This window comes from Streptomyces sp. NPDC056169, from assembly GCF_042268445.1.
Lineage (GTDB): Bacteria > Actinomycetota > Actinomycetes > Streptomycetales > Streptomycetaceae > Streptomyces.
In genome coordinates this window covers 1-55,447 of sequence record NZ_JBHJUO010000024.1, presented here as the reverse complement: position 1 = coordinate 55,447, position 55,447 = coordinate 1, and the positions used below count along the sequence as shown (strand labels likewise).

The 55,447-nt window shown below is 69.2% G+C and carries 47 protein-coding genes and 10 pseudogenes; 27 read left to right on the top strand and 30 right to left on the bottom strand.

Annotated elements, in window-relative coordinates; genetic code table 11:
• Positions 1-777 precede the first annotated feature (777 nt).
• Positions 778-1,616: pseudogene (locus tag ACFC0G_RS33320) on the top strand (IS5 family transposase).
• Between the two features lie 25 nt (positions 1,617-1,641).
• Here ACFC0G_RS33320 and ACFC0G_RS33315 read toward each other — a convergent pair.
• Complete coding sequence (locus tag ACFC0G_RS33315; protein ID WP_376410703.1) at positions 1,642-1,947, bottom strand: hypothetical protein; 306 nt, start codon at positions 1,945-1,947, stop codon at positions 1,642-1,644.
• 147 nt (positions 1,948-2,094) lie between these two features.
• Here ACFC0G_RS33315 and ACFC0G_RS33310 point away from each other — a divergent pair, with 147 nt between their 5' ends.
• The gene (locus tag ACFC0G_RS33310) at positions 2,095-3,459 is read left to right on the top strand and encodes a PQQ-binding-like beta-propeller repeat protein (RefSeq protein ID WP_376410700.1); all 1,365 of its coding nucleotides are present in this window, start codon (positions 2,095-2,097) and stop codon (positions 3,457-3,459) included.
• A 394-nt stretch (positions 3,460-3,853) separates the two neighbouring features.
• Here ACFC0G_RS33310 and ACFC0G_RS33305 read toward each other — a convergent pair whose 3' ends face one another.
• A complete protein-coding gene (locus tag ACFC0G_RS33305; RefSeq protein WP_376410697.1) occupies positions 3,854-4,150 on the bottom strand; it encodes a hypothetical protein in 297 nt (98 codons plus the stop codon).
• Between the two features lie 465 nt (positions 4,151-4,615).
• On the opposite strand from ACFC0G_RS33305, the gene ACFC0G_RS33300 reads away from it, so the two are divergent.
• From ACFC0G_RS33300 to ACFC0G_RS33290, 3 genes are all read left to right on the top strand, one after another.
• Positions 4,616-5,602 (top strand): Ku protein, encoded by a 987-nt coding sequence (locus ACFC0G_RS33300; protein ID WP_376410694.1) that lies wholly within the window; start codon positions 4,616-4,618, stop codon positions 5,600-5,602.
• A gap of 18 nt (positions 5,603-5,620) precedes the next feature.
• Positions 5,621-5,911, top strand: a complete 291-nt coding sequence (locus ACFC0G_RS33295; RefSeq protein WP_376410691.1) for a DUF2188 domain-containing protein — start codon at positions 5,621-5,623, stop codon at positions 5,909-5,911.
• Between the two features lie 583 nt (positions 5,912-6,494).
• Positions 6,495-6,911 carry a PPOX class F420-dependent oxidoreductase gene (locus ACFC0G_RS33290; RefSeq protein ID WP_376410688.1) on the top strand — a complete coding sequence of 139 codons (417 nt, stop codon included), beginning with the start codon at positions 6,495-6,497 and terminating at the stop codon, positions 6,909-6,911.
• A gap of 15 nt (positions 6,912-6,926) precedes the next feature.
• On the opposite strand, the pseudogene ACFC0G_RS33285 reads toward ACFC0G_RS33290, so the two are convergent.
• A pseudogene (locus ACFC0G_RS33285) lies at positions 6,927-7,754 on the bottom strand (IS5 family transposase).
• A gap of 663 nt (positions 7,755-8,417) precedes the next feature.
• On the opposite strand from ACFC0G_RS33285, the gene ACFC0G_RS33280 reads away from it, so the two are divergent.
• Entirely contained in the window at positions 8,418-8,891 is a 474-nt protein-coding gene (locus ACFC0G_RS33280; protein WP_376410685.1) for a nuclear transport factor 2 family protein, read from the top strand.
• Positions 8,892-9,048: 157 nt separating this feature from the next.
• Here ACFC0G_RS33280 and ACFC0G_RS33275 read toward each other — a convergent pair whose 3' ends face one another.
• A complete protein-coding gene (locus ACFC0G_RS33275) occupies positions 9,049-9,570 on the bottom strand; it encodes a hypothetical protein (RefSeq protein WP_376410683.1) in 522 nt (173 codons plus the stop codon).
• A gap of 810 nt (positions 9,571-10,380) precedes the next feature.
• On the opposite strand from ACFC0G_RS33275, the gene ACFC0G_RS33270 reads away from it, so the two are divergent.
• Complete coding sequence (locus ACFC0G_RS33270; RefSeq protein WP_376410680.1) at positions 10,381-11,076, top strand: hypothetical protein; 696 nt, start codon at positions 10,381-10,383, stop codon at positions 11,074-11,076.
• A 424-nt stretch (positions 11,077-11,500) separates the two neighbouring features.
• Here ACFC0G_RS33270 and ACFC0G_RS33265 read toward each other — a convergent pair whose 3' ends face one another.
• From ACFC0G_RS33265 to ACFC0G_RS33255, 3 genes are all read right to left on the bottom strand, one after another.
• A complete protein-coding gene (locus ACFC0G_RS33265; protein WP_376410677.1) occupies positions 11,501-12,055 on the bottom strand; it encodes a hypothetical protein in 555 nt (184 codons plus the stop codon).
• A 418-nt stretch (positions 12,056-12,473) separates the two neighbouring features.
• The gene (locus ACFC0G_RS33260) at positions 12,474-13,721 is read right to left on the bottom strand and encodes an MFS transporter (protein ID WP_376410674.1); all 1,248 of its coding nucleotides are present in this window, start codon (positions 13,719-13,721) and stop codon (positions 12,474-12,476) included.
• Entirely contained in the window at positions 13,718-15,085 is a 1,368-nt protein-coding gene (locus ACFC0G_RS33255; RefSeq protein ID WP_376410671.1) for a GH1 family beta-glucosidase, read from the bottom strand. Before ACFC0G_RS33255 ends, ACFC0G_RS33260 begins: the two co-directional genes overlap by 4 nt.
• An 822-nt stretch (positions 15,086-15,907) precedes the next feature.
• Here ACFC0G_RS33255 and ACFC0G_RS33250 point away from each other — a divergent pair.
• Together ACFC0G_RS33250 and ACFC0G_RS33245 are read left to right on the top strand one after the other, a co-directional pair.
• Positions 15,908-16,996, top strand: a complete 1,089-nt coding sequence (locus tag ACFC0G_RS33250; protein ID WP_376410668.1) for an alpha/beta hydrolase family protein — start codon at positions 15,908-15,910, stop codon at positions 16,994-16,996.
• A gap of 342 nt (positions 16,997-17,338) precedes the next feature.
• A pseudogene (locus tag ACFC0G_RS33245) lies at positions 17,339-17,872 on the top strand (DUF2252 family protein); the annotation flags it as partial.
• A gap of 46 nt (positions 17,873-17,918) precedes the next feature.
• Here the strand turns inward: ACFC0G_RS33245 and ACFC0G_RS33240 are convergent.
• Positions 17,919-18,248, bottom strand: a complete 330-nt coding sequence (locus ACFC0G_RS33240) for a hypothetical protein (RefSeq protein WP_376410665.1) — start codon at positions 18,246-18,248, stop codon at positions 17,919-17,921.
• An 887-nt stretch (positions 18,249-19,135) separates the two neighbouring features.
• Positions 19,136-19,528, bottom strand: coding sequence for a hypothetical protein (locus tag ACFC0G_RS33235; protein WP_376410662.1), 393 nt, complete (start codon positions 19,526-19,528; stop codon positions 19,136-19,138).
• Between the two features lie 114 nt (positions 19,529-19,642).
• On the opposite strand from ACFC0G_RS33235, the gene ACFC0G_RS33230 reads away from it, so the two are divergent.
• A complete protein-coding gene (locus ACFC0G_RS33230; RefSeq protein WP_376410658.1) occupies positions 19,643-20,146 on the top strand; it encodes a MarR family winged helix-turn-helix transcriptional regulator in 504 nt (167 codons plus the stop codon).
• A 17-nt stretch (positions 20,147-20,163) separates the two neighbouring features.
• Here ACFC0G_RS33230 and ACFC0G_RS33225 read toward each other — a convergent pair.
• The 4 genes and pseudogenes from ACFC0G_RS33225 to ACFC0G_RS33210 all read right to left on the bottom strand — a co-directional run.
• Positions 20,164-20,561: pseudogene (locus ACFC0G_RS33225) on the bottom strand (IS5/IS1182 family transposase); the annotation flags it as partial.
• Positions 20,562-20,612: 51 nt separating this feature from the next.
• Positions 20,613-21,215, bottom strand: a complete 603-nt coding sequence (locus ACFC0G_RS33220; protein ID WP_376410656.1) for a GNAT family N-acetyltransferase — start codon at positions 21,213-21,215, stop codon at positions 20,613-20,615.
• A 111-nt stretch (positions 21,216-21,326) separates the two neighbouring features.
• The gene (locus ACFC0G_RS33215; RefSeq protein ID WP_376410653.1) at positions 21,327-21,980 is read right to left on the bottom strand and encodes a response regulator; all 654 of its coding nucleotides are present in this window, start codon (positions 21,978-21,980) and stop codon (positions 21,327-21,329) included.
• Complete coding sequence (locus tag ACFC0G_RS33210) at positions 21,977-23,170, bottom strand: sensor histidine kinase (RefSeq protein WP_376410649.1); 1,194 nt, start codon at positions 23,168-23,170, stop codon at positions 21,977-21,979. Before ACFC0G_RS33210 ends, ACFC0G_RS33215 begins: the two co-directional genes overlap by 4 nt.
• Positions 23,171-23,302: 132 nt before the next feature.
• Here ACFC0G_RS33210 and ACFC0G_RS33205 point away from each other — a divergent pair, with 132 nt between their 5' ends.
• Both ACFC0G_RS33205 and ACFC0G_RS33200 read left to right on the top strand, forming a co-directional pair.
• Positions 23,303-24,265, top strand: a complete 963-nt coding sequence (locus tag ACFC0G_RS33205) for an SDR family NAD(P)-dependent oxidoreductase (protein ID WP_376410646.1) — start codon at positions 23,303-23,305, stop codon at positions 24,263-24,265.
• A 227-nt stretch (positions 24,266-24,492) separates the two neighbouring features.
• Positions 24,493-24,729 carry a hypothetical protein gene (locus ACFC0G_RS33200; RefSeq protein WP_376410643.1) on the top strand — a complete coding sequence of 79 codons (237 nt, stop codon included), beginning with the start codon at positions 24,493-24,495 and terminating at the stop codon, positions 24,727-24,729.
• Positions 24,730-24,735: 6 nt separating this feature from the next.
• On the opposite strand, the gene ACFC0G_RS33195 is transcribed toward ACFC0G_RS33200, so the two are convergent.
• Positions 24,736-25,902 (bottom strand): twin-arginine translocation signal domain-containing protein, encoded by a 1,167-nt coding sequence (locus tag ACFC0G_RS33195; protein ID WP_376410640.1) that lies wholly within the window; start codon positions 25,900-25,902, stop codon positions 24,736-24,738.
• Between the two features lie 523 nt (positions 25,903-26,425).
• Entirely contained in the window at positions 26,426-27,880 is a 1,455-nt protein-coding gene (locus ACFC0G_RS33190; RefSeq protein ID WP_376410638.1) for a hypothetical protein, read from the bottom strand.
• 345 nt (positions 27,881-28,225) lie between these two features.
• On the opposite strand from ACFC0G_RS33190, the gene ACFC0G_RS33185 reads away from it, so the two are divergent.
• Both ACFC0G_RS33185 and ACFC0G_RS33180 read left to right on the top strand, forming a co-directional pair.
• Positions 28,226-30,490, top strand: coding sequence for an FG-GAP-like repeat-containing protein (locus tag ACFC0G_RS33185; RefSeq protein ID WP_376410635.1), 2,265 nt, complete (start codon positions 28,226-28,228; stop codon positions 30,488-30,490).
• A 103-nt stretch (positions 30,491-30,593) separates the two neighbouring features.
• Positions 30,594-30,818 (top strand): annotated as a pseudogene (locus ACFC0G_RS33180) (transposase); the annotation flags it as partial.
• Here ACFC0G_RS33180 and ACFC0G_RS33175 read toward each other — a convergent pair.
• Positions 30,813-31,055: a hypothetical protein gene (locus tag ACFC0G_RS33175; RefSeq protein WP_376410632.1), complete on the bottom strand. Its 243-nt coding sequence runs from the start codon at positions 31,053-31,055 to the stop codon at positions 30,813-30,815. The pseudogene ACFC0G_RS33180 and the gene ACFC0G_RS33175 sit on opposite strands and share 6 nt — an antisense overlap.
• Positions 31,056-31,355: 300 nt before the next feature.
• Between ACFC0G_RS33175 and ACFC0G_RS33170 the strand changes: the two genes are divergently transcribed.
• Both ACFC0G_RS33170 and ACFC0G_RS33165 read left to right on the top strand, forming a co-directional pair.
• The gene (locus ACFC0G_RS33170) at positions 31,356-32,321 is read left to right on the top strand and encodes a serine hydrolase (protein WP_376410629.1); all 966 of its coding nucleotides are present in this window, start codon (positions 31,356-31,358) and stop codon (positions 32,319-32,321) included.
• A 25-nt stretch (positions 32,322-32,346) separates the two neighbouring features.
• Entirely contained in the window at positions 32,347-32,586 is a 240-nt protein-coding gene (locus ACFC0G_RS33165; protein ID WP_376410626.1) for a hypothetical protein, read from the top strand.
• Positions 32,587-32,829: 243 nt separating this feature from the next.
• Here ACFC0G_RS33165 and ACFC0G_RS33160 read toward each other — a convergent pair whose 3' ends face one another.
• On the bottom strand, positions 32,830-33,882 hold the full coding sequence (locus tag ACFC0G_RS33160; protein ID WP_376410623.1) for a YncE family protein: 1,053 nt from the start codon (positions 33,880-33,882) through the stop codon (positions 32,830-32,832).
• A gap of 146 nt (positions 33,883-34,028) precedes the next feature.
• Here ACFC0G_RS33160 and ACFC0G_RS33155 point away from each other — a divergent pair, with 146 nt between their 5' ends.
• Positions 34,029-34,940, top strand: a complete 912-nt coding sequence (locus tag ACFC0G_RS33155) for a LysR family transcriptional regulator (protein WP_376410620.1) — start codon at positions 34,029-34,031, stop codon at positions 34,938-34,940.
• 314 nt (positions 34,941-35,254) lie between these two features.
• Here ACFC0G_RS33155 and ACFC0G_RS33150 read toward each other — a convergent pair whose 3' ends face one another.
• Together ACFC0G_RS33150 and ACFC0G_RS33145 are read right to left on the bottom strand one after the other, a co-directional pair.
• Positions 35,255-35,899, bottom strand: a complete 645-nt coding sequence (locus tag ACFC0G_RS33150; RefSeq protein ID WP_376410617.1) for a dihydrofolate reductase family protein — start codon at positions 35,897-35,899, stop codon at positions 35,255-35,257.
• 360 nt (positions 35,900-36,259) lie between these two features.
• A complete protein-coding gene (locus ACFC0G_RS33145) occupies positions 36,260-36,580 on the bottom strand; it encodes a hypothetical protein (RefSeq protein WP_376410614.1) in 321 nt (106 codons plus the stop codon).
• Between the two features lie 403 nt (positions 36,581-36,983).
• On the opposite strand from ACFC0G_RS33145, the gene ACFC0G_RS33140 reads away from it, so the two are divergent.
• Complete coding sequence (locus tag ACFC0G_RS33140; protein WP_376410612.1) at positions 36,984-37,475, top strand: excalibur calcium-binding protein; 492 nt, start codon at positions 36,984-36,986, stop codon at positions 37,473-37,475.
• Positions 37,476-37,683: 208 nt separating this feature from the next.
• Here the strand turns inward: ACFC0G_RS33140 and ACFC0G_RS33135 are convergent, their stop codons facing one another.
• From ACFC0G_RS33135 to ACFC0G_RS33120, 4 genes and pseudogenes are all read right to left on the bottom strand, one after another.
• Positions 37,684-38,184: a hypothetical protein gene (locus ACFC0G_RS33135; RefSeq protein ID WP_376410907.1), complete on the bottom strand. Its 501-nt coding sequence runs from the start codon at positions 38,182-38,184 to the stop codon at positions 37,684-37,686.
• Between the two features lie 152 nt (positions 38,185-38,336).
• Positions 38,337-39,512, bottom strand: a complete 1,176-nt coding sequence (locus ACFC0G_RS33130; RefSeq protein WP_376410609.1) for a cytochrome P450 — start codon at positions 39,510-39,512, stop codon at positions 38,337-38,339.
• 400 nt (positions 39,513-39,912) lie between these two features.
• Positions 39,913-40,041, bottom strand: a pseudogene (locus tag ACFC0G_RS33125) (cold shock domain-containing protein); the annotation flags it as partial.
• A 106-nt stretch (positions 40,042-40,147) separates the two neighbouring features.
• Positions 40,148-40,402, bottom strand: a complete 255-nt coding sequence (locus tag ACFC0G_RS33120) for a hypothetical protein (protein WP_376410606.1) — start codon at positions 40,400-40,402, stop codon at positions 40,148-40,150.
• Between the two features lie 864 nt (positions 40,403-41,266).
• Here ACFC0G_RS33120 and ACFC0G_RS33115 point away from each other — a divergent pair.
• Positions 41,267-42,184, top strand: a complete 918-nt coding sequence (locus ACFC0G_RS33115; RefSeq protein ID WP_376410604.1) for a squalene/phytoene synthase family protein — start codon at positions 41,267-41,269, stop codon at positions 42,182-42,184.
• 521 nt (positions 42,185-42,705) lie between these two features.
• Here the strand turns inward: ACFC0G_RS33115 and ACFC0G_RS33110 are convergent.
• Positions 42,706-43,159 (bottom strand): annotated as a pseudogene (locus ACFC0G_RS33110) (helix-turn-helix domain-containing protein); the annotation flags it as partial.
• 193 nt (positions 43,160-43,352) lie between these two features.
• Between ACFC0G_RS33110 and ACFC0G_RS33105 the strand changes: the two are divergent.
• Positions 43,353-44,093 (top strand): class I SAM-dependent methyltransferase, encoded by a 741-nt coding sequence (locus ACFC0G_RS33105; RefSeq protein ID WP_376410601.1) that lies wholly within the window; start codon positions 43,353-43,355, stop codon positions 44,091-44,093.
• A 57-nt stretch (positions 44,094-44,150) separates the two neighbouring features.
• Here the strand turns inward: ACFC0G_RS33105 and ACFC0G_RS33100 are convergent.
• The 3 genes and pseudogenes from ACFC0G_RS33100 to ACFC0G_RS33090 form a co-directional block, all read right to left on the bottom strand.
• Positions 44,151-44,370 (bottom strand): annotated as a pseudogene (locus tag ACFC0G_RS33100) (transposase); the annotation flags it as partial.
• Positions 44,371-45,332: 962 nt separating this feature from the next.
• Positions 45,333-45,778: pseudogene (locus ACFC0G_RS33095) on the bottom strand (IS5/IS1182 family transposase); the annotation flags it as partial.
• Positions 45,779-46,356: 578 nt separating this feature from the next.
• A complete protein-coding gene (locus ACFC0G_RS33090; protein ID WP_376410598.1) occupies positions 46,357-46,791 on the bottom strand; it encodes a MarR family winged helix-turn-helix transcriptional regulator in 435 nt (144 codons plus the stop codon).
• A 117-nt stretch (positions 46,792-46,908) separates the two neighbouring features.
• On the opposite strand from ACFC0G_RS33090, the gene ACFC0G_RS33085 reads away from it, so the two are divergent.
• Together ACFC0G_RS33085 and ACFC0G_RS33080 are read left to right on the top strand one after the other, a co-directional pair.
• Positions 46,909-48,036, top strand: coding sequence for an NADH:flavin oxidoreductase (locus tag ACFC0G_RS33085; RefSeq protein ID WP_376410595.1), 1,128 nt, complete (start codon positions 46,909-46,911; stop codon positions 48,034-48,036).
• 65 nt (positions 48,037-48,101) lie between these two features.
• The gene (locus tag ACFC0G_RS33080) at positions 48,102-48,752 is read left to right on the top strand and encodes a class I SAM-dependent methyltransferase (RefSeq protein ID WP_376410592.1); all 651 of its coding nucleotides are present in this window, start codon (positions 48,102-48,104) and stop codon (positions 48,750-48,752) included.
• A gap of 1,031 nt (positions 48,753-49,783) precedes the next feature.
• On the opposite strand, the gene ACFC0G_RS33075 is transcribed toward ACFC0G_RS33080, so the two are convergent.
• A complete protein-coding gene (locus tag ACFC0G_RS33075) occupies positions 49,784-50,128 on the bottom strand; it encodes a subtilase-type protease inhibitor (RefSeq protein ID WP_376410904.1) in 345 nt (114 codons plus the stop codon).
• A gap of 519 nt (positions 50,129-50,647) precedes the next feature.
• On the opposite strand from ACFC0G_RS33075, the gene ACFC0G_RS33070 reads away from it, so the two are divergent.
• Entirely contained in the window at positions 50,648-51,010 is a 363-nt protein-coding gene (locus ACFC0G_RS33070) for a helix-turn-helix domain-containing protein (protein ID WP_376410590.1), read from the top strand.
• A gap of 125 nt (positions 51,011-51,135) precedes the next feature.
• On the opposite strand, the gene ACFC0G_RS33065 is transcribed toward ACFC0G_RS33070, so the two are convergent.
• Entirely contained in the window at positions 51,136-51,723 is a 588-nt protein-coding gene (locus tag ACFC0G_RS33065) for a TetR/AcrR family transcriptional regulator C-terminal domain-containing protein (RefSeq protein WP_376410587.1), read from the bottom strand.
• Positions 51,724-51,786: 63 nt separating this feature from the next.
• Here ACFC0G_RS33065 and ACFC0G_RS33060 point away from each other — a divergent pair, with 63 nt between their 5' ends.
• From ACFC0G_RS33060 to ACFC0G_RS33045, 4 genes and pseudogenes are all read left to right on the top strand, one after another.
• Positions 51,787-52,182 carry a hypothetical protein gene (locus tag ACFC0G_RS33060; RefSeq protein ID WP_376410584.1) on the top strand — a complete coding sequence of 132 codons (396 nt, stop codon included), beginning with the start codon at positions 51,787-51,789 and terminating at the stop codon, positions 52,180-52,182.
• Between the two features lie 167 nt (positions 52,183-52,349).
• A pseudogene (locus ACFC0G_RS33055) lies at positions 52,350-52,553 on the top strand (helix-turn-helix domain-containing protein); the annotation flags it as partial.
• Between the two features lie 139 nt (positions 52,554-52,692).
• Positions 52,693-53,466, top strand: coding sequence for a transposase (locus ACFC0G_RS33050; protein ID WP_376410582.1), 774 nt, complete (start codon positions 52,693-52,695; stop codon positions 53,464-53,466).
• A 43-nt stretch (positions 53,467-53,509) separates the two neighbouring features.
• Positions 53,510-54,127 carry a dihydrofolate reductase family protein gene (locus tag ACFC0G_RS33045; protein WP_376410580.1) on the top strand — a complete coding sequence of 206 codons (618 nt, stop codon included), beginning with the start codon at positions 53,510-53,512 and terminating at the stop codon, positions 54,125-54,127.
• Between the two features lie 211 nt (positions 54,128-54,338).
• Here the strand turns inward: ACFC0G_RS33045 and ACFC0G_RS33040 are convergent, their stop codons facing one another.
• The gene (locus tag ACFC0G_RS33040; protein ID WP_376410577.1) at positions 54,339-55,172 is read right to left on the bottom strand and encodes an NAD(P)H-binding protein; all 834 of its coding nucleotides are present in this window, start codon (positions 55,170-55,172) and stop codon (positions 54,339-54,341) included.
• Positions 55,173-55,447 lie beyond the last annotated feature (275 nt).

Sequence of the window (55,447 nt, the reverse complement as noted above, 5' to 3'; positions counted from 1 at the left end):
GACGCATCTGGTGCACCGTGCACCACACTCCTATGACGCATGAGAAGTCGAAAGGTTGTACAGACCTGCACGGCCAATCGGCTTGCACTGTCGTTCACCTGGCCAGCGGGTCGACCGGTGGCCATGGAGAGCCCAGTTGCTCGGCATCATGCGAACTTCCCCGCCTCCCAAGGGCCGGCTTCATGTGCCCGCCCGGCAGGAGGTGGTGCGGCGTTCAGGCCGCCCTCGTCGATCTCTTGCCTGGGCGCGAGCCACCCGACCGGCCACCGGCTCGACCTTGACTCGGCTCGCGTTCTCTCTGCAGGGCAGTGGCCAGCACTGCACGCCGCCCGGCCTTGTCGAGGAGCTCCTGCACAAGCCGATCGGGGCGGAGCCAGATCCCCGTCAGGTGGCGATCTGGCGCCGGTTGACCCGCATGGGAATCTCGGACCCGACCGCCGGCACCGGCGGCCAGCTGACGGAGGCCGCCAGGTGGCTTCAGCTGACTGCTGTGTCCGCAGGATGACATCGCGCCGTCCCGGCGACCTCCCTCGCCGGGACGGCCCCGCAGACCTGTTGGAACCACGAGGGGTGACCGTGGTTGCGTAGCAATGCGAAGGCCCTCGGTTCACCGTCGAACTGGGCGCCGCCATCGACATCGCCGTGACCCGCGGCCTCCACAAGGCCGGTAGCTGGTATGCCTCCCATGTGCTCCACACCTCCGGCTGTGGAGCACAGCGCTTCCTGTGGCCCGTGAGCGCCAGGACCTGTCGTCAAAGTGATCTTGGATTGTGGATCATGGCGGGGATACGCTGCCATGAACTGTCCGATGCCGGGGGGAACTTGTGCAGCCGATGCTGCCAAGAACCTTGCTGGGGCGGCCGCGTCTCGATGACCGGATGGTGCTCAACGGGATCGTGTGGAAGTTCCGCACCGGGATCGCCTGGCGGGACGTGCTCGAGCGATACGCGTCATGGGCCAGTCTCCACACCCGATTCCGCCGGTGGGCGGCGGACGGCACGTTCGAGCGGATGCTCCAGACCGCGCAAGCGCAGGCCGACGCGGCCGGTGACATCGACTGGCTGGTGTCGGTCGACTTCACCATCGACAGCGCCCACCAGCACGCCGCCGGAGCCCGAAAAGAGGGGGCTCGGAGCCCTGCCCTCGGACGGTACCGAGATGGTCTGACCAGCAAAATTCACCTGGCCTGCGACAGCTCGGGCCGTCCGCTCGCGTTCGTACTGACGGGCGGGAACACCAACGACTGCACCCAGTTCACCGCTGTGATGGATGCCATCCGGGTCCCCTGAATCGGGCCGGGACGACCCCGGATGCAGCCGCACCACGTCATCAGCGACAAGGGCTACAGTTCCAAGGCGATCCGCACTTGGCTACGGAGGCGGGGCATCGCGCACACCATCCCCGAGCGGGCCGATCTGGCCGCGAACCGCCACCGTCGGGGAAGCGCCGGCGGGCGCCCGCCCGGCGTTCGATCGGGACTTGTACATGCGGCGCAACGTGGTGGAGCGGTGCTTCAACCGGCTGAAGCAGTGGCGCGGCCTCGCCCCCGCTACGACAAGACCGCCGAGTCCTACCAGGCAGCCGTTGCTCTCGCCGCGCTCTTGATGCGGGCGTGATGTCCCGACGACGAGCGCCTGGTCCTCAGAGATGAAGTTCGGTCTCCCAGGCTTCGAACGGCGGCTCGACCCGATAGCTCCGGTCGCAGCGCGCCCGAATCCACTGCGCGGCCCGGTACTGCGCATCCCCGTCATTCAGCACCATGCCGTTTGCGTCAACCTGCAGCACATTGCCATAGATCGCGAAGACCATCTCCAACGATGAGCCGGAATGAAAAACGGTCGAGCGGTAGTCGAACCCATCGAGCAACTCAAGGTCGATGGTGCCGTTCGCCAGGTAGAAGGCGAACAGTCGAAGCGAAGCGCGCACGTCGACAGGAAGATGTTCCACGCACGCATCATGCATGACTTCCGCACCGTCTCGGCAAGATGTTTTGACGACAAGCCCTAGCGGGCCGGAGGCTTCCCGCGCTGCGTTGATCAGGGGTGCCCTACCCTGACGGAGCTTCGACCGTTCGAGCCAGGGGTGGGGATCCATATGGCAACGCGCACGACCGACGACACGGAGCCGGGGCGGGAGCGGCGACTGTCGGGCCGTCAGGGAACGGGGCGGCTCCGCCCCCTCCTCTCACCCGTCACCGCGCTCCTCATCGTCGGCCTCGCTGCGGGCTGCTCCGCCCTGGGGAGCTCGCTGCGCGTCGTCTGGGAGGCCCCTGTCGACAGCAGCGCCATGAACTACGGCAACGGGGCCTGGCTCGTCGGCGACATGCTCGTACGCAGCCGTTATGACGCAGTCACCGCCTTCGACGCAAAAACGGGGAAGGGCCGCTGGGAGTACGCCACACCCGGACAGGAGCACATCTGCGCCGTCAGCCGCCGGACGGCTGACTCCGTCTTGCTGATCGCCCGGGGGCGCATGACGGACGCAGGCTGCTCGACCGTCGCCGCACTGGACCTCACAACCGGTCGCGAGCGATGGCACACGCCCCGTACCCCGGGAGGGGACCTGACCGAGACGTTCACCGACATGGTCGCCGTCGGTGGCGGGATCGCCGTCCTGCGCGACGCCGACGACATGTGGGCCCTCGACGACGACCTGCGAACCCCCAACGCCCGGCCCGCCGTCTCCGGAACAAAGGCCCTGCGCGCCTTCGACCTGCGGACTGGCGCCCCGCGCTGGACAGCGGCCGTACCCGAGATCTGCGTGCCCGAGCAGGTCGCCGCCGGCGAGCGGCAGGTCGTCGCCGTACTCGCCTGTGGCCGCAGCGAGTTGCGACTCGCCGCGTTCGACCCGGCCGACGGCCGCCAGCGGTGGACCGCGCCCCTCGGCGGCCGGACGACGCCCGCAGCGGACGGGCAGTTGACCCTGCTGTCCGCCGAGCCGGCGGTCGTGCAGACCGGCGGGACGACGGAGGGCCAGCCAGGCGCCTTCCTCGCCTTCGCCGCGGACGGGAAGGCCGCCGGCCGGATCGAGACCACCGGCGTATACGGAACGGTCCAGGCACACACGCCGGCCCTCGTGGCCGTCGTGGACGGGCGGCTCTATCTCGGTGCCGAGAGCAGGGAGCGCGAGGCGTACCGGGACCGCGTGGTCGCCTTCGACCTCACGAGCGGCAGCCAAGTCTGGCTGGAGGACGTGGCCATCGCGGGCGGTCTGCGCGCCCTCGACGTGACCAGCGGCCGGGTGACCGTTCTCGCCGACCGCGGCTCCCGGCACGACGGCCTCGATGAACTGCGGGTACTCGACGCCGCCACCGGCGACGAGAAGGAGAGCATCGACACCGGTGTCGACGTGGACCGGGCACAGGGCGAGCTGGCAGACCTGCTTGTATACGAGGACCTGGTCGTCGCCGTGCGGCAAGATTCAGGGGCGCGCCCCTTCTCGGTGTACGCGCGCAAGTAACGGATCAGCCAGGACGAGGCGGGATCGCTTCCTCCACGGTTGTCCGGGTGACGATCGTCCCGCAGGCCTATCCGGGCGGACATCTCTCCCGCGCGGTGCGGCGACGCACCATGCTCCTGGGAACCGGCGCCGCGCTGCTGCCTGCCGTCACGCCTTCCGCAACGTGAGCTCGGCTTTGTCCGAGGAGGCCTTCCGCGGGTACCACCTTCCATGGACGGTGGCCTGCCGGTTCTGCCACGAGGATGTCCGACGCATCCGCCTCAGCCGAGCAGTAGCCTTACTCAACCGGCCGCCAGACGTCTGTCCGGTGTGGCGGCCCGGGTGGGGTATGTGATCACACGATCCGCTCGTTCTCCGCCTTGGACAGGGCGTGGCGGGTGCGGTTCGATTTCCGTCACCGCGCGCCCCGCAGCTGCTTCAGCATCTGCGCGGACTCGCCGGTGACCGTGTCCACTCCCGCTCGGTCCTCCGGGATCAGGCTCTTGCGCCGGGCGGCCCACGCGCCCTGCGCGGCGGCCAGTTCCGCGACTCGCCCGATGTCGCCCGCCTTCTTAGCCCGGGCGATTAGCCCGGAGTAGGCACCCACCACGTGGCTGATGCCCTCCAGGGCCACCTCGTACGCCGTGCCGTCCTCAGCCGACCACGAGGCCGTCCCCATATCGGCCAGTACCGCGTTCTGCTCCGTCACCATGCTCCCCTGTCCCTGTCTGTCACACACGGGCCGTGACGGTCGACCACCACGGGACGAACGCCCCGACTCTGCCAGAAAGCGCCGACAACGCCCGCGCACTCTTCGCGCCCTCTCCCCCGGACAAGGCCCGAGGCGGGCCCGGATGATCGACGCAGAGCCGCATGAACCGGGCGAGCGGGCACTCCTGGTGCGCCTCGGTTCCGTCACCTCGTGCTCGACCCCACGAGCACATACGGCGCCCCCTCCCAACGCCCTATGCCGAGCTCGCCGTCTCACACCACGGCTGGCCGGTCGCCGAGATCGTGCCGCTGCTCCGCGCGTTCACCGACCGTACGCTCCACGGCTTCACCGACGCCGACCTCGCCGAGCAGGCGGAGGCGATCAGCAGTGGCGCACCGTACGAGCTCCGGGGTCCGCGTCACCCCGCAGGTCAACAGGAGGTGCGGTTTCGCATGGACAGCATCGATGCATGGTGGGCCAACTAGTACGTCTCCTGGAGGAGTAGGGATGCCCCGGCCCCGGTGGTCCAGAGGGGTGTCGTTTGGCCTGGTCACGGTACCTATCAAGCTCCAAGCTGCTACGGATGGGCACGACGTGTCCCTACGCCAGGTGCACGTCGAGGACGGCGGCCGGATCCGGTACCGCAAGACGTGCGAGATCGACGGCCAGGAGCTCCGCGAGGACGAGATCGGCAAGGACTACGAGGCCAGCAAGGGCCACGTCATCCTGATCACGGAGCAGGACCTGGCGGAGATGCCGCTGCCCACCGCGAAGGCCATCGAGATCGTGGCGTTCATCGATCGGGCCTCCGTCGACCCTGTCCAGTACGGCGCCGGCTCGTACTACCTGACCGCCGACGGACAGGTAGCCGCGAAGCCGTACGTCCTTCTCCGCCGCGCGCTCGAGCGCAACGAGAAGGTGGCGGTCGCCACGGTCGCCAAGTTCGCGCTCCGCGGGCGCGAGCGCCTCGGTCTGCTCCGCCCTCTCGGCGATGCGCTGCTGCTGTCCCGTCTGCACTGGGGTGACGAGATCCGCTCCCCCGCCGAGCTCACCCCGCCGGAGACCGAGCTGACCGACGACAAGGTGGAGGGCGCGCTCGCGCCGATGGGCACGATGCTCGTCGAATCGATCGACGAGCTGGACGTCACCGACCACTACACCGAGGCGCTCCACGGGGTCATCGAGGCCAAGGCCGAGCACCGGGCACCGAAGCCCGCCGAGGTCGAGGAGGCGCCGGCAGGGCAGGTCGTCGACCCGATGGCCGCGCTGCGGGCGTCCGTCGCCAAGGCCAAGAAGTCGCGCGGCAAGACGGGGGCGCATGCCACCGTCCACGAGATGCCCGCGCCCAAGAAGAAGGCCGAAGCGTCCAAGAAGACCGCCGCGAAGAAGACAGCGACGGCCAAGAAGGCGGCTCCGAAGAAGGCGGCGTCGCGGCGCCGGAAGTCCGCCTGAGAGGGCGAGGCGAGGATCATGGCAGCGAAGCAGACTGTGCACCACGTGACACCGTCCGGCGAGCGGGCGGCCGCCGCGGGCGTGAAGTGGCAGGTCGAGGGTCGAGAAGGCCGCCGGATGCTGCACGAGCCGCACCGGACGCAGAAGGACGCGCTCGACGCCGCACGCCAGCGGGCCAAGGAGCACACCCCCTCGCAGGTCATCGTCCACGCCCAGGACGGACACATCCGCACCGCGTACACCTACGGCGCCCCTACGGCATCCCCAGGCGAACGCGGTCGCCAGGCAGGACGCGGAGGCCTCTTCTAGGCCTTGTCCGGGCGATCACGAAGGCCGGGCATTCGAGGGCTAGAGAGGACCGCTTCACCGCTTCTGCGGCGGCAGGACACTCCTGCCCCGGCGTGCTGGTGTGCCACGATGGCCTCCAGGAGGCGGGATGCAGTATGTGGGGCTGGGGGCGCTCATCGCGGTTTCTCTGGCGGTATCGATATGTGGTGTGGTCGAGCTTCTCACCGGGTGGATTCATCCCTGGGAGCGAGGCCGGGTCGTGCGCTCTGTGCCCCATGGGCTTGGTCAGGTGCTGACGGGGAGCGGTCTCTGCTGTTTCTTCGGTGTTTTCACCCTCACTCCGTCAGGGAACGCCCTCCCCACGGTCACGGCAGTGGGCGCTGGGCTCTTCCTCACCGGAACCGTCCTGGTCGGTGTGTCCCGTGTTCCAAGCCGCTAGGGCCTGTCCGGCGGATAAGTGTCCGGCGGATCACGTGACTGCCTCGCGCTCGGGTCACCGGTCTGGGCGCGGGCAGGGTGGCCTGAGGGTCCCACCTGGGCGATCTGGCACGACGGGAAGGTATTCCGGTGCGGCGCACCAGAGAGCCCGACTAGCCTCCCTGGCATGCCCCTTGAGATGAACGACACCGTGCGCAGCCTGCTTGACGTGCCGCACCCGGCCGTCTTGTCCACCCTCAACCCTGATGGCAGTCCGCAGAGTTCGGTGGTCTGGGTGAGCCGCGACGGCGGCGAGCTGCTGATCTCCACCGAACAGGGCCGGCGCAAGGAACGAAACATACTCCGCGACCCACGCGTCGGCCTGACCGTCTTCGACCTCGCCAACCCCTACCTGTACGTCGAGATCCGCGGCACGGCCACCGTTACCGAGGACGCCGACCGCGCGGTGGCCGTCCGCATCGCCGAGGAATACCTCGGCCCGGGCGGCGGCAAGGAGTACCTGGAGGCCCCGCCGGAAGAGGTACGAGTGGTCGTCCGCATCACCCCGACCAAGATCCTCGGCAACGCCACCAAGACCGCCTAGATTCTGTCCGGCGAGTCATGGACGGAGCGATAAGCGGATCGCCGCGACTGTGACGTTGCTGTGGAAGACGTAGGCCTTCTTGTCGTAGCGGGTGGCGACATCCCGGGAGTTCTTGCCGGTTGATCGTGCGCTCGACCTCATCGCGGCGTTTGTAGATCTCGTTGTCGAAGCCGGTGGGCCGGCCGCCCTTGCTGCCGCGGCGTTTGCGGATGGCCCGCTGGTCCTTCGGTTTCGGGGATGGTGTGCTTGATCTGGCGTCTTCGCAGGTAGCAGCGGTTGCGCCGTGAGCCGTATGCCTTGTCGCCGTCGAGGTGGTCCGGCGGGGTGCGAAGGTGACCGCTCCGCGGGCGGGCAGCGCGGATGCGCTTCAGGGCCTCGATCATCTGCGGTGCGTCGCCCCTCTGTCCGGGCGTAACCAGGAAGGCCGGCGGCCGGCATCCACCTTCACCCGCGAGATGGATCTTGCTGGTCAAACCGCCCCGGGACCGGCCGAGTCCTTCGTCGGGGTGGTGGTGCCGGGGCGTTGTCCCTTTTCGGGACGGGTGGCCTTTTCTTCCGGGCCCCGGCCGCGTGCTGATGGGCCCGGCAGGACCTCGAGTCAACGCCGACCATGCTCCAGTCGATCCAGCCCGCGAGGTCGGCGTCGGCCTGGACGGCACGCAGGATCCGGTCCCACGTGCCGTCCGCCGACCAGCGCCGGTGCCGTTCGTGGACGGTCTTGGAGGTGTCGAAGCGCTCGGGAAGGTCCCGCCGCGGTATGCCCGTTCGGACCTCGAACAGGATCTCCTTGATGACCTTGCGGTGATCGTTCCACCGTCCTCCACGCTGTCCCAACGCCGGCAACTACGGCTCCAACCGGACCCACTCGGCATTCGTCAGATCACCCCGCCCCACGCCGGGAACAACGATCGACAATCCGACAGTCACATAGTCCGCCGGACGCTGCCTAGCCGATACCTCTTTCACGACAGCGCCCAGACCGGGGCACACTTCGTGAGCAAGCCGAGGTCCTCGACCGCCGCGACAACGCCCCCGGCCAGGCCGAGGGCGGCGGCCACCACGCCTGCAAACCAAGAGCCCCCGCAAACAGCACGCCTACGAAGACGACCCCGCCCTGTCACCGCCCACGAGGCTTTGACCCCCGCCAGCGGCGCGCCCACGGGCCAGAGCGCCGCCACGCTCGCCAAACAGCACGGAGGCACACCCCGCGCCTGGGAACGCCTTCTCGCAGCCGCCGCGGCAGTCCAGAACGACGGGGCTCCGCACCCGTGACGACGCCCTCCCCCGAGTTCGAACCAGTGCCGCTACGGGTGGTGCTGCCCGGAGGTGGCCAGGAGGCCGTGAGGCGCCTGTACGCACAGAAGACAGCTACCCGACGGGTAGCTCTACCTCGTCTTGGCTTGGGGCGACAAGAGACGGGCACGGTTCCGGAGAACATGAGCACGGAACCGGGGTCCGGCTCGGGTGAGGTTCCCTCAACCAAGGGCGACCTGATATGAGTTGATCATGACTGCTGAAACTCTTGACCCGATGGAGCGCCTGCTCTCAGAGCGGGCTTGTGAGCGGCTGGTCGTCGAGTTCGTCCACCGGCTCGACCTCGGGGACCCGGGGTCGGTAGCGGACCTGTTCACGCGGGACGGCACCTGGGAATGGCCCGCCGGCGACCGCCGCATTGCGGGTCACGATGCCCTGCGCAGCTACTTCGGCAACCGGCCCGCAGACCGACTGTCACGCCGTATATGCACCAACATCCTGGTTACCGTGACCTCTGCGGACACCGCCGCCGCCACCACCTACTTCACCACGTACCGTGTCGACGGCTACAGCGAGGGCCTCATACCGCCGCGACCTCCGGTTCAAGTGGGCCACTACGAAGACACGTTCCGCAAGGTCGAAGACACCTGGCTGCTCACCACGCGGACTCTCTTCCTCTCCTTCGCCGGTCCCACGGAACGCCTCGACGGGCCCGGCCAGTCATGAGAACGGCTCCCAGCCGACCGGCCGTCAAGATGCCTGCGCCACGGAGCGTGACACTCCACAGAGCATGATCCAGAACCCCGCTTCGGGAGACGCTGGAGTGATCCCTGGATTCGAACAGGCTCTGTGCGGAGACGAGCCGGACTCCCTCTGTGCAGGGCTACTTCGAGCCATGCGGCTGTTGATCCCGGCGATCAGGTACGGAGCGCGTGGCCACGCCTGCCACACATGCCTCCTGCGATAGCTCCCGGATGGAAGGCCGTGGGGCCCCAGGGGCCGGGGGCAACACCTCAAAGGCGTAACACCCTGTCACTAGCCGCGCATACACAAAGATAAAAGCCCGCGGCGGTCCCTGCCCGAGCAGTTCCGCGACCACGGTGACCGCATCGCCCTGCCGCGTCACGCTGACGAAGCCCTTGGCGGGCTTCGAGGGAGGGAAGACCTGGGCGATCTCCGTATCGGGAAGGCTGCCGTCGCCCGCTGCCTCGCCCAGCCGGTCGCGGAGTCTTTCAGCGTTCTCCCGCAGGTTCTTGCGCGCCTGGGCATCATCACGCGCCGGCTGCGTCTCCAGCCAGATCCACACGCCGACGACGGCCACGAGCAGCAGTCCCAGAATGGTCAGGCATCCGTTGAGAAGGCAGCCACCCGGCGTACCTGTCCGGGCCTGTAATCGTCTCGCCATGGGCACAGCGTGTACCGCAGGCACACGACAGGCCCATCCACTCCCCCAGTCGTGACCGAAATGCCTCATCATCAGCGAAGTACCTCGCGAGACCTCACAGCGGAATCTCATCGGTATGCCATTCGAACAAGCCGGCCTCACCGCCTGAGGCGCATGTCTCAGACAATCGGCGCTCTCAGCCGCGGGGAGACCGTCCGCTTCCGCTGCGCCACGCGATTCCGATACTCCGGCGGAGGCAGACAGCGCGCCCACCTGACGATGACGGCAGAGGGCGCCTTCGTCTCGACCGTCGACGACACCGTCTCGAAACTCCAGCTGGACCCCCAGGCGCCAACCTCAAGATCATCGCTGAGCTGTCGACGAGCGTGTGTGACGTCGCCGGGCGCCGGCTCGATGCCTTGCTGCCAGCCGGGGAGCAACTGCTTCTCCAGCCGGTGACGGCCAGACTCTCGGACGGCGGCGAGGAACGCTCCGCAACCAGGAACAGGGGCCAGCGGATCACGTCGGGCGTGTGGACGAGACGCGCCGCAGAGCTTGAGCCAGAGCCCTGAACGGTTCTGGCACAGCTTTCGTGCAGTGGTGTCGAGGTACCCGTCCCGGTGCCCAGCCAGGTACACCGGAGCATGCCCAGCGGCAGGGCGGCTCCATGAGGCCGGACCTCGCGTGGCCCGGGGCCGCAACTGAGATCATGAACTTGTGTCCGAGGAATCGAACCTGCTGTCAGGCCTTTGGCCGCTCTCGCCGGCCGGCGAGACGGAATGGTTGTTTGAGCTGTGCGGCGACGGTTTGACCGGGTTCATGCCACCGGCGATGCCCGATGCCGCCTGGGTCCTCAACGCCATGTACGAGCACGAGCACGGGCCGGGCGACGTATCGCACCATGAGCACCGCCAGGCACGTCTGGCAGACAGGAGCGCCCCGCGCGACATCGTCGCGGGCATCGATCTCGACGCCGTGGGCACCGCTACGGGAGGCGGCCTGGGCCGCAGCGAGCACCCCGGCCCCGGCTGGCGACGGCTGCGCTGGGCGGAACTCGCCGGGCGGACCGGTGACCCCATCGTCCCCGACGGGCTGCTGCCCTCCTACCGTTGCTTCCCCTCGGCCACGAAGAACGGCAGCTGGCCGCTCGGCATCGCCCCACCCACCGAGGGGAGCCTGGACCGTGAGACGTGGATCCGGCTGATCGACCTCCTCGCCGCGCACAGCCCCGCAGGCCCGGACACCCGCTGCCTGGCCTACTACAACCCGTTGACGCTCGGGGCCGTCGACTTCGACAACCTCCATGTGCGGGTGGGGCGCCTCGGCGACGCCGAGATCCTCTACGACATGTCCGAGGCCGAACTGCCCGACTTCAGCCCCGCCAACCTCTGGGCCGAAGACCGCTCATGGGTCCTGTGCACCGACTACGACCTGTGGGCCACCAAGGTCGCCGGGTCTCCAGCCCTCATCGAGGCGCTGCTGAACGACACCGGTGTCGAGGCGGTACGGCTGCCCTGGGCTACCTGAGGACGAGCTGCACCATCCTGTCCCCGCCCAGCGGCCTCGTGATCAGCCTTCCCTAGGTTGTCCCCCGGACCGGGCGAGCCCTCTTCGAGCCGGTGACGCCCACACGGCTCCCCTGGACCCACCCGGCATCGTGGTGCCAGCCCGCGTACTGAGCCCGGCCGGCCCAACGACGGCATGAGGAAATGCCGCGTTCGTGAGACCAAGCCGACGGGCGTCTGTCTGAGAAAGCGGAAGAGTAGCTGGCCAGAAGGCAGGACCTGTGGCACGAGCGGCGAGCCCCTACAGATGGGGTATCTCAGATCCCGTGTCGGAATCACATGGTCGGTGCCGGATGGAACGCGGAGGTGAAAAAGACCGCGAGACCTCCTTCGGCGAGCCATCGCCCTCGTGGCCGAGGCGCGCGTGAGCGGCAGCCCACCGGGGGTCAGGAAGACGGGCGCGGCTGCGGGCGGGTCGTCCCCGGGAGGCAGGTGACCGCCGGGTTGTATGTGGTGAACTGGCCCTTGGGATTCTTCTTCCACAGCCAGAGGTGCAGGGCGTAGTGGACGGGCTGGCCGGGGAAGTTGCCGCGGCTGGGGCCCTTGAAGGGCACCCCGAACATGTACGGCCGGTCGTCGTCCGTCTTCAGGTTCTGGTCGCGGTCGTAGACCAGCCACTCCACGCCGGCGAGACGCTTGCCGCCCTTGCCGTCGTCCTCGTAGAAGAGGGCGGTGGGCTGGGCAGGGTCCGTCGAGTTGTCGTAGACGTGGTTGAAATGCGGGTAGCCGAGCGCGCCCGTGCCACCCGCCCGGTCGAAGACGCAGTACTGGTCGGGCTTGTAGCCGGCCCGCACACCGTTCGCATGCTGCTGGTATGGAGCGGTCACCCGATAGGTGACCGCCTTGTCCGCCGCCGCCCTTCCTGGCTCGGGTCCTGCGGCGGCGGGCGTCACTGCGAGCGCGGTGGCGCCGGCCAGGACCAGGGCGATCGTGCGGGCCATATTCGGACTCCTCACCAGCGGCGGCGCTCGGATGCGCCACTAGCCCTTCCCCCACCCGCCTCGCCCATCCCACGATGAGGACATCCGTCGCCCGCCCGGCCGCACCCACGACATCTCCGCCGTCCGCCACGACCACGTCCTGGCCCACCTGCGGGCCGCCGGCCTCGGGACGTCGACCTACTCGGCTTCCGCGGCCTGGACAACGACATCAGCGACCCCATGACTCTCTGCTCGTCCTGACGAACCTCGAAGTCAGCAGCTGACGATGACCTTCTCCGCGACTCACGCCCACGACCAGCACGAGCACCCCCAGTACCGGTCAAGCCAGCCCTTTGGCCTGGGACTTCAAGGCGGCAGAGGCTCACTGGCCTGAGGGTGGGTCGTGGTCGCCCGTGGCGGGTTGGGCAGGAATGCTTGTTCAGAGCACCGAGCGGATACGGCGGACCAGGATCGAGCCCGCGAGGGCCAGGCCTCCCGCGAGGGCGTAGAGGGCTGCGTATCCGCCGAGGTGGGTGACGACCGGGGCCGCGATCACCGGGGCCAGGACCTGGGGCAGCGCATTGGCGATGTTGATCACGCCCAGGTCCCTGCCCCGGTCCTCCGCGGTCGGCAGTACGTCCGTGAGCAGGGCGAAGTCCACCGCCGTGTACACGCCGAAGCCGAGGCCGAGGACAAGCGAGGCGACGACCGCGCCGGTCCAGGTCTGCCAGACGGCGAGCAGCAGCGTGGCCGCAGCGATGACCAGCCCCGACCGGATGACGTAGGACTTCCGGCGGCCGCTGCGGTCGGAGCGGATGCCGCTGATCACCACCGTGGAGAGCAGGGTGAGCGCGTTGAGCGCCGTGAGGATCAGTACGCCGGTGTCCGCGTCGCCTCCGTAGCGCACCGCGTCGGTCAGGTAGTAGAGCAGGTACATCGTGCTGATGGAGTACGACAGGTTCATCAGGAACCGGGTGAGCCAGGCCCAGCCGAAGTCGGGGTGGCGGCGCGGGTCGATCCAGAAGCCGGCGAGGAAGGTCCACCACTGGAAGGCCGGCCGGTCAGCGGGGGCGAGCACCGAGTCGCGCCGCATCAGGACGTACGGCACGGCCGCAAGCACCGAGAAGCCCGCGCAGGCCAGGTAGCCGGCGGTGATCCCGCCCGCGACCGTGGCCAGTGCCGTGCCGACCAGGATGCCGACGACCTGGGAGACGCCGAGCCAGCCGCCGACCATGCCGCGCTGTCGGGGCTGGACCTGGTCGGGGACGGCGGCGGTGAGTGCGGCGAAGGCCGCGTTGAGGGCGAGCTGGACCAGGCACCAGCCCGCGATCACCGCCGTGACGCTCGCCGCCAGGGAAAGAAACACCAGGCCGGCGGCCCCGCCCGCCACCCCGGCGACCACCCAGGGGATCCGACGGCCCGCGCGTGCCGTCGTACGATCGGACAGCGCTCCGAAGACGGGGTTGGCGACCATCGAGACGGCCGCCCCCAATCCCGTCACCAGGGCGAGAGTGGACGCCTTGTGGTCGGGCGTGAGGTGCTCGGCCTGGCGCGCCAGGAGCAGTTGCAGCGGGCCGAACCAGCCGACCCACACCCCGAGGTTGGCGAGGGACAGCGCGCTCACCCACCGACCGCCGGGCGCAGTGCCCGTTTCCCCGGCTACCGCGGCCTTCGGCTCGGCAGTCATCTGCCGCTCTTGATCAGGTCGCGGTACCAGGCGTAAGACTCCTTGGGCGTCCGCGCCAGCGTCTCGTAGTCGACGTGGACGAGCCCGAACCGCTGCCGGTAGCCCTCCGCCCATTCGAAGTTGTCGAGGATCGACCAGATGAAGTAGCCGCGTACGTCGGCCCCCTCGGCCATCGCCTGGTGCAAGGCGCGTACGTGGCCGTCGTGGTAGGCGATCCGGCGCGCGTCCTCGACCCTGCCGGTGCCGGAGTCCGGCCCGTCGCCGTACGAGCAGCCGTTCTCGGTGATGTACAGGGGCGGCAGCCGGTCACCATAGCGCTCGCTCAGCGTGGCGAGCAGCTCGCGCAGTCCGTCCGGAACCACGGGCCAGTCGAAGTCGGTGCGTTCGTACCCCTCGATCTCCCGGAGGGCAAAGGGGAGTCCGGAGGGGATCTCGATTCCGCCGAAGGCGGAGGTGCCGGCCGGCGTCGGCGCGCCGACGAGCATCGGGTTGTAGTAGTTGACCCCGTACCAGTCCAGCGGGGCCGAGATCGTCTTGAGGTCCTCCGACACCGGGCCGGGCAGGAGGGAGTCCAGGCCGTCCGGGTAGGTGCCGGTCAGGATCGGGTCGGCGAAGAGGCGGTTGGTGAGCGTGTCGTACAACTCGGCGGCGGCACGGTCCTCGTCGCTGTCGCCGGCGGTCCAGACGGGGCTGTGCGAGGCGGCTATGCCGATCTGGCGGGCACCCGCTGCGCGAAGGGCCTGTACGCCCAGCCCGTGAGCCAGGAGCTGATGGTGGGCGGCGGGCAGTGCGTCGAAGACGAGCTGCTTGCCGGGGGCGTGTTCGCCCAGACCGTATCCGAGGAGGGTGACTTCGGCGGGCTCGTTGATGGTGATCCACATGGGCACGCGGTCGGCGAGGCGCTGCGCGACCACCGAGGCGTACGCAGCGAACCGCTCTGCGGTGTCGCGCTCCAGCCAGCCGCCCCGCTCCTCCAGGGCGAGCGGGGTGTCCCAGTGGAAGAGGGTGGGCACCGGGGCGATCCCCGCGGCGCACAGCTCGTCGACGAGCCGGTCGTAGAAGTCCAGCCCCACGCGGTTGACCGGACCGTGGCCGTCGGGCAGGACGCGGGACCAGGAGACCGAGAACCGGTAGGCGTCTACGCCGAGTTCGCCCATCAACGCCACGTCCTCGCGGTAGCGGCGGTAGTGGTCGGTGGCCACCTCCGCGTGCGAGCCGTCCTTGACGCGTCCCTGCTCGCTGGTGAAGGCGTCCCAGGAGGAGGGGCCCCGGCCGTCGGCCGTGGGCGAGCCCTCGATCTGGAAGGCGGAGGCGGAGACTCCCCAGAGGAAGCCGGCCGGGAACTCGGGTACGGGCGCTGTCATGCGGACTCGCTTCGGTCGGGGGAGCGCGAATCCCTCGACACGGGTGCGGGGAGGCGCTGTCGGGCGGGCTGCTCAAGGCACTTTCGGGTCCCAGGGCCTGCCCTGTCAATGAAAAGTGAACAATCCTCAACTTACGGCAGGTGAGGCCGCCGCCTCGTCGTCCCGCCCCGGACCCAGCGGGCCACCATCACCGGAGAACGCTCCCGCGCAGGCCGACGGGCCGCCGGACCAGCCCCCTGGACGGCGGCGACCGTCGGACCAGAACACCGAACGGCACGGGCCCGCACGAGAAGACCAACCGACCGCCGCCATCGACCCGCCAACATGGACCCCGCCGCCATCGACGTCGCCCCGCCGGTCCCACCGTGACGCTGTCGGTCGGCCCGGAGGGGTCGCCGCCGTGACTCTGCTGAGCCTGCCCCTCGGGGACCGGGCGGAACGCCACTGGTCGCCCAACGGATGCACGAGACAACCGACGACCAGTAGCCAGGGCCACCGGAGACAGATTCCGCCGCCTATCGGAGTTGCCGCAGTCACCATGGCCCGCCAGGTCACCTCGGCTCTGTCTTCCCTCAGTTGGATCCGCAGGGCGTGCTCGGTACGTCCGGGTGACAGTGGGCCTGGGAGGTCAGAACGGCGTAGCCGTTGAGGTGGACGCTTCGCCCGGGCAACGCTCCGTGCGACTGAAGTTCGACGACGAATCCGGGTATTCGAGCGGACGGTTTCCGCCCTGCTGTGCGCGGGCTCTCCAAGCACCCCGGACTCACAAATCGGGGATCTCCCCGATGGCGCAGTCGGACGCGGCCGACGACCATGCACCGCATGGTCATACCCACCCTGCCGACGCCGACCGGGTCTCATCCGGTCGGCACCACATCGGTGTACCTCGAAGATGTCTCCCGCCCGGACCCGTGGGTCGCGGACGTGCCAACGCGCGAGCTGATGATTTCGATCTGGTACCCGGCCGCACGTTCGTCCGGTCCGCGCGCCCGCTACCTGACGCAGGCCGAGTCGGCGGAGATCCTGGCCGGTCAGCCGGCAGCCATCGCGCCCGACGCGCTGAGTTCGGTGCGCACTAACGCCTTCCCGGACGCCCCTCTCGGCCCCGGGCTGCGGCAACTGCCACTGATCGTTCTCTCGCCCGGCTTCACCCGACCCCGCGCCACGCTCACCTCGATCGGCGAGGACCTGGCCAGCCACGGTTACATCGCGGTCGCGATCGACCACACCTACGAGACCGCGGCCACCACCTTTCCGGACGGCCGGGTGGCCGCCTTCGCCCTCGGCCGCGGGTTTGCGCGCAACGCCGAGTTCTGGCACAAGGTGAAGACTGGCCGCGCCCGGGACGCCTCTTTCGTGCTGGACGAGCTGCTCGGCAACAACCCGCCGTGGGCAGGCCCACCCGTGCTGGACCCGGACCGGATCGGCATGGCCGGACATTCCGCGGGCGGCGCGGCCACCATCGCGGCGATGCTTGCAGACGAGCGTATCCGCGTGGGGATCAACGTGGACGGCAGCACCGCCCCTCTGATCCCGCACACGGGCCTGGACCGCCCGTTCTTGTTCTTCGGCCGGGACGGCCAGTACTCTCCCGGCGACGGGCCCGCTGCGGACACCTGGGCCCGAGACTGGCCACTACTGACCGGCTGGAAGCGCTGGCTGGTGGTGGCGGGCGCCAAGCACCCGTCCTTCACCGATCTCGGCCTGCTGGCCGACCAGTTCGGTGTGCCGAGCGGCGCGGCCACCTCAGGCCTGCGCACCATGACGATCACCCGCGCCTACCTGCGCGCCTTCTTCGACCAGCACCTGCGCGACGCCCAGCAGACGCCGTTCGACCACCTGAACGCGGACCACCCGGAGGTGCGATCCTGCCTGCCGCCTGACCGTCCGGTCGGCCACGGATCGCGTTAGGACCTGTCCGGCCGATCATGTGGGGGCCGGATTGAGAGATCGCGCGGGAACAGTGGGAACGTGAAGGGCCGGGGTGGCGCCGCACCATGGGGGCCGGTGATGGCCGTGACCGTGTGTTCGTTCGCCTGGTGGATGAGAGCTACCGGGCTGCTGTGGCGGCGGGGCCAGCGTTCGCTCTTCTGTAGTTTCAAGATCGGCCGGACGGATCCGAGGGCTTGATCGCCGGTGTAGTCGAGTACACGGTGGGCGGTCACGACTACGAGCTGCCGCCACAGGGGCCAGTGAGCATTTTCAGAGTGCCACTGATCGGGTGACGCGGCCACCGTGACACTGTCGGCCGGCATGTCGAGCCACGCTCGTACCGGTTCCTGCGCTGCGGGCGCTCGTACCGCGAGTGGAGCCGACCTTCGCCGGCATGCACAACCTCGACATCTGGTGCGCCCGGACCAAGATGGAACGGATCGAGGCCCTTGTGGCCGACCAGCTCGGGAGGGCCAAGCGCAGGAAGCCCTCGAATGTCATGGAGAACGCCGCGGCCGGGACGACATTCAAGCGTTCGGGAGACTCACCGGCATCGCCGACGGGGAGCGCCGGATCATCGCCGCCCCGTCGCTCGCGGTGCCGATCGGCGACCTGTTCCCGGATGTCGATCGCGCCGTCCTGGAGCACGAGATCCGCGAGCTGCTCGAGTGGTACGCGGACACGCTGCGGCCGGACCACCGGCAGTTGCTCTCGCAGTTCCGGTTGGTCGATATGGCGCGCGAGGTGGTCGATGTGGGCAGTGTGGGCACCCGCTGCTGGATCATCCTCATGCTCGGCAGGGACGAGAAGGACCCGCTGCTCATCCAGGTGAAGGAAGCCAAGCGATCGGTACTCGCCAAGTACGCCGGAGGGACACGCCGTGTCGGGTGCCCCGACACGGTCAGGAGTACCAGTCGGCCTCCGTCGGCCGCGCCCGCCGGGGCACATCCCGGGCGGGCATGGGCTTGCGTTCGCCACCCGCGAGCAGCGTGCTGGTCGGATCGCCGCCGAGCCTGCCCGGGAGCGTCACCTCGACATCGATACCGCGAGGCGGGTCGGTGGGCAGGATCCCGGTCAGCACCGTCGTCTGGGCGTGGTGACCATGGGCGATGGCGGCGGCGACCTGTTTCCCATCCACGAGGAGCTCCAGCTCCCGCGTCCCGCCCATCCGCAGGCCCACGGTGACCGAGCAGCCGGCGTGCTCGCAATGAAAGTGATACTCGCGGCCCATGGTTGCCTCCCTGAAGCGCGCGGCCACAAAGCCTCGTCCCTCCATCGTGGCACCGGGTGGCGGCTGCGCCAGCCCTGGATCTCGTTCCCGCGGTCGTCACCCGCCGCGTCGCCTCTCCCAACCGACCGCACCACCGTCGCAGAGCGGAGGAGGGCGCCGGCGTCGCTCCCTCGACCGATACCGCCGCGTCGACCGCCTGCCACGACCCGGCGGCCCGACACGGCAGCCAAGGCCGGCGCGCCCGCCAATTCGTCGACGCCGCCCCACAGCGCAGGAGCGCTCGGATTCGTCGTTGCTCCGGCCGAGGTCGAGGCGCCAGCACTCGGTGGCGCCCCGGGCCGCCTACCGGCCACCAGGGTCGGCTGCTCACGGCCCGTCTGGGTGCTGTGGTCACATGTCACGTCGGCATCAGGGGTGGGGCGAGGGGGACCGCGCTGTGCAGGACTGGGTTGGTCCTGTCTTGCCAGGTGGTGATGCTCCGCCACTGCTTCACGTGGCGGATGCCGATCCACGACGTCGCGGTGCCTTCAGACCGTGTGGTCGAAGGCTGGTGAGCGGCCTCCGGTGCTGTTCTGCCAGGTCCGGTCGTTGCGGACCATCGGCCTGGGTCCGTTCCTGGACCCAAGGCTCTTCCATGGACGCGGTGAATCGGGTGCCGTTGTTGGCGTTGCCGCCCGTGACGCCGACGGCGAGCGGCCTGCTCTGCCTGGCACGGGACAGGTGAGTCCTGTTTGCCGGCCAGGCTGCCTGGCGGTATCGGCAGGCGATCGTTCGGCTTGACGCAGTTCCTGGGGCCGGATGCCCCGGAGCTTTCCGCGTGCCGGTCGGCCGCCTCACTTATGGGGCCCTGCGCGGGGCCGTCGTTCCGCGGGATCTAGGGACGCGATTCAGAGACTGGCCGGTGAGCCGGAAGGGGTTCCGGCGGGTTCTGTGCGCCGGCGGGCCAGGAGGGTCACGGCCAGCGGCACGATGATCAGGTCGAGGGCGACGTGCCACACGCTGAAGGGGTTCGTGTGGAGGAAGAAGTAGCGGTAGATGCCGAGCAGACCGCCGATCGCGGGGAGCACGGCCGCGAGGTGGAGCGCGGCAGGCCATCGCCTGACGATCGCGATTCCGATCATGAAGTACACGGCGCCGAATCCGGCGGCGCCCAGCACGTTCGCCTCGTGCTGGTAGACGGCGAGTTGTGCGAGGTGGGTGACGCCGGACAGCAGGAGCAGGCCCGCCAGCACCCTGGCGGCCTGCGGGAGGGTCGAGTGTGCCTGGGGCGGTGTGGTCATGGCGGGTGTTCCTTCCGGTGTGCCGGCGGTTCCGGTAGCGGAGCCGCTCGGCCGGCTTCAGGGCACGAACAGTACGGTCACCTGACTATTTAGGGAAGGTATGGTGACCTGACCATGTCGAGGAACCCGCATTCCCCCGCAGACACCGGTCAGCTCGCCGACAACCGTCTGGAACCGGACTCACGGCTCGGCGCGCTGGCGCGCCGGCTCGCCGCGATTGTCACCGACCGGGTGCAAGGCGACCTCGCCGGCGAAGGCATCACGGATCTGCGCCCCGCGCACCTGCGGATCTTCGCGGCGCTCGGCCATGACGACGGGGCCCGCGTCACCGAGATCGCCGAACGCCTCGGAAGCACCAAGCAAACCGTCGGCCCCCTGGTCGACGAACTGGTGGCAAAGGGCTACCTCCACCGCCGGCGCGACCCGGCGGACGCGCGAGCAAAGATCGTCGACTTCACCCCTGGCGGAATATCCGCCGCCGAGGCCGCCCGGCGCAGCGCGGAGAACATCGACCGCCAGTGGGCCGACCGGATCGGCGACCGGCGCCTGGCTGAGTGCCGCGCCACCCTCTGGGAACTGGTCAACGAAACCGCGGACCCCACAGGGGCCCGCTTCTAAGGTTCGACCGTCGGATGTCACTCCCCCGTCTGGAGTGATGCAAGGGTGACGGCTGCCTTGTAGGACTCGGCGGTCCTGTCGTATCGGGTGGCGATGCTGCGCGACTGTTTCAAGCGGTTGAAGCAGCGCTCCACGACGTTGCGGTGCTCGTAGATCTCGCGGTCTAAGGCCGGCGGCCGGCCGCCGTGGCTGCCGCGCCGGATCCGGTTGCGGCCCTGACACGGGGGCTGCCAGGGCCCACGCGGGGCACCCGGATCTGTTCCATCACGGCGGTGAACCGGGCGCAGACGTTGGAGTTGCCTCCCGTCACGACGAACGCGTTCCGACGGCCCCGGCCGTCGCAATCCAGGCCGATCCTGCTGGTCAGACCACCTCTGGACCGGCCGAGGTGCGCGAAAGCCGGAGTTGGACGAGGGCGACGAGGTGGTCTGAGCACAGCCCCCGTCGAAGGTGAGATTTCAGGCTCTCAGCGCGGGTCCCTGCGCATGCACCACGTGCGGGGGCCGTTGTCGGGGAGCTGAACATCGGCTGCGACCTTGAAGCCGAGGCGCTCGTAGAACCGCACGTTCGCCTCGCTTGAGGTCTCCAGGAACGCCGGACACCCAGCGCGCTCGGCCTCCTGGATGCCGGGCATCAGCACCGCACTGCCAAGGCCCTTCCCCTGAGCCTCGGGGGCGGTTCCCACGGTTTCCAGGAACCATCCCTGCTCCTGGGACCGGTAGGGGGCCATGGCCGCGTCCGCAGCTGCGTAAGCGGCAGCCCGGTCGCCGCTGAGTTCGCCCAGCATCGGCCCGATTTCAGCGAAGGCGGGCGAGGGATCCTGGCCGGGAACGGCCCATACAGCCACGGCGCGGCCTTCGTCGGCGACCCAGACCCGGCCGTACACCATGCCGATGCGGGTCAGGCACAGCTCCTGGAACCGCCGGATCCGCTCCTCGTGATCGTCCGCTGCGATCACGTGCCGCGTGTAGGGATAGTCGGCGAAGGCGCGGGCGAGGGTATCGACCGCGGCAGGAATGTCGGCGTCGGTGATGGGACGCACGACAGGGGGCTTGGGGTTCTGTGCCATGTTCACCGAGCCACCCTGCCACCGGGTGAATCCCTCGCCAAACCATTTTGCCAGGGGACAGCCGGCGGGGGGGCGGGGCCTTTGTCCCGGCCCGGTCAGGAGGGGGATGGGTCAGTCCGGAGTGATGCCCGTGAGGACGGCGAGAACGGCGAGACGGATGCGGTTGTCTCGGCCCGTCTTCGCCATCAGGCTCGCCACGTGCGTCTTCACCGTGGTGACCCCGAGATGCAGCCGGTCGGCGATCTCCTTGTTGGACAGGCCCACGCCGAGCAGGCCGAGCACCTCCCGCTCGCGCGGGGTGATGGCCGGTAAGGGGAGGTCCGTAGGGGTGTCGGAGGGGGAACGGGCGTGGAGAGCCTGGGCGACGAGTCGGTTGAGGATGTCCCGGCTGAAGGGGGCCTCTCCGTTGGCGGACCGGCGTACGGCATCCAGGATTTCGGTCGGTGGGGTGTCCTTGACGAGGAAACCGCAGGCTCCGGCCGCGAGCACCGGATACAGATGGTCGTCATCGTCGAACGTGGTGAGGGCGACGACCCGGGTGGCAGGGCGCGCCGCCAAAATGCGGCGGGTGGCCGTGATGCCGTCCATGCCGGGCATTCGCAGGTCCATGAGGACGACGTCGGGAGTGAGGCGTTCAGCCAGTCGTACCGCCTCTGCCCCGTTGGCCGCCTCGCCCTGGATCTCGATGTCCTGAGCCTGCTCGAAGAGCATGCGCAGCCCCATGCGGACAAGCAGCTGGTCGTCGACGACGAGGATGCGGATCACAGCTTGGGCTCCATGTCGGATGTGAAGGCGGGCAGTTCGGCCGTGAGTCGCCAGCCGCGAGCCGCGGGGCCCGCATCCAGCCGGCCGCCGAGCAGGTCCACGCGTTCACGCATGCCGATCAAGCCGTGTCCGGATGGGCCCGGGGCCGATGGCCGGGTTCTTCCGGCCCCGTCGTCATGGATCGTCACGTGTACGGCGTCATCGGCCAGCCGGACGGCCAGCTCGGCGTGGGCGCCGGGCCCGCCGTGCTTGGCCGCGTTGGCCAGGCCCTCCTGGGCCAGGCGGAGGACCGCGAGGCCACGTACCGCGTCAAGCCGTGCGACACGGGGATCCACGGAAGCGGTGACGGCCAGGCCGCTCTGGCGGCTGTGTTGCACCACAGACTCCAATGCCGCCGACAGCGCCCCGGGCGAGACCAGGGAACCGGTGTCGGAACCGGTACGGTCCGGGGCGCGCAGTACAGCCACCAGGCGCCGCAGGTCGGTCAGTGCCGCGCCTGCACTGGAGTGCAGGTCGTCGAGGACTTCGGTGATCCGCGGGTCGGTGGTGCTGGTGGCGGCGACGACATGCCGGGCGACACCAACGCGCAGCACCATGGAGGAGACGTGATGGGCCACGAGGTCATGCAACTCGCGCGCGATGGTGGTGCGCTCCGCTGCGCGGGCGGCCAGCAGCTGTTGTTCGGCGCGTAGTTCCTGCTGTTCTGCGTACTGACGGGCGTGCACTGCGGCGTCGCGGGTCACGCGTACGTACGCGCCCAGGAGCAGTGGCAGGCCTGCGACGATGCCCATCTTGTAGAGCACCGGGAGAAGTTCGCCGGGCAGGTCCTCAAGACGGTTCACAGCGACGGCAAGCGCCAGCGCCGTCGTTCCGGCGGCCAGGCGGCGCCCGGACTGCCGAACCGCCAACTCGAAGAGAGTCACGGCGGCCAGCACCTTCAGCGAAGAGACGGTGCTCGCGCCCAGCGCGTGTGCGACGACGAGCAGGCCCGACTGCGCCAGGAGAGCGCCGAACGCCCACTTCCCCGCGGCCAGGCACAGCACGACCCCGGCGGCGGCAAGGCCCCAGTCCTGTGCTCCGGACGGCCGCTGGAGCAGCAGGAAATCGCCGAGCAGTACGCCGGCGAGCGCAAGGACCCGTATGACGGCGAATCTCCGGTCGAAGGCAAGCTCGATCCAAGATCGGTTCACGCGGCCCACGATAGGCGGGCGCCCGTGCTCCTTGGGTCCTGCCATGGGAGGAGGGCAACTCCTCCTACCGGCCGCGATGTCCGGCCCGAGGAGGGAGTCGTGCGCCCGGCACGGGCTGCCAGTGTGCTCGTCATGGATACGAACACGAACACGGATACGAGTACCGGCACGAACGCGAAGTCCGAGGCCACGGGGCGACGGGCCCTCCTCGGTGGTGCAGCGGCCCTGGGTCTGGCGAGCGCGGCCTTCGGCACCACCGCCCACGCGGTCGGCGCCCCGTCCAGGTCCCGCAAAGCGGTCGGCCGCTTTGCGGGGAAGTCGGTGCTCATCACGGGTGCCACATCGGGTATCGGCAGGGCGGCGGCGAAGGCGTTCGCCGGGGAGGGTGCCCATGTCGGATTCTGTGGCAGGCGAGCCGACTTGGGGCGCCAGGTGGAACGGGAGATCCGGGACGCGGGCGGCGAAGCCACGTACATCCAGGCCGATGTCCGGATAGCCAACCAGGTACAGACCTTCGTGGACCGGGTCGCGAGCCGTTACGGCGGCATCGACGTGGCCTTCAACAACGCCGGCATCGGCGGCGGCAAACTGCCCCATGAGATGAGCGTCGAGGAGTGGGACGACGTCCAGGCCACCAACGCCCGAGGCATGTTCCTCGCGATCAAGTACGAGATCCCGCACATGCTCAGGGCGCAGCGCGGCGTCATCATCTGCACCTCGTCGTCAGTGGCCGAACAGGCGCGGCCGAACGGCGCCGCATACACCGCAAGCAAGCGGGCGGTGCAGGGAATAGTGAAGTCCGCAGCACTCGCGTACGGACCCAAGGGAATCAGGCTCAACGCCCTGCTGCCCGGCACCACCGACACCCCCTTCGTCCGCCCGCCGGGCATCCCGGACACGGAATGGGCCAGGTACAAGCAGGCATGGGGGCCGCTCAACGTCGACGGTCTCGAACGGATGGCCGATGCCGAGGAGATCGCACGCGCGGTGCTCGGGCTCGCGTCCGACGACTTCCCCTACATGACGGGTGCGTCGGTCACCGTGGACGGCGGAAGCACCACGGGCCGGAAGATGATCCAGCCGAGCGGTATCTGACGTTGGGCCCTTGACGCCCTTGACCGTTGCGGCGGTCATCGACGGACACCGATGCGGGTGGCGAGCCAGGTCGTCAGTGCGGCCACGCCGATGCCGATCGTGCAGTGGAGGGCGGAGTCGAGTCCAGCAGGGCTGTCCCGGGACCGGAGAGATCGGTGGTGATTTCGCCCTCGGCCACTCCCCCACCGACCTTCAGGTCGATCCTCTCCGCCCACGTGGGCCTGTGCATGATCACGCTGTCGTTCCCCGACCTGTTCGGGGGCTCCGAGATCTCACCGGCGGTACGTGACGCGGTGATCGGAAAGGTCACCGGGGACGAGCTGGAAGACACCCGGATCGGTACGGCGACCGTCCTCGCCCAGGCTCTCGTCGGCACCCTCACGGGGACTGCGCCGTCGAGCACGAGCGACCTCGACCGGCTGACCCGCGCGCTGCGGCCTCCGGGGCCGGCCCCGGAGGCGTAACCGGCTTCAGAGGTCGTGTGCCGTACCGCCCTGCTGAGAAGCCGAGCCCCTTCGGGTGATGGGACAGGCACCCCTCCCGGCCCCGACAGGCGCGGAGTACGCCGCCGCGCCCGGCGTCGCCGCACCGAGCTGGTCCAGGATCTCGTCGGCGAGCAGATCCTGCGGGCCCTTCAGCGCATCGGCGGCCGCCCGGTCCGAAGGAAAGACCAGCTCGGCCGCGATGTTGTCCTGCACGATCCGGGCGAGGTTGTCCAGGGCCACGAAGACCGGGTCCGAGAGCGCCTCGGCGGCCGGCAGGTCGATCAGATGGGTGGCCACCTTCGCCGGGTTCATGCACGGCCCGATGATGATCGAGTTCTGGTTCAGTTCGGACGTGGCCCACTGGGACAGCACGACCGTGTACAGGTCCTGCCACGCCTCCTCACCGATCCGGGCCCGCCACTTCCGCAGGACTCCCTGCACACCCGCGATCTGGGCCTCGGCCGCGTACCTCATGTTGGTGCGGATGCCCGCATACACACTGGAGGAGAAGTCCTCGAACGACCGGATGTCGAAGGACCGGGCCGCGGTGGAGACCTCGATGAACGAGAGTGCGCCGTCGAGCACCCGCGCGCACGAGACCACCATCTCCGGCGGGATGCCGGCCTGGTCGAGTTGCCGGCGGGCGGCGGCCAGCGTGTCGGCGTACTGCCGGAGTGGTGTGATCCAGTCGGTGGTCGCGGTGTTCTTGAACGCGACCATGGCGAGGTCGTGCGAATCGATGCGGTCCGCGCCGGGGACGTTCGGAACCCTGTCGCTCAGGTGGGGCGCGATGATCGAGAAGACGCCGAGCGGCACATGGCTGACGGACTTCGCCAGCTCGAACACCTCCCCGACGGGATGCAGCGACTCCTGCGTGCCGTCGTGGACGAGGGTGAACCTTCCGCCCTTGGCGTCGTTCTGGACCACGAGGACGGGACTGAGCTGCGCGATCAGATCCGACTTGAGCGCGGCGTAGTACGACCGCATGCCGCTGTTGACCGCGACGATCGCGTCGCGGGCACGACCGCGCCGAACGGCCGGGTCGCCGGCGGGTGCCGCGCTCCCGTCCTCGGCCGCCGCCGCTGAGACCGCGAGGCCCGCCATGACGCCGGCCGCGGTGGTGTGGCCGAGGAAGCTTCTGCGTGTGGTCATTCTCCGCCTTCCGTAAGGGCCCACTCGCCGGGCGAGGGGCGGGGAACACGAAGTGGACGGCGCGCGGCCCGCCCTCCCTGCGGGGAAGGCACCGACGCGCCGGTGTTCCCGGCAGACGGACAACGATCCCGAGCACCCGCGCGCATCGGGTTGTCGCGTATCGGGTGGTGCGGCGGCGACCCCGTACCGGCGCGCGGCGCCCGCTCGGCCGGGGGGGGGGGAACCCACAGGTCGTGTTCGCTCTCGGCGGCGGGTTCCTCGGCGTCGGCGGGCCCATCCGCGGTCGTCAGGGGACAGCCCACTACAGGACGCGTACCGCCGGAGCTGGTGCTGGTCCCGTCGCTTCCCCCAGCACGACGGGCCGGTGGGTGGCCGAGACCGCGATACCGGAGTTGAAGGAGAAACCGGGCACGGCCCGGTGCTCGACTTCTCGGCCTGCCCGGTGATCGTGCTGTACGTCAGGCGCGCGTGAGACATGGGCGGGACGTCGGCTGTTTCGGCGCTCCGGTCGCGTCGGGCCGGGTCAGTCCGCAGCGGGCCGGAGGAAGTCGGCGCCGACGGACCGGGCCGTCTCCTCGACCGCGTCGCGGTCCTTGTCCGCAGCCGTGAACAGGACCGTGCCGATGCTGCCCTTGTCGCCCCACAGGCACATCGCCCGCAGCGTGCCAGTGGCCACCTCGGTGTACCTGAGGCACCGCATCCAGGCGCCGTGCGGGCCGGCCTCGGCTCGCCAGGTGTCGTGGACGCTGCCGACCTGCTCCGTCTCCTTGGTGAGGATCCCGCCGTCGTACAACCACGACTCCCGCATCTCATGGAAGTCTCCCGTCGTCACGGCCACCAGGTACTCGGCGGCGGCGTCCGCAGCGGCGTCCTCGGCGACGTACACCCGGGCCGTCGACCCTTCCTTCTCGCTGTCGGGCACGGCACCGAACGGGTCGAACTCCTCACGTAGGTCGAAACCTTGCAGCCCCCGGAAGGTGTCGTGAGCGACGATGTCGTAGCGGGGGTAGGACAGGGAGGAGGCGTACGCCGCGGCGCCGACGACCAGGAGGAGGGCGATTCCGGCCCCGGCGAAGGCGTACTCGCGCGCGGTCACGCGCGGCACAGGCCGCAGCTCCGGCGGCCCGAACCCGTCCCCCCCGGCACCCGCCTCTTCGTCCGGCACGGCATCGGTAACGGGGGCGGTCATCCGCTCGGCAGCCCTCTCGCGGGCGGTCCGCAGCTGTCTGCGGAGACCGAGGAACGGCAGGCCCAGCAGCAGCCCCACTCCCGTCGCCATGGCGTATGGCACCGTCGGCAGGACGGTGATGCGCAGGACGATCAGCACAGCGACGACCACACCTGCGGCAAAGCGGTATTCGAGGCCCCGGCGCAGCAGCAGGCGCGGCCAGGTCCGTCCGGTGGCGGCGAGAGCGGCTGTTGTCTCGGCAAGCACGGCGAGCCGCAGATCGTGCGGGGCTGCAGCGGCCCACTGTGCGGCCTGAGCGGCGGCAGCCTGAGGCGTGGGCGCTTCGGCGAAGGCACGGGCCGCGTCGAACGACTGCACCCGGCGCACCGAGATCCTGTCCTTGGCGCTCGTGGAAACGGAGCTTCCCGCAGCCTCGGCCCGCAGCAACTCCGGGGAGTACGGCGCGAGTTCTCGCAGACGGGCCAGGAGCACGGGGCCCCGGGCATGTCGCCCCGGCCGGTCCAGGGCGTCGGTGCGGGTGCAGAGTTCCGCGTATCCGGCGAGCAGGCCTATGTCGTCAGGGAAGGAGTCCAAGCCCTGACGGAAGACTCGCTCGGCGGAGTCGTCGTGGTCGTCGTCGTCCTCGGCCATATGGGCACGGGCCAGTGCGAGGAGGAGCCCTGCGTCAGGCCCGTCGGTGTCAAGCGCGGCCCGAGCGGTGGCCCGTGCCTCGGTCGGCCGGCCCGCGGCGACAAGCGCGTCGACCCGCCCTCGCAAGTCGTCACGCACGTTGTCCTTGTTGTCGTTCAAGAGTCCCCACCCCTGGTGCAGCAGGCCGGACGAACGCGGCCGCAAGCGCCACTATCGCCCGGACCGGAACCCTGGTCAACCAGAAATCTCCCCCTCTGACCTCCCCTTTTACCGCACAACAGGATGCAATCGGACGCACTTCGGGGGCCCGTGCCGCTTGAGCTCCGTCAACCCGGACGGTGTGCAGGACCGCGGGTGGAGTTCGGCGAGGGTGCGTTCGACCTGGCCGAGCCATGACACATCAGCAGCCATTCTTCGAATGACCGTGCAACCTTGAACGGCTTTCATCAGTCCTGGGGTTGTGGCGTGCTGACGTCACGACCGCATTCTTCGGAAGGAATTCTCTTGAAGGGATCCAGCGCCGTCGGCCGGCGTCACGCCGCCGCGATAGCGGTCGCTCTCGCCGCCACCGGCGGTCTGACGGCTCCGGCCCTCGCGGCCGGGCCGGCGGTTCCCTCCGTCTCCGTACAGGCGCCGATGGAGGCGGAGGAGGGGGTGATCGCCCCGCTGACCGTTCCGGCCGATTCGGTGCTCATCAGTGCCGGGCGTACCGGGATGCTCACCCGGTCGGGTACGGGCAGCGGTACCGTCCACCGCTGGACGCGGCACGCCGACGGTGTGACCACCGTCCTGCCGGGCAGGGCCTATTGGGGCAGCCCGGGCGAGGACCTGGTGGTCACCCAGGCCGGTGCGGTGTTCACGCTCACCGACATGGGCGGGGCGGCGGAGCCGGTCGTGATCGACACGTCCGCGTTCAACACGGCCGCCACCCTCTACCACCTCGAGCGGGTCGTGGGCCGCACGCTGGTGATGACGGCGACGGTCGACGGTGTCTGGCAGCACCGGCTGGTCTCCTGGGAGGCGGGCAAGGTCGTCGACCGGAAGGTGGCCGTGCCGGACGGCGACGTCACCTGGCTCGACCACGCCGCCGGGGCGGGGGCGCTCGCGGTGGTCCACCGTCGGGCCGACCACTCCTCGCGTTCCCTGTCCGTGGTGGACCTGGCCACCGGTGCGCTGACGGAGACGTACGCCCTCAAGGTCGAGACGGACATCGCGTCCGTCACCCTGACGCCGACCCATGTGGCCTGGGTGGAGAACCCCTACTCCGTGGACCGCAGGCTTGTAGTCGTCCCGCGGGGCACGAACCAGGCCCAGCCGGTCACACTGACCTCCCCGGGGTACGCCGACGGCACCGTCCTCCAGGCGCTCGGCGACTGGCTTGCCTACGTCAAGCCGGGTGGCGGAACCTCCATATCCCCCAACGGTCTGCACCAGCTCACCGTCCGCCAGGTGAAGACCGGCGAGACGTTCCCGCTCCTCGACCACGCCACCTCGCTCGTCCCCGACGCGAACGGCGACCTGCTCGCCGTCGGCGGCACCCTCGCCCACGGCGAGGGCCTGTACCGGATCGCCCTCGACGAGGCCACCGGCAAGCCCGCCGTCACCCTGGTGCGCAGCGCCGGACTGCCGACCGCCCTGACGGTGGTGAAGGAGACCCTGCCGCCGACCGGCACCTTCGACTTCGACCGTGCGGGCGGCAAGCTGAAGGCCGGCTGGACGCTCAGCCGCTTCAACGCCAGGGTGTCGCTGACACTGACGCACACCGATTCGGGACGCACGGTCAAGATCGGATCCGGCGAGCCCAGAGAGGGCGTCACCGCCTTCCCGCTCGTCTGGGACGGCCGCTACAAGGACGGCCTTCCGGCGCACAACGGCGCCTACTCCTGGACGATGAAGGCCGAGCCCGCCAACGGCATCGGCTCCTCCCTCGTCCGTACCGGCGCCTTCACCCTCAGCCGCGCGCCGCGGCTGCACGACTTCGACGGCAACGGTTCCCCGGACGTGCTCGCCCGCCCCTGGACCGGGTACCTCACGGCGTACGACGTGAGGCAGACCTGGGGCCTTTCCGCTTACCAGGAGCCGTACGAGCTCCCGGTAGGCGGCGGCTGGAACGCCTACGACCGGATCCTCGCCGCCGGCAACCTCGGCGGCACCCGCGACAGCGACCTCGTCGCCCGCGAGAAGGCCGGCGTGCTGTGGCTCTACCAGGGCAAGGGCAACTACAAGGCACCCTTCGCCCCACGCACCCGGATCGGCGGCGGCTGGGGAATCTACAACCAGCTCGCCACCGGATCCGACGTCACCGGCGACGGCCGCACCGACCTTCTGGCCACCGACAAGTCCGGCGTGCTGTGGCTCTACTCCGGCACCGGCAACACCACGACACCTTTCGGGGCCCGTAAGAGGATCGGCGGCGGCTGGGGCGCCTACAACCAGCTCACCGCCACCGGGAACCTGGCGGGCGGCCCGGCCGGAGACCTCCTCGCCCGCGACCGCACCGGCGTCCTGTGGCTCTACCTCGGCAAGGGCGACGGCACCTTCGCCTCCCGGACCAGAATCGGCGGCGGCTGGGGCGCGTTCAGGAACCTCATCAACATCGGCGACGCGGACGGCGACGGCCGCAACGACCTGCTCGCGCAGGGCGAGGACCGCGCCACGTACGACACCGTCCTGCACCTCTACCGGGGCACTGGAGACTGGAAGACGCCGTTCGCCCCTGCCCAGACCAACAACGTCGAACAACGAGCCTGGATCGGCGACCTTTTCTAGGATCCGACGAACCCGTCTGCCGGCCGCGCGGCACTCTTGCCCGCGGCTGGCATTGTCCGCGCCTGGATCCCTCCACCGGCGACGGCGACATCCTCCACATACCGAGGTCGAGGTCACCCGCCAAGACCCGGGCCAGAAGGGCTTCAAGGTCATCCGGCGGCGCTGGGTCGTCGAGCGGACCTTCGGCTGGCTCATGAACCACCGCCGCATCGCCCGCGACTACGACACCCACCCGCACCGCTCCGAAGCGACGATCCGCCTCGCGGTGATCGACCTGATGAGCCGCAGGCTCACACGAGAGTCGACTCCGAATCGGAAGGACTCATAGCCGCCGGGCCACGCTGACCCGCGCGCCCTCGCCCCTCATCGCCTGCGGCCAGCGGCCAGCGATGACACCCGCCACCTCGCGGCAGGCGCCACAGGCGTTCTCCCGCTCCGGCAACCACCAGCGGTCGGACAGCGACATGCCGGCTTTCTGGATTCCGCACAGCGTCGTGTCGAAGACGCCGAAAGCGTGGGGGGCGTCGGTGGGAAGGCCGTCCGCGACGGCCCTCTCCCCACGCATGTCCATGGGCAAGTACGGCGGCCGCGAGACCCAGAATCTTGTCGATCGGGCCGGATCAGTGGGCCTGTTCATCTCTGAGGACGACACGAGACACCTGCCGCTCCGGCGACAGCGATGTCCCGGGGCGCTCGCGGTCGCAGGGTGGTCAGTCTCCGATGCCGGGCTGCTTCGCGGTGGCATCGTGTCACGAGGCACCCGATCCCCCGGTTTCGCTGGATTCGTACAACCATCCGCACGCTCAAGAGTCATCTAAGGCGAGTGCGCCACAGGCGTATTCGATCCGTTTCCAGGGGGACCCACATGACTCACCACATATCCCTGCGTGCCCGCGTGCTGCCGGTCGTGGCCGCCGCGGGGATGCTCGTGCCCGTCGTCGCGGGCGCGGCGCCCGCTTCCGCCGCTACCGCGCCTCGGGTCAGCTGCACGTCGGGCAAGGCCGGGCTCGCCGCCAAGCTTCAGAGGGACATCACCGCCGCCCTCGCCACGCGCACCGGTACCGTCGCCGTCGGCCTGCGCGACCGCACCACGAACACGACCTGCACCCTGCGCGCCACGACCTCGTACGACTCGGCCAGCATCGTGAAGGTGACCGTCCTCGCCACGCTCCTCTGGGACGCCAAGAAGACCAATCGGTACCTGACGTCACGCGAGTCCAACCTCGCCACCGCCATGATCACCAAGTCTGACAACGCGGCCACCACCTCCCTGTGGAACCAGCTCGGCGTCGCCAAGGTGAAGGGTTTCCTGGCGGCCGCCGGCATGACACGGACGGTGCCAGGGTCGGGCGGCTACTGGGGGCTCACCCGGATCAACGTCACCGACGAGCAGCGGCTCCTCTCGCTGATCACGGCCAGGAACTCGGTCCTGAGTGACAACTCCCGCGCCTACATCCTCCAGCTCATGGGGCGCGTCATCACCTCGCAGAGGTGGGGGACCCCGGCCGGCGCGCCCTCCTCCGTGTCCAAGCACGTCAAGAACGGCTGGCTGCAGCGCTCCACGCGCGGCTGGCGCGTGCACAGCATCGGCACGTTCAAGGGCGGCGGGCACGACTACACCATCTCCGTGCTCACCGACGGCAACAGCACGATGAACTACGGCGTGAACACCATCCAGGCCGTGGCCAAGGTGATCCACCGGGATCTGATCCCGACCGCGCCCGCCGCGTCCCGTTACACGCCGACCGCCACGCCCAAGGAGGCGTACATCGCGGTGCCCCAGGCGGAGTCACCTTCACCCGGGATCAGCACGGCCGCCCCTGCAAGATGAGCGCCATCGTCACGCCGCACATTTGATGATCGCCAATCGCCTCGGCGGCCCCCGCGCCGAACGGCAGAACAGCGGTCCGCACCGTAACCTCGGCTGCCAAGGCGCAGCCGACCGGTGGGCTGAGCCGGTGCGCAAGATGCGCGTGGTCGGGGGCCAGGCCCATGGCCGCGACCAGCGGGCCGAGGGCGAGCCGGCGGGCGTCGCCGGAGGGGAGGGCGGTCGGGTCCAGGGTGCCGAGGCCGGCGGCGGCAACCACCGCCGGTGATCAGCGCCCCGCGAGCCCATCCACCATCCGCTACCCGGAGCTAGACCCCATCTGGGACTTCGCTTTCGACGACCACAGCGAAATGACTCGCCGGCTGCCCAGCGGGACGAGCCGACGGCTGCCGCGCAACGGCGAGGTACGGAGGAGGAGTTCCGTACCCGGAATCGCCGGAACGAAGCTCATTGACCTGGCGTCGCGGCCGGGGTGGACGGCGAGGACGTCCGCTTCCGCCGCGCACGACTGTCAGGCCGGGCGCGCAAGGTACGCCAGGCCGTGCGCGCCGGCCTCGCCGAGCTTGGCGATGTCCAGCCGGGCCAGGCGATCCAGCGTCTCCAGGTCGACGACATCGACGGTGGAGGAGATGACGCAGGCCACATAGGCGAGTCGGCCGTCGGGAGACGAGGTGATGGTCAACGGGAACCGCCCGACCGCGAGTTCACCCAGGTGCTTGCGGGTGTCGGCAGCGAACACGGTGAGACGGCCCGGTGCGTGGCGTCCGAGTCGCGACCCCGGATCGGGTGCCATGCGTACTTCGCCCGCGAGCAGCTTCCCCGTCGAGGTCAGATGCACCGGCAGGACGATGTCTTCCGTGGGCAGGGTGTCGACGACAGACGCGGTGCGGGCGTCGATGATCCGGATTCCCGTGGTCGGCCGCCCTTCGGCTGCGGCGGAGAAGTCGCCGTAGGGCGCGGCGACGAAGGCGTGAGCGCCGTCGGCGGAGACGGCGAGTCCCTCACTGCCCGGTACCTCGACCTTCGAGGCGAGGACGCCCCGTTCGAGGTCGACGACCGACACGAACGGCGCCTCCTTGTTGGTGGCGTAGCCCGTCCTGCCCGCCGGGTCGATGGCGAACCAGTGCGGGCCGGGCGCGTCGGTGTCGATCCTGCCCACAGGCCGGCGGGTCGCCGTGTCGATCACCACGACACCGCCGGGCCGGTTCGCGGCGCCTTCCACGCTGACGTAGATCCGGCCGCGCGCCGGGTCCAGCGCCAGGCCGTGCGGCCCGTGTTCCGGGCCGATGTCGACGATCTCGACGACCCGGCGGGTGTCGGGGTCGATGACGGCCAGGTCGGTGCGTCGGCCGCCGTTCGCGTGGTAGTAGCCCGAGCGGTACGTCAGCGTGCACCACAGGAGCCGGTGCGTCGCGTCGAAGCACAACTCGTGCGGCTCTGACGGAACTTGTACGTGGCCGAGGTAGCGGTCGGATGCGGCGTCGAAGAACGAGACGGTCGGCCCGCTCTGGCTGACGACGGCCAGGACATCGCCTTCTCGACCGGTACGAGGGGACTGGTGCACAGCGGCTCCTTGGGATGGGGCGGAAGGAGGGATGCCGCGTGATTCCGCGGGCGTCTCCACTCTCCGTGCCGCAGAGCGCCACATCAATGCAAAGATGAGCATCCAATCATTGCCTCAGATGCAAAATTGCAGTTCAGGAGCGATTGATGGATCTCAACCTGCTGCGCGTCCTGGACGCCTTGCTCCAGGACAACAGCGTGACCCGAGCAGCGGAACGCCTTCGTACCTCGCCCGCGGCGGTGAGCCGCACCCTGGCCCGGCTCCGCCGCGCGGTCGGCGACCCGCTGCTCGTCCGGGCCGGCCAGGGGATGGTCCCGACCCCGCGCGCCCTGGAACTCCGGGAAGAGGTGGCCGCGTTGCTGCGCGGCTGCGACAACGTCCTGCGGCCCGGTCCCGGTTTCGACGCCGCACGTCTCCAGCGCACGTTCACGGTGCAGGCCGCCGACCTGCTCCTGGTGGGACTGGCCGCGAACCTGACCGAGCGGATCCACGCGGAGGCCCCGCTGGTGGACGTCGTCTTCCTGTCCGAGGCGGTCGAGGGCGGCCCCGGGCTGCGCCAGGGCTGGGTGGACGTCGAACTCGGCGTCCTCGGGCACCTGGACCCGGAGATCCGAACCCGACAGCTCACGCGGATGAGGCCCATCGGCATCGCCCGCCAGGATCATCCTCTCTTCGACAAGCCGATCGACGCCCGTCGGTTCGCCGCGGCCGACCACATCGGCATCTCCCGGCTCGGCAAGCGCCTCGGGCCCATCGATCACGCGCTGGCGGAACTCGGACTACGGCGCCGGACCGCGATCGTGGTGCCCAGCCATACGAGCGCGATGATGCTCGCCCGGGACACCGACCTCGTCGCGCTCAGCCTGGCCGGCTGGCTCCCCGACACCGTCTCCGCCATGGGGCTGCGGACGTTCGCCATCCCGCTCGATCTGGCACCCATGGACCTGGGGATGGCCTGGCATCCCCGCAACTCGTCCGACCCGGGCCACAGTTGGTTCCGCGAGCACCTGGCTGCCGCCGTCCTCGCCCCGGCAGGACTCGGCGACGCCGAGCGCTGATCCGCGGCCTGCACGAACCTGCACCCGGGCAGGGCCTCTGAGGATCCGCGGCCCCGACCCCATGCGCGGGGTCAGGGCTGCGTCAACGATTCTCGGCTTCCCCTCATTCGGCACCCAGGGCTGTGTGTCGCGCAGCCTCCCGGCTGCTCCCCCGGCCGGCACGCGTCAGGCCGAGTGCAGAAACGAACGTCCGTCGGAGACGGCCTCGGCCGCTGCCGACTGCCCCACCTCGGGGTACGTCATCGTCGCCGACGCCACCGCAGCATCGCGGCACGTTGCTGCGAAGACTGCGCCGACCTCGACCTGACGGGGCCTCAGCCGTTGCTTCCGATACCGCGATCGGGCAGGCTCATGTCCCCCGTCGCGGGAGTGCCGTCGGCGATCCCGTAGCGCAGGAAGACGGTCCCCGCCGGGCCGGCCACCGGGGGCGCGAGGAGCGTGACGTTGGTGGGCACCGCGCCGTCGTCGAACACCTTCTTCCCGACGCCGAGCACGATCGGGTGCAGCCAGAGATCGAGACGGTCGAAGAGCTTCTCGCGCAGCAGGGTCTGCACGAGGTTCAGACTCCCGACGACCTTCACGTCCTCATGCCGGTCGCGGATCTCACGCACCGCGTCGGCGAGATTCGGGCCCAGCTGTGTGGACCCGGCCCATGGGAGGTCGGGCCTGCCGCGAGACGCCACGTACTTCGGGATGCTGTTGAAAAGCGTGGCGATCTCGCTGTCCTCGCCGCCGTCCTGGTGAGGCCAGTAGGCGGCGAAGATGTCGTACGTTCGCCTGCCGAGCAGGAGCGCGTCCGTACCCTCGTACGCGGCACCGATCTGCGCCCCGGCAACCTCGTCCAGCAGGGGCGCCTGCCAGCCGCCGAACGGGAATCCCACCGGGTCCTCGTCAGGACCGCCGGGTGCCTGCCCGACAAGGTCGAGGGTCGCGAACAGCTCGATGGTGATGAGGCCCATGGCTTACTCCCGATGAGTCGAATGTCTCCGTCAAGAGATAGGCCTTGCCTGTCGGCCGCCGATTCATCGACGCGACGCAACCCGGCTCGCCAGGTCGAAGGTTGGGCCGTCCGGCCTAAGCGGGCGGCATGCCGGCCGAGGCCCGGCCGGTGGCTCGGCTGCTGTCGCTCCACCGGCCGGGCCGAGCATCAGGAGACGGGGGGATCGCCGGCACTCGCGCGCTTTGCCTCCGGCGACTGCGTGCCCGATCTCCGACCCGCCGTTCCGTCCTTGGGAACGCTGAGGAAGGCCGTGGCCAAGGCGGTGTCACGCGGTGTCAACGCGGTCGGCGTGGGCCCGGGAGCAGGCGCGCCGGAGCCGTCACAGTCCCGTGGCGTCCCTGGCCTTCCTGAGCACCGAGTCGAGCGTGGCCATCGCTCCGTCGCGTCGCCTCGCGCGCGCCGCTCGTTCCTGCGGCACCAATGCCTCGGCGACCTGCACGGCGTAGGCGTCCGGGTCGCCGAAGGCAGCCCGCGGGTGCTCTCCCGTTTCCGCGCAACGCGCCGTGACCTCCTTGATCGCCTGGAGCACTATCGCCCGGTCCACGCCCGGCTGCATGGCCAGCCGTACCTGGAAACGCGCCATCCACTTCTCGCGGTCCTTTTCCTGTGCCGCCTCCGTCGTCAGGTCCTTCTTCGCCACGTGCTCTCCCAGGTGATCAGCAGCCGTCCGTCATGAAGCAGGACGCCAAGTGGTCGACGTGGGTTGCGTGAGCGAGATGCCTCCCGGATCGCCATGCGGGCGATGCAGCGGCACTGGGGCACGCGCGGGCACGGACGCCGTAGGGCGGCATTCCTTTGGGAGACGGTGAGCTCGACCGTACGGCCGAGGACCGCGACCACAGTGCGGGACTCATCACCGCCGGCGCCTGTTGCCGTGGCCTCGGCGAGTGACCTGCCACCGCAACTGCACGCCGCCCATCGGGCGAACAGCCTGGACGCGCCAGGGGGCGATGCCCGTTCGGGCCAACGCCACGCGCTGCGGCCGTGGGGCGCTCGTAGCGTGGTGTGAGGGGATGCTTACGCGGCAGCGAGGAGGTCGTCTGATGAGCAGTCGCAGCATGGTGGCAGCCGGTATAGCCCTGGCCATCGCTTCCGTCACTTCTGTCGCCGCGTTGTCCGGCGTCGCTCATGCGCAGGATCTCGATTGCCGGAACTTCCTCTACCAGGAAGACGCCCAAGCCGAGTTCAACCGGGACACGCGCGACCCTCACCGGCTTGACGAGGACCAGGGGCCCGATGATGGCATCGCCTGCGAAGCACTGCCCAGGCGTACCAGCGCGGACACGGTGCAGCCGCTGAGCCCGAACGCCACTGTCAGCCCGTCGGCGGCCCCCGTCGTTCCGGCCCCCATCGCTCCCGCCCCCGTCGTTCCCGCCCCCGTCGTTCCGAGTCTCGGTACCCGGGCGGGCGTCGGTGGCACGTCAGGTCCCTCGGCTCTCAGCCTGGGCATCGGCCTCGCCCTGGCTGCCGGTGCCAGCGTGGCCGGCGGCCACCTCACGGCGCGCCGCCTCACCCGCGGATCGAAGCGGCCGTAAGCGGGAGAACGACATGAACGCCCGCGCCCCGGCCATCCGGACGGCCGGCCTCCGCGCAGAGCGGGCACGTGCTTCCTCCCCGATGCCTGTAGGGCGTTCCCCGGCCTCTCCCCCTGTTCCAACGGCAGGAACCGGTGACCCGGATCGTCCGTGATCCCGGCTTCCGCGAGCCGAGGCACCATGACCCGTACAAACGGCCCCTGTGTCCTCATACACGGTGGCGTTTTGCGTACGACCAGGTCACCGCGCTCATCAGGGCGGGAATGGCGAACAGCGGGGCGAAGGCGAGCCACCAGACGGTCAGTGCCGTGCTGCTCGACATGTACGTCTGGCTCTCGACGGTGAAGGCGACCACGAGTTGCCACAGCGCCACCAGGACCAGGAGACCCGAGGCGGTCCACGCCAGTCCGGCGAGAGCTCGCGGGCGCAGCGGCTGCCACCGGTCGCTGACGAGGAGCAGCGGAAACAGAGCGGCTGCCTCGGCAAGGACGGAGAGGCCGACGACGTACGCGATGCCCCATCCGGGGATGTCGAAGACGTCGCGCAGCACTTGGTCGCTGTAGCCCACGTAGACACCACAGGCCATGGCGATACGCCACAGACCGGACGGGACCGCGCACAGGGCTATGGCATGGGCGGCGCGGCGAGCCCAGACGGGCGCGGGTACGGAGGCAGGGAGAGGAGTGGTGGCTGTCGTCATGACGTACATGCTGTTTCGTACGCGGCTGCCGCACATCGTCCGCCACGGTGGGCTGCCTCCCCCTTCCGGGGGACGGGACACCCGCTGCGGCAGGAGCTGGAGAGGCCTCCGGGTCAGCCGAAAGGCTTGCTTGTCACGTCTGGCGGCTGCGCGGCGTTCAACTAGGCCAGGACGGGTAGTGATGCCAGCCCACGGACGAGTCGGGTGTGCCGCCATTCCAGCTGGTCCGCCGGTACGGCAAGACGGATGCCGGAGAATCGAGTCAGGACGGCTCGCAGGGCGATCTCCGCCTCGGCCTTCGCCAGGGGCGCGCCGACACAGCGGTGAATGCCGTGGCCGAAGGCCAGGTGGGCGGTCGCGTTCCGGTCCAGGTCGAGCCGGTCCGGCTCCGGGAACCGCTCTGGGTCTCGGTTGGCTGCCCCAAGCGCGACCAGGACCGGGACTCCGGCCGGGATACCGGTACCGCCGAGCTCGACGGCTTCCATGGTGAACCGGAAGGTGGCCGTACTCACCGCCGAGTCGAAGCGGAGCAGTTCATCCAGCGCGGCAGGCAGGTCGCCGGGATTCGCCCGAAGGCGCTCCAGCGCGACTGGGTGCTGGAGCAGGGCCAGAAGTGCGTTGCCGAGGGCGTTGGTCGTGGTCTCGTGGCCGGCCACGAGCAGGAGCACCGCCAGGGAGACCAGCTCCTCCTCGCTCAGGTGATCGTCTCCGTCGCGGGCGGCGATGAGCCGGTCGAGGAGCGAGCTGCCGGGGTCCCGGCGCTTCGTGGCGAGGAGGCCCGTCATGTAGTCGGCCATCGAGTGCGAGGCGGCGTCGATGACATCGGGCTCTCCTGCCGCGAAGAGCTGCGCGGACCAGCGCTGGACATCGGGCCGGTCCGCCTGCGGGACCCCGAGCAGCTCGCAGATCACGATGACCGGCAGCGGCACGGCCAAGCCGGCCACGAAGTCGAACGGCCCGTCGGCGGGCCACTGATCCAGCAGCTCGTCGGTGACCCGGGCGATGAACGGGCGCAGCTCCGCTACAGCCCCGGTGGTGAACGCCTTGGTCACCAGTTTGCGCAGCCGGGTGTGCTGGGGCGGGTCGCTCGCCAGCATCGTGTAGGCGACCGCGGGGTGCAGACGGCGCCGTGACCCCTTGCCCGCGAAGAACGCGGCCGTATCCTTCGAAAGGCGAGCGTCGCCGAGGGCTTCTCTGGCTTCCGCATAGCCTGTGACCAGGTAACTGGGGCGCCCGCCGGAGCCGGGGACGGGCCGCACCGGGGATATCGAGCGCATAGCCGCGTAGGCCGGATAGGGGTCCTGGAGGAAGCGGGGCCCCTGCGTCGTGTCGGTCATGTCCTCAGGCTCCGACGCGCTCTGGTCGACCGTGGGCAGCGACACGCCCGACACGGCTCGAGATCGTCAATCTGCGACACGATGGAACGCCGAACTCTGCCCGGGGTCAGTGAGTCGGTTGTCCCGCCGCTTCCCGCGGTCTCGGCCGGCCTCTCCCACCGCTCACCGCTGACCGCTCACGGCTCACGGCTCACCGGCAGGCCGTCAGCTGGCCTTGCCTCGCCCGACCGCCACGTCGGGGCGGGGATCGCGAGCGAGCCGCTCCAGGCGCCCGCCCGGCGGCACCGCCAAGCGCGCGCTTCGACGTGACCGGTGCGGCTGTCGGGGTGCTGTGCGACCTCCTGGGTCACCTGTGCCCGTAGGTCCTTGCCCGACATCCGGTACCAAGCGGAGCAGGCACCTCGACGAGCTCCCGGTATCCGTTGCCGGAGATGTTGGAGAAGTGGGCGAAGACGTCCGGGCCACCGTCCTGGGCGATGAAACCGAAGCCCTTCTAGGCGTTCAACCCCTCAACGATGCCGCCGGCCATACCGCGTGTCCTTCGAACGTGCCGGGGCTACCGGCCGGAGTGCGGTGCTATGCCATCCCCCTGGGGGGAAGGCGCCCGGCCGCCGTCCGTCTGGGGTCCGAACCGTTCAGGCGGCACGGAGCGCCTCTGCGCAGCTGGAGCATTCCCAGTCCCGCTTGTCGGCAGGCAGCCACGGCACGTCCGGGCCGCTGGGCTGATAGGACAATCGCTCCATGTCCTCGGCCGGCATTCCGCAGAGAGTTCGGTCACCCGGTTCCACGGGCACGACATGGACCGCCTCGATGCGTGCCGCAGGATCGCCGGGACCGAAGTCCCCGGCAGCGATCTCCTTGCGCAGTTCCTGCACCACCATGATCTCCATGCCACCACCCTCGGCTCCCACGACAGTCAGCGCATCCCGAAGGACCCCACACCACACGGAAAGCGACCCCGCGCCACCTGCGGCAGGGGTCAAGCCCGAGATGCCCGGGAACGCAGCGCCAATGGCTCACAGACTCCACGTGGCGCGACCACCAGGAGGGCAGGTACGCACCGCGTGACATCGACCGCATGGGGGCACCCTGCGCATACACGCCGGGCTGTCTGCGTCCAACGGATCACGCACTCCGCCTGACCACTCAGACCTGCCACCGACCACCTCCCGCCGGCCCTGCCCGACAGGCGCCCGGCCCGCAGTCCAGCGAGGCAGATGCGCCGACCGAACTGTGCGGACGAGCACACGCTGAACCGGGTCCGAAAGCGCCGACCGGGCTACGCGCTCTGGCATTCCACGGCATGAGCCCGCGTAGGCCTTCGATTCCAAGACGTGGAGGCGTAGGACCGCCTTCGACTTACCGAAGCTCCCGCTCCACCGATCAGTTCTGGACACAGCGCCCGAAGACGCCGCCAGAAGTGGTCGGGCCGCCGCCCCGCACGATTCGTGAACCGCCGATGCGCGCGCCGATACGTATACAGGTCACCACGAGCCTGAACTGCGGCGCCGCAGTCGGCTGACGACGGCGTCGTCCCTCCATCCTGGGAGGTCATCGTTCTCGAAGACCAGGGCCCCACAGGCTCCGCGGTCCACAGCACCGTCTCCGGCGCTGACCCGCGCCGGCTCCCGAACCCCTCGCACAGCGCAGCACAGACGACAGACAGGATGCGGGGCCCCCGGGGTTTGCGACCCGGACGCCCATGGCTTTCCGGGCGCCCATAGGCTCGCAGCCGACGACGACAGGAGATCTTCATGTGGAAACGTGCCCTGGACCGGGCCGGGGTCACGGAGCCACGGCTACGGCGGGACTACACCGAGCAGCGGCGGGCGGTGCGGAGGTTCACGACGGCCGAGTACGCGGCCGCGCGGCTGCTGCTGCCCTCCGCTCTGGTGCCACACGTCGTGGCCGCAGTCGCGTTCATGCACGACACCGACGACCGCATCGACCGCGGGACACACGATGAACGCGCGGCCGCGCTCACCAAGTGGGACGGGCTCGTGCGGAAAGCCTTCGCCGAGGGGGACTCCGCGCTGGGTGTACTGCGTTGCCTGGTACGCACCGCCGAACGCCATCCGGATCTGCGCGCCTACGTGGAGGAGTTCCTGGACGGCTGTGAGCTCGAGGTGGCGTGGCGGAGCATCGCGGACGAGGGGGAACTGGAGCGGTACGTGGAGGGGTACTCGCTGCCCGCGTTGATGCTCACGGCCTGTCTCCTGGCACCCGCGGACGAGGAGGCGCGGGTGGTGTTCACCGGTGGGTGCCATCGGCTCATGCGTGCCATGCAGCGGATCGATTTTCTGGAGGACCTGCCCGAAGATGTGCGAGCGGGCCGGCCCGGTGTACCTGCGGAGGCGGTTGCGCGCCACGGTGCGGATCTGAGCCGGCCCGGTGCGGCGCTGGGCAGGCTTGTCGTGGAGCAGGCGGACCTGGCCGCCGGTGACCTGGCTGCGACGGGCTCTCTCACTGGTGTGGTGGATGCTTCGTACCAGCCGTTCATGCGGGCCCTCATCGGTGTCCAGCGGCTCCGCCTCGAGGCCGTACGCCGCGCGGGCGCGTCGTTGGCGACGCGGGCTTCCGGTCCCCCGCCGCTGGTGGCCGCCGCATTGCTGTTGCGGGAGACAGCCGCACGAACCCGGCTCGTTGTGTCCAGGGCGTCGAAGACCCGGTGAGCCCCATGAGCCAGGGCCTGAAGGGGTGTCCGGTCGATCAGGGCGTATCAACGAAGGCAGTGTCCTGTTCGGAGCCGGGCGAGCGGACACGTCGTCCGATTCGTGCGCCGGCACGCCGCGACCAGCAGTGCCCAGTCCTCCAAGAGAGGACTCCACGCCCGGCCAGGACGAGGGTGCGAAGATGCGTTCGTGATGACAGATGCCGAGTACGGGTTTCGAGATCTGGTGGGCAGACAGCCGTCAGCAGATCCGGCTGAAGCCGTCCGATTCTCGGTATCTCAGGAACGACTTCACAGACTTCATGGGACGTTTCCGTCCCAATTGGCCATCCGAGGTGGGTCAGCCCGTTCGTGATCCCGGGCCCCCGACTCTCGATGAGGTGTGGTTCGCGCTGCGACCTGATGGCCCGTCGGCCAGCTCCCCGTGAGTTCTGGTGAGGTGGCCGACTGTCGTGGCGGGAGCTAGTGCCGTGACCGCAGAGGTTCGCCGGGTTGCCGGTTGGGACCGTGGCCCGGTGCGCTCTCGAACTTGGCGTCGAAGTCGGGGTCGGTGGATTCCTTCCAGGTCTTGGTGCGCTGGAAGGTGATGCCATGCCTCTTGAGTAGCATCCGCAGGACCTCGCGGCCGATGCGAATCACGCGTCCGTGGACTTTGCGTAGGTAGGCGGTGAGCTTGCGGATCGACCATCGGGTGAACGGCCGGCCGAGCTTGACCGGGCGGTTGGTGGCCGTCTGGATGACGAGGGCTTCGTCGTCATCGCTGAACAAGCGGGGATGGCCTCCCGTCCACCGAGGGTCCAGGCAGGCCAGGCCGATCTCGTTCGAAGCGGTGGATGACATCGCGGACGGTGTCCTCGTCGGCGGCCACGAGACAGGCGATGACCGGGACGGTGTTGGCTCCCGCAGAGGCCAGCAGGATCATCGCCCGCCGGTAGCGCACGCTGTTCGTGCTGCCCCTCCGGACGATCTGCTGCAGCTACTGGCCCTCGTAGTCGGCGATCCTGCTGACTAGAACCCGTGGTGCCACCACGTCTCCTGACGCTGGATCGGGTCGATCGATCCCACCCGATCGCATCGGCAGCCAGACAGGACACCCGTGAACCGGTGAACCTTCCCGGTCGCAGCACAATCGTGTTGACCACCCCGGCAGGCAGTGCTTGAGTCGGCGCGTGGACAGTATTTCTGCCAACCGGCGGTTCTGGAATCAGATCAGCAGCGCCTACCAGCACGAGCACGACCCGCAGATCGGCGCAGCGCCCCGACTGTGGGGCACATACGCCATCCCCGACGCGCACCTGCACGCCCTGGGCGACGTCACCGGCAAGCGCGTCCTCGAACTCGGCTGCGGCGCCGGCCAGTGGTCCAGGGCGCTCGCCGCCGAGGGCGCCACCGTGGTCGGGCTCGACCTGTCCGAAGCCCAGCTCACCGCGGCAGCTCGCGCGATGGGAGCGGCCCGCTACCCGCTGGTGCAAGGCACCGCCGAACACCTCCCGTTCGCCGCCGACAGCTTCGACCTGGTGTTCTGTGACTACGGCGGGCTTAGCTGGGCGCCCCCGCACCTGGCCGTCCCACAGGCCGCACGCATCCTGCGCCGCGGTGGGCGCCTGGTGTTCAACGTCGCCAGCCCATGGTTCGAAGCCTGCTACGACGAAGCCGCCGGCCGCGCAACCACGACGCTGCACCAGGATTACTTCGGGCTGGACACCATCGCCGAAGGCCAGGGCGCGGTCAGCTATCAGCTCACCTACGGCGGCTGGATCAAGGTCCTGCGTGGCGCTGGTCTCGTCATCGACGACCTCATCGAGCCGCGGCCCGAATCCGGAACAGCCAACGGCTACAACCAAACCGACCCGCCTGACTGGGCACACCGCTGGCCGGCAGAAATGCTCTGGGTAACCCACAAACCGTAAGCACCGCCGCACCGAGACGTGAAGGCATCCCCTCCCCGGTTGGCCCTGGAAGGTCCCCCACGGGCCATCCGCCGACCAGCGCTGGTGCCGCTCATACACGGTCTTCCACGGACCGAAACGCGCAGGCGGATCCCGCCAAGGCACCCGTGCGCTGCCGGTACAGGATCCCGTTGATGATCCTGCGGTGACTGGCCCACCGGCCGCCGCGCAGCCCTGACTTCGGCAGGCGCGGCTTCAGCCGGACCCACTCCTCATTCGTGAGATATCCCCGTCCCATCACCGTGCCAACGACACGCGCCTAGGACGGCCTCTTTTGACCCCGGGGGAACGGCTTCGTGTGGCCCCACCGAGGAACGGTTTGAAGTGGCCCCACCTGGCAGTCGGTACGGCGGGGATGCACTCGTTTGGAGTAGTGCGGTATTGACCCGGGTTCCAGCCCAGGATCACGCTGTGCGAGTACTTGATTACGGCCGTGCCAGGAGGCCGGATTCTGCAGCGTGTTGAGTTGTTCGAGCGGATCCGTCGCGACCGGAGGCTGGAGAACGCCTCTGTTCGTGAGCTGGCCCGCCGTTACGCGGTCCACCGTCGGGTGGTCCGCCAGGCCCTGGACAGCGCTTTGCCGCCCCAGCGCAAGGAGCCTGTGATGCGCCGGTCGGCACTGGATCCGGCAAAGGGCTGGATCGACGAGATGCTGCGGTCGGATCTGACCGCGCCGCCGAAGCAGCGGCACACCAACAAGCGGATCCTGGACCGGCTGCGCGACGAGTACGGCTTCACCGCCGTCGCCTACACCACCCTCAACGACTACCTGCGGGACCGCCGGCCTCAGATCAGGGAGGAGGCGGACCGGGCCCGGATGATGCACGAGGGCATGGTTCCGCAGTTCCACCGGCCCGGCGAGGAAGCCGAGGTCGACTTCGCCGAGGTCTGGGTGCGGGTGGACGGCAAGCCGATGCAGTGCCAGCTGATCACGCTGCGGCTGTCGTATTCGGGCAAGGCGGGCCACCGGGTGTTCTCCACGTCGGGCCAGGAAGCGTTCATGCAGGGCCACGTGGACGCCTTCCGGATCCTCGGCGGTGTCCCGACCAGGCACATCCGTTACGACAATTCAAGCTGGCGGTCTCCCAGGTCTGCTTCGGCCGCTCGCGGGTGGAGTCGCAGAGGTGGGTGGCCTTCCGGTCGCACTACGGATTCGACGCGTTCTACTGCAGGCCCGGCATCGAGGGCGCCCACGAGAAGGGCGGGGTCGAGCACGAGGGCGGCCGGTTCCGTCGCTCGCACCTGGTCCCGGTCCGGGAGTCCCGGCCCGCTTCGCGGAACTCGGATGCTGGCCGTAGCGGCCTCGAAGGCCGGCGCTTCACCCGCCTGTCCTGCGGTGACACGGAGGACCAAGGGACGTGCTTGGCTGTCGCTGACGAGATGGACTTTCGTACTCATGCCACCGCGCGAACGACCGAGCGCATGGCCGTCGGGCTCAGCCTGATCCGGAGCCCGATTTTCCTGGCTCCGGCGGCGTGCTGGTGGGCGCGGCAGACGGTGGAGTCCACCGAGACCGTCCAGCCGATGCCGTCAGCTTCGTCGGCCGCTGCGAGGAGCATGGCGACGATCCGTTCCCAGGTGCCGTCCACGGCCCATCTGAGCAGCCGTATTTGAGCGGTCGGCCCCAGGTCGTCAGGAGTCCGTCTGCGGTTGCGCCCTGACGGTAGAACGGCGATGGGGCACTCGTGGCTCGAAGGCCCCACTGCACGGACAGACAGCCGTGTCGGTCAGGAGCGGTCCTGCCGCTCGGGGAGGCCTTGAGGCGTCGGCGGCGGGAGGTCCGGACCATTCTGTGCCTGGGCGGGCGTGGCCTGGCGGGTCAGGTCCGCGGCCGGCAGCCTGCCTGTCGTCAGATGGGCGGTGGCGGCGGTCCTGTCCGCAGAGGACTTGGAACCGTACTGGAGTCGGCATCGGGGCGCGACACCACCGCCTCCTGCGGCGCGTGTCCGGCGAGGGCGAACGTCTCGCTGACAGTGGTCGACCACCCGGTGCTGCTCCACGACGCCGACGGCTGGGTGCCGGACTGGCGACAGGAACCTCACGACAGTCTGCGTTACCACGGGGGACGGCGGCTCGGCGGGGGCGGGCCGAGGTGATGAGGTGATGAGGTTGTCGATTACCGGCCCCGGAGGGGCGCTACCCAAGGCCGGTACGAGGGACTCTGGAGGTCCGACGAGCAGGACCTTGGAGGCGCCGCCAGGGAGACGTGAGGCAGCCAGGGGGTTCAGGCGGCGGGCAGGGAGACGAAGACCCGTTCCAGCAGGGTGTACAGGGAGTCCCGGTCCTGACCGCTGAGCCTGTCCAGGCCCTCCTGCGTGGTGCGCATCTTCGCGCGGATCACGTCAGCGACGCGCTCACCCTCGGCTGTGAGGATGACGTTCTTGACGCGCCGGTCGGAGACGCAGGCCTCGCGGCGCACCAGGCCGCGCTTCTCCAGCCGGTCGATGATCCCGGTCATGTTGGAGGCGTCGCAGGTCATGGTCTCGGCCAGGGTGCGCATCGCGGCGGGACCCCTGCGCAGCACGGTCAGGGCCTTGCCCTGGCTCGCCGTGAGGTTCTCGCTCGCCGCCGCGACGGTGAAATCGCCGTAATAGACGCCGAGCGACACGGAGAGCAACTCCATGAGCTGGGCCGTGTCGACGCGGGGAGCTTCTGTCATGGGGGCACTCTAGCCAGAGATACTTGACTACCTCAAGCATTGACCTCTACCGTCTCCTCATTACATGAAGTACTCAAGCATCAAGGTTGTCAAGTAATCGCCACGAGGAGCGTCCCTGTGACCGTCACCACGTCCCCCACCTCCCGCGCCTCCGAGATCCTGTCCCGGCCCGTCGCGCTGAACGGCCTGACCGTCCCGAATCGCATCGCGATGGCGCCGATGACGCGCATGTTCTCCCCCGGCGGAGTCCCCGGCGAGGACGTGCGGTCGTACTACGCCCGACGCGCCGCCGCGGGCGTGGGCCTGATCGTCACCGAGGGGACCTACGTCGGCCACGAGTCGGCCGGGCAGAGCGACCGTGTGCCGCGGTTCCACGGCGAGGAGCAGCTGGCGGGATGGGCGAAGGTCGCCGAGGCCGTGCACGCGGCCGGCGGCACCATCGTGCCGCAGCTGTGGCACATCGGTATGGTGCGCCAGCAGGGCCAGGAGCCCTACGTCGACGCCCCGGCGGTGGGTCCCTCCGGCATCCGCCCCGACGGCACCGAGGGCACGGGCAAGGCCATGACCCAGAGCGACCTGGACGACGTCATCGGCGCCTTCGCCGAGGCCGCCGCGGCCGCGGAGCGCATCGGCTTCGACGGCATCGAGCTGCACGGCGCCCACGGCTACCTCCTCGACCAGTTCCTGTGGGCGGGGACGAACCGCCGTACCGACGCCTACGGCGGCGACCCCGTGGCCCGTACGAAGTTCGCGGCCGAGATCGTGACCGCTGTCCGCGAGACCGTCTCGCCCGACTTCCCGGTGATCTTCCGCTTCTCGCAGTGGAAGCAGGACGCGTACGACGCGCGGCTCGCCCAGACCCCGCAGGAGCTGGAGGCGATCCTGACCCCGCTCGCCGCGGCCGGCGTCGACGCCTTCCACGCCTCCACACGCCGCCACTGGGTAGCCGAGTTCGAGGGCTCGGACCTGAACCTGGCGGGCTGGACCAAGAAGCTCACCGGCAGGCCCACCATCACCGTCGGCTCGGTCGGCCTCGACGGCGACTTCATCCACGCCTTCGCGGGCGAAGGCGCCCCGGTACAGGGCATCGAGGACCTCCTCGACCGCCTGGAGCGGGACGAGTTCGACATGGTCGCCGTCGGCCGCGCCCTGCTCCAGGACCCGGAGTGGGCAGCGAAGGTCCTGGCGGGGCGGACCGACGAGCTCAAGCCCTACGACGCGGCCGCGGTGAAGACGTTGAGCTAGGGCCTGCTTCAGAAGTGGATCAAGTGGCGAGGGCAGCTTCGGCGAGGGCCGTATGCTGCTCTCGCATGAAGGATCTTGGTAGTCAGATCGCATACTGGGACGGCATCGGCGCGACGAAGACGTTCACCCATCCGGTAAGTCTCAGCTGGCTGGCAGGGGTGAATCCGAACGCTCGGGTCTTGGACTACGGGTGTGGATACGGCCGTGTCATGGCGGAGATCAGCGATCACGGCTTCTCCGATGTCTCCGGCGTGGACCTGTCTCCGACACTGATCGAACGGGGCCGTGAGTCGCGGCCTGACCTTCGCTTCGAAGTCCTGGACTCTCCGCCGGACCTGACCTACGCCTCGGCGAGGTTCGAAGTCGTCTTGCTGTTCGCGGTACTGACGTGCATCCCCGACAACGATGCTCAGCAGGCACTGGTCGCCGAGCTGAGCCGCGTTCTGGCCCCTGGGGGACTGCTCTACGTCAGCGACGTCGTCCTGCAGGACGACGAGCGAAACCGCGACCGCTACGCCGCCCATGCCCAGCAGTTCGGCACACCGTACGGGGTCTTCGCCACGGACGATGGCGCGGTGTGCCGGCACCACGACATCGCGCACCTGCGCGCTCTGCTGCCGGATTTCGACATGGTGCAGGAGCGCAAGATCGAGGTCGCCACGATGAACGGCCACCGGTCCCAGGCGGTACAGATGCTGAGCCGTAAGCGGTATTGATCGCAGCCACTCGTTGATGACGGCGATGGTGACGATGGCCTCGTAGCGGACGGCGAGCTTGTCGTACCTCGTGGCCACGGCCCGGTGGCGATTGAGGCGGACGGCGTTGGGCGCGAGCCGTACCGCCTGCCAGAGTGAGCAGTCGTCGATCCGGCTCGTCACGGGCAGGCTGCACGTCTCGCATGCCACGTTGGAGTCGCCTGCTCCGTAGAGGCCGCAGCAGTAGCCGCCGGCCACTCCGGGATCAGCAGGGTGCCCGTTCCCGAACTCCTGATCAGCGTGGGCCAGCAGGGCGACCCGGGCAGCGGGTTGGTCAGCTCGGCGCCGCATCCCCCACACAGGAAGACGGACGATGCCCTCCGCCAATGAAACAGAGGGCATCGTCGGAGCTCCGTGGCACACCGGCCACGGTGCTGTGAATCCACTGCGGGCCCAAAGCACAGTCACGCCGCCGAGAATCACCGTTCGAATCCCCGGCGGGCTCTAATGCCTCCCCAAGTGGTCGACATCAGTGTCCAGGCGTCCGGAAGCCTGGACGCCAGAACGCCACGACGGCCTCGTTGAACGGGTCCTTCGGGGGGTGCAATGAGGTGGCGGCCGTGTCGCCCAGGACGGCCGCGATCGGGCGCCACTACGAGGCAGCCGGATCCTGCCGAGCGCCCAGGCGCTCCAGCAGGTCGCGGGCCCCGTCTCAGCCTCTCGCTCGGCACCGCACCACGGACCGAGGCGAGTTCGGCGCGTGCCTGCTCGGCAGCTCCGCATGCTCGGCCAAGGCCCGTTCCTTCGCCATCGAGCACGTCGACCACTGGGTCGCGTTCTTCGGGGTGGACTCCACCGTCTCGGGAACCAGCGCGGGCCACCTGCTCGTCCGTCACCGTCCGAGAGCCACCGGAACGCGGCGTGTCACCCAGGCCGGCGATGCGGAACCGCGGTCCGCGCTCGCCCCTCGAGTGCGGCCCGCTCCTCGTCCGACAACGTCGACTCGGCGTTCGACCGGAGCGTCATCGGCCCCACACAGCCACCTGAGCCGGTCAGAACGCGAAGGCCGCCCCGTCGTTCAGGGTGACACCCATGGCGCAGGTGTTGGCGAAGGTGTACTGCCACGACGTGCGGGACCCTTCCCATACTCCGTCCAAGGTGACGGTGACGGGGTCGAAGTGCTGCGGGCACATGCGGTCCGGGGCCGGTGAGGCCAGCAGCCCCTCGAAGGCGCCACCCTGGGAGGTGGCCTTGAGCTCGGTACAGGCGGCCTCGGGGGCGGGGTGCGTTCCGCCAGCGGTCGGCGCGCAGCTGAGCGTGACCGCGCGCAGGACGGTAGCCGAACTCGCGTCGGCGCCCTTACTGATGCTCAGCACGACGGCCGAGGGCGCATACAGGCTTTCGGTCCGGGCTTCCGCAACACCGACGGTGCCGACGAGGCAGAGGAGAGCGGACGCGGAGACCGCAGTGAAACGGCGAAGCATGATGGGGACTCACTTTCGATTCGAAGAGTTGAAGTGGCATCTACCTTCCGATCACCACCCCACTTGCGCTTCGGAGTGTGCCTGACACGCAGAGCGACCGCAGCTTCGCGGTCACTAACCGGACACGTACACCCACACGCCCGTGATCGAATGAACGTTCAGCAGCTCAGACCCGATGGCAGACGACTCCGCCCCTTGCCCGCACCCGCTCCCCCATGCCCCGCAGCGGCTGCCGGCCTGCACAAGGACGCGTCAGGTTTACCGACCGGTCGTTCAGTACGACCGATTAACGACGGTCACCGGCACGGAGGCCGGCCGACGGCGCCCTTCCTACCGGACAACTCCCATGCCTTGTAGTCCTTGCAGCTACCAGACGGCGGTCGGCCGGCAGCGACGACCACCTGGGAGTCGGCATCGAAGATGCTCTGGCAGATGCAGCACACCGGCGGGTGGCTGGAGACCTCCCACGGCGCGGTGCCCGTCGGTGCGCTGAGCGACGCCGCGGGAGTCAGCGGCACCACCCTGGCCACGCAGTTCAAGGCTCACATCGGTGTCACCCCGAAGAAGGTGGCTCGGATGCACCGCTTCGCACGGCTGACCCGGCCCGTGGACGCCCTGCGCCAGGTCGACCGGCCGGAGCACGCTCTCACGGCGGGCCGTTTCGACCAGGCCCACTTCAGCAAGGAGATCAAGGACTTCACCGGCCGCACCCCGACGGAATACCTGGCTCCGCGGTGCCGGATCCCGGCCGGGCGGGAGTTCCCGCCGGACGACGGTCCGATGTCTGCTTCTTGATCTTCTCCAAGCACAGCCCTTCCCGAGGCCCGCACAATCGGAGGCAACCACTCCAGAAGACTTGGTGGTTGAGCTCGTAAGTTCTTCAGGGGTCATGGGACCTGGTCGAGTACGGCAGGCCCTACTCACCTCTCGATGATCAGGGACAGGCCCGCATCGAAGACGTCGGTGGCGGTCAGGCCGACGCGGCGGCCGTCGTTCATGACGCGAGCCACGGTCGGGTAGGCCAGCTCGAACTCCTCGGTGGGCTGCGCTTCGGCGGATTCCTGCTCCTCGATGACGTGGCCGAAGGTGTAGTGGACGGCGGTGTAGATGACGGTGGCCGCCTGCGGCAGGGCCAGTCCGCCGTCTTCCAGTGCGCGCAGCCCGTATTCGGGGATGCGGGCGAGCGTGGGCGTGTTCAGCGGCCGAGCGCCCGCCACGACCCGGGCGCCGTCGGGGTAATTGAGCATGGCGCGGCGCAGGCGGCGCAGCACCTCGTGTAGCCACGGCCGCCAGTCCTGGCCGGGTGGCATCGGCGCCAGTTCGCCGAACTCCTCCCGCAGCATCGCCTCGGCCATGGCCTCCAGCAGCTCGCGCTTGTCCTTGAACCGCCAGTAGATGGCCGGCGCCGTGACATGGAGGCTGGTGGTGAGCTTACGGAAGGTCACACCGGCCAGCCCTTCCTGCTTCAGCAGTTCCAGGCTCTGGCTGACGATCCTCTCTGCGTCCATGGACACCATCGTATAGCGGTGTTACATTCACCTCGATATAACGGCGTTATAGAGAGGTGCGTCATGAATCAGGCACTCGTGGACAGCATGTGGACCTACCTCAAGGCCGGACTGGCCACGGACGTGGACGCGCTGGACCGGCTGTACGATCCCGAGTTCCAGAACGTGCGGGTCGACCAGGCAGGGCAGACGATCACCCTGACCAAGGACCAGTTCATGGACCGCTTCCGGGCGCTGCGCGAGCAAGGGCAGAAGATAGGTGAGTCCGTCGACGACGTGACCTTCCCGGCCACCACCGACATGGGCGACCAGGCCGCGATCATGATGCGGCGGGTCCAGGACGGCGAGCCGGTGCTCTACACCTTCATCTGGCGGATGACGGACGGGCGTCCGACCACGATCCTGCGCGAGCTCACCTTCGACCGGGACATCAGCTACCTGCTGAGGCTGACCCGCTAGCCGGCCCCGTCGGGAGTCCCTCGCAATCTCGGCGAGTCCCGGCGAAGATCCTCCCGGAGATTCCCTTCGATTGCCCGTGTGTCCCGCCCGCCAGATCACCCTGTTCGCTACCGAACGCCGGCGGATTAGGCAGATCGCCCACTCCCACACCGCCCCCGTACCAGCTCGTGATCCGAGTCCGGATCGTATTGGATGCCGCGCACGGCTACTCCAACGCGCGCATCGCCCAGCGTCGAGACGTGCACATCGACACGGTCCGGCTGTGGCGGGGTCGCTACGACAGCGAGCAGGGCGTCAAGAGCCTGGCCGGCCGGCCCCGCCCAGGTCGCCCGCCGACGTTCGGCCCACTGCAGCGGGCCGAGATCAAAGCGCCGGCCTGCCAGTTGCCGGCCGAGAGTGGTGTGCCGCTGTCGCGTTGGAGCTGCGGCGCTGGAGCTGCGGCGACCTGGCACGAGAGGCCGTCGCTCGTGGCATGGCGACTGCGATCTCGGCCTCCACCGTGCGCCGCATTTGGCCACCTACGCGCTCAAGCCCTGGCAGTACCAGTCGTGGATCTTCATCCGGGACCCGGCCTTCGCGGCCAAGGCCGCCCGCGTGCTGGACCTGTACGCCCGCGTCTGGGACGGCCTCCCGCTCGGCGCGGACCAGTACGTGATCAGCGCTGATGAGAAGACCTCCATCCAGGCCCGCCGTCGCTGTCACCCCACCCTGCCACCCGGTACCTCCCGGATGATGCGCGTCAACCACGACTACGACCGCGGTGGCGCGCCGGCCTACCTGGCCGCCTACGACGTCCACACCGCTCGTGTGATGGGCCGCTGCTCGGCCAAGTCCGGGATCGTCCCGTTCATGGACCTGGTAGAACAGATCATGACGAGCGAGCCATGCGCCTCGGCCAAGCGGGTGTTCTGGGTCGTCGACAACGGTTCCTCCCACCGCGGCAAGGCCGCCGCCGACCGGTTGGCCGAGCGCTTCCCCACCGCGGTCATGCTGCACACGCCCGTGCACGCCTCCTGGCTCAACCAGGTGGAGATCTTCTTCTCCATCGTGCAGCGCAAGGTCATCACGCCTAACGACTTCACCAACCTTGACCAGGTCGAGGACCGGTTGACTGCCTTCGAGCGTCGTGACAACGAGACCGCCCGACCCTTCCGACGGAAGTTCACCCCGGCCGACCTCGAGGACCTGCCGGTCCGGATCGAGCGGCACGAACAGAAGGAGTCGAACTCCCAGCAGCCCCTCGGCTGCGACCAACAGCCTGCCGTACTCGACCAAGCCGCTTAACCCTCGAAGGACTTACGCACTCGACCACTTAGGGAGAACCCCCATGGGCACAGTGATCATGCATAACGTGGTGTCGGTAGACGGCTACATCGCCGACGAGAACGACGGAGTCGGGCCGCTCCATGACTGGTACTTCAACGGGGATACCCAGCTCACCGAAACCGGCGCCGGAGACGGAGACTACGACCACTCCGAAGGAACAGGCGGCTTCAAGCTCTCGCGTGTCTCGGCGGAGTACGTCCGGCCAATGTGGGAATCGATCGGCGTGATCGTGATGGGCCGCCACCAGTTCGACCTGGTGAACGGCTGGGAGGGCAAGCCGCCCGCGGGCGACCACGTGGTCGTGGTCTCCCACCGGCCCAAGCCCGAGGGCTGGCACGCCGAGGCTTCGTACCACTTCGTCGACGGCGTGAAGGCTGCGATCGAGAAGGCCCAGGAGCTCGCCGGCGACCGAGTCGTCGCCGTGAGCGCCGGCGAAGTGGGCGGCCAGATCCTCGCTGCCGGCCTCGTCGACGAGGTGGCGATGGACGTCGCGCCGGTCGTGTTCGGGTCGGGCAAGCGCTTCTTCGGCAGCTTCGACGGGCAGCAGCCGCTGGAGGATCCCCACGCGGTCATCCAGGGCAACCGCGTGCTGCACCTGAAGTTCAAGGTGCGCCGCTAAGCGAAGCCACCCACAATCTGGTGGGTCCGGATGCTGAATTTGCGAACCAGGCTGGGTCGTCCTCGTAGGGCTGGATGACGACGAAGGGACGGTCCGTGCCGTTCAATCCTCTCCACACCCGATCGACCGCACTTCACCGCCTCGCCCTGTGTCGATGTACTTCTGAAAGTGTGCACCTGCGTACGGATGTACGTGCTCAGGACCAGGCGATTCAACGGAAGGCGTTGGCATTCTCCGAAGCCCACTGTTGGAACGTGCGGGCCGGCGTTCCGGTGACCTGCGAAACCGTGTCTCGTACCATCAGCAGCTCGTCGTTCACGTCTCCGCCCGTGACGTCGAGCACGGCGTCCGCGGCCTCGGCCCCGAAGACCGCGGCCATCTGTGCGTGGGCCTCCTGACGACTGATCTCGGCGAAGGGGATCTCCCGGCCCAGTGCTGCCGCGATGGCCTCGACCTGCCGTCGGGCGGTCACCGGCTCTGGACCGGTCAAGGCATACGTGCGTCCCCGGTGGCCAGGCTCTGTCAGCGCCACCCGTGCCACCGCCGCGATGTCCGCAGGGTGAATGGTGGGCAGCGCGGTCTCGGCGTACGGCGCGCGGACGGTCTCGTGGCCACGGATGGAAGCGGCCCACATCAGAGCGTTGGAGGCGAACTGTGTCGGCCGCAGGATCGTCCAGGCCATGCCGCTGGCCTTGAGCAGTTGCTCCACCGCCAGGTTCTCGCCGGCGGGGCCGAGGTGCGGGTGGGTCTGGACGGTGACGGACGACACCAGCACGACGTGCTCCACGCCCGCCTGCCGGGCGGCTTCGAGGATGTCGGCGTCCGAACCCAGACGCGACACAAGAAACAGCGAGCGCACCCCCTCCAGCACGGGCTTCAACGACGCCGGCTCTGTGAAGTCGCCCTCCACGGCCTCGACCCCTTCGGGGAAGACCGCGCGTTCGGCATCACGGGTGAGCCCTCTCAGCGGCCCGGCACCGCGTGCGTGCAGCTGCTTCAGCAGAGCACTGCCTATGTTTCCGGTGGCTCCGGTCACGAGGATCATGGGCGTGTTTCCCGTCGTCAGATGATCAAGTAGACGACACGCTAGAACCTCGATCATGCTTCAGGTCAAGAACGCCCGGCCAGGCCCTCGGCTGGCCACGTTCATCCGTACTCGACTGGGCACGATCACTCACTTGTACTCCCCCACACTCGGAGTGATCCCCCATGGCTTCGTTCACTTCTAGGCGGTGTCTTCAAAATGATCATCGCTGGTGGATCATGGTGTCGTGATACGTCGTCATGAGCTGTCCGATGCTGAGTGGGAGTTCGTTCGGC

Excerpts from the sequence above, each read along its gene's own strand:
- ACFC0G_RS33310 (WP_376410700.1), top strand. The coding sequence starts at position 2,095 with ATGGCAACGCGCACGACCGACGACACGGAGCCGGGGCGGGAGCGGCGA.
- ACFC0G_RS33305 (WP_376410697.1), bottom strand. The coding sequence starts at position 4,150 with ATGGTGACGGAGCAGAACGCGGTACTGGCCGATATGGGGACGGCCTCG.
- ACFC0G_RS33300 (WP_376410694.1), top strand. The coding sequence starts at position 4,616 with ATGCATGGTGGGCCAACTAGTACGTCTCCTGGAGGAGTAGGGATGCCC.
- ACFC0G_RS33295 (WP_376410691.1), top strand. The coding sequence starts at position 5,621 with ATGGCAGCGAAGCAGACTGTGCACCACGTGACACCGTCCGGCGAGCGG.
- ACFC0G_RS33290 (WP_376410688.1), top strand. The coding sequence starts at position 6,495 with ATGCCCCTTGAGATGAACGACACCGTGCGCAGCCTGCTTGACGTGCCG.
- ACFC0G_RS33280 (WP_376410685.1), top strand. The coding sequence starts at position 8,418 with ATGACTGCTGAAACTCTTGACCCGATGGAGCGCCTGCTCTCAGAGCGG.
- ACFC0G_RS33275 (WP_376410683.1), bottom strand. The coding sequence starts at position 9,570 with ATGGCGAGACGATTACAGGCCCGGACAGGTACGCCGGGTGGCTGCCTT.
- ACFC0G_RS33270 (WP_376410680.1), top strand. The coding sequence starts at position 10,381 with ATGCCCGATGCCGCCTGGGTCCTCAACGCCATGTACGAGCACGAGCAC.
- ACFC0G_RS33265 (WP_376410677.1), bottom strand. The coding sequence starts at position 12,055 with ATGGCCCGCACGATCGCCCTGGTCCTGGCCGGCGCCACCGCGCTCGCA.
- ACFC0G_RS33260 (WP_376410674.1), bottom strand. The coding sequence starts at position 13,721 with ATGACTGCCGAGCCGAAGGCCGCGGTAGCCGGGGAAACGGGCACTGCG.
- ACFC0G_RS33255 (WP_376410671.1), bottom strand. The coding sequence starts at position 15,085 with ATGACAGCGCCCGTACCCGAGTTCCCGGCCGGCTTCCTCTGGGGAGTC.
- ACFC0G_RS33250 (WP_376410668.1), top strand. The coding sequence starts at position 15,908 with ATGGTCATACCCACCCTGCCGACGCCGACCGGGTCTCATCCGGTCGGC.
- ACFC0G_RS33240 (WP_376410665.1), bottom strand. The coding sequence starts at position 18,248 with ATGGGCCGCGAGTATCACTTTCATTGCGAGCACGCCGGCTGCTCGGTC.
- ACFC0G_RS33235 (WP_376410662.1), bottom strand. The coding sequence starts at position 19,528 with ATGACCACACCGCCCCAGGCACACTCGACCCTCCCGCAGGCCGCCAGG.
- ACFC0G_RS33230 (WP_376410658.1), top strand. The coding sequence starts at position 19,643 with ATGTCGAGGAACCCGCATTCCCCCGCAGACACCGGTCAGCTCGCCGAC.
- ACFC0G_RS33220 (WP_376410656.1), bottom strand. The coding sequence starts at position 21,215 with ATGGCACAGAACCCCAAGCCCCCTGTCGTGCGTCCCATCACCGACGCC.
- ACFC0G_RS33205 (WP_376410646.1), top strand. The coding sequence starts at position 23,303 with ATGGATACGAACACGAACACGGATACGAGTACCGGCACGAACGCGAAG.
- ACFC0G_RS33200 (WP_376410643.1), top strand. The coding sequence starts at position 24,493 with ATGATCACGCTGTCGTTCCCCGACCTGTTCGGGGGCTCCGAGATCTCA.
- ACFC0G_RS33195 (WP_376410640.1), bottom strand. The coding sequence starts at position 25,902 with ATGACCACACGCAGAAGCTTCCTCGGCCACACCACCGCGGCCGGCGTC.
- ACFC0G_RS33175 (WP_376410632.1), bottom strand. The coding sequence starts at position 31,055 with ATGCGTGGGGAGAGGGCCGTCGCGGACGGCCTTCCCACCGACGCCCCC.
- ACFC0G_RS33170 (WP_376410629.1), top strand. The coding sequence starts at position 31,356 with ATGACTCACCACATATCCCTGCGTGCCCGCGTGCTGCCGGTCGTGGCC.
- ACFC0G_RS33165 (WP_376410626.1), top strand. The coding sequence starts at position 32,347 with ATGATCGCCAATCGCCTCGGCGGCCCCCGCGCCGAACGGCAGAACAGC.
- ACFC0G_RS33155 (WP_376410620.1), top strand. The coding sequence starts at position 34,029 with ATGGATCTCAACCTGCTGCGCGTCCTGGACGCCTTGCTCCAGGACAAC.
- ACFC0G_RS33150 (WP_376410617.1), bottom strand. The coding sequence starts at position 35,899 with ATGGGCCTCATCACCATCGAGCTGTTCGCGACCCTCGACCTTGTCGGG.
- ACFC0G_RS33140 (WP_376410612.1), top strand. The coding sequence starts at position 36,984 with ATGAGCAGTCGCAGCATGGTGGCAGCCGGTATAGCCCTGGCCATCGCT.
- ACFC0G_RS33135 (WP_376410907.1), bottom strand. The coding sequence starts at position 38,184 with ATGTACGTCATGACGACAGCCACCACTCCTCTCCCTGCCTCCGTACCC.
- ACFC0G_RS33130 (WP_376410609.1), bottom strand. The coding sequence starts at position 39,512 with ATGACCGACACGACGCAGGGGCCCCGCTTCCTCCAGGACCCCTATCCG.
- ACFC0G_RS33120 (WP_376410606.1), bottom strand. The coding sequence starts at position 40,402 with ATGGAGATCATGGTGGTGCAGGAACTGCGCAAGGAGATCGCTGCCGGG.
- ACFC0G_RS33115 (WP_376410604.1), top strand. The coding sequence starts at position 41,267 with ATGTGGAAACGTGCCCTGGACCGGGCCGGGGTCACGGAGCCACGGCTA.
- ACFC0G_RS33090 (WP_376410598.1), bottom strand. The coding sequence starts at position 46,791 with ATGACAGAAGCTCCCCGCGTCGACACGGCCCAGCTCATGGAGTTGCTC.
- ACFC0G_RS33080 (WP_376410592.1), top strand. The coding sequence starts at position 48,102 with ATGAAGGATCTTGGTAGTCAGATCGCATACTGGGACGGCATCGGCGCG.
- ACFC0G_RS33070 (WP_376410590.1), top strand. The coding sequence starts at position 50,648 with ATGCAGCACACCGGCGGGTGGCTGGAGACCTCCCACGGCGCGGTGCCC.
- ACFC0G_RS33065 (WP_376410587.1), bottom strand. The coding sequence starts at position 51,723 with ATGGACGCAGAGAGGATCGTCAGCCAGAGCCTGGAACTGCTGAAGCAG.
- ACFC0G_RS33060 (WP_376410584.1), top strand. The coding sequence starts at position 51,787 with ATGAATCAGGCACTCGTGGACAGCATGTGGACCTACCTCAAGGCCGGA.
- ACFC0G_RS33045 (WP_376410580.1), top strand. The coding sequence starts at position 53,510 with ATGGGCACAGTGATCATGCATAACGTGGTGTCGGTAGACGGCTACATC.
- ACFC0G_RS33040 (WP_376410577.1), bottom strand. The coding sequence starts at position 55,172 with ATGATCCTCGTGACCGGAGCCACCGGAAACATAGGCAGTGCTCTGCTG.